Annotated in this window: 42 protein-coding genes (1 of these 42 cut by a window edge); 20 read left to right on the top strand and 22 right to left on the bottom strand. The window is 61.3% G+C overall.

Features of this window, described 5'->3' with window-relative positions:
* Window positions 1–304: 304 nt before the first annotated feature.
* The 5 genes from gyrA to dnaA form a co-directional block, all read right to left on the bottom strand.
* A complete protein-coding gene (gyrA, locus tag KOM00_RS17230) occupies window positions 305–2,818 on the bottom strand; it encodes a DNA gyrase subunit A (protein WP_216500153.1) in 2,514 nt (837 codons plus the stop codon).
* Window positions 2,819–3,113: 295 nt separating this feature from the next.
* On the bottom strand, window positions 3,114–5,504 hold the full coding sequence (gene gyrB / locus KOM00_RS17225; RefSeq protein WP_216500152.1) for a DNA topoisomerase (ATP-hydrolyzing) subunit B: 2,391 nt from the start codon (window positions 5,502–5,504) through the stop codon (window positions 3,114–3,116).
* A gap of 118 nt (window positions 5,505–5,622) precedes the next feature.
* On the bottom strand, window positions 5,623–6,714 hold the full coding sequence (gene recF, locus KOM00_RS17220; protein WP_216500151.1) for a DNA replication/repair protein RecF: 1,092 nt from the start codon (window positions 6,712–6,714) through the stop codon (window positions 5,623–5,625).
* Between the two features lie 127 nt (window positions 6,715–6,841).
* Entirely contained in the window at window positions 6,842–7,960 is a 1,119-nt protein-coding gene (gene dnaN, locus KOM00_RS17215) for a DNA polymerase III subunit beta (protein WP_216500150.1), read from the bottom strand.
* Between the two features lie 218 nt (window positions 7,961–8,178).
* Complete coding sequence (gene dnaA, locus KOM00_RS17210; RefSeq protein WP_216500149.1) at window positions 8,179–9,552, bottom strand: chromosomal replication initiator protein DnaA; 1,374 nt, start codon at window positions 9,550–9,552, stop codon at window positions 8,179–8,181.
* A gap of 271 nt (window positions 9,553–9,823) precedes the next feature.
* On the opposite strand from dnaA, the gene rpmH reads away from it, so the two are divergent.
* From rpmH to KOM00_RS17155, 11 genes are all read left to right on the top strand, one after another.
* Window positions 9,824–9,973, top strand: coding sequence for a 50S ribosomal protein L34 (gene rpmH, locus KOM00_RS17205; protein WP_183344104.1), 150 nt, complete (start codon window positions 9,824–9,826; stop codon window positions 9,971–9,973).
* An 8-nt stretch (window positions 9,974–9,981) separates the two neighbouring features.
* Window positions 9,982–10,335 carry a ribonuclease P protein component gene (rnpA, locus tag KOM00_RS17200; protein ID WP_216500148.1) on the top strand — a complete coding sequence of 118 codons (354 nt, stop codon included), beginning with the start codon at window positions 9,982–9,984 and terminating at the stop codon, window positions 10,333–10,335.
* Window positions 10,325–10,537, top strand: a complete 213-nt coding sequence (yidD, locus tag KOM00_RS17195) for a membrane protein insertion efficiency factor YidD (protein ID WP_216500147.1) — start codon at window positions 10,325–10,327, stop codon at window positions 10,535–10,537. Before rnpA ends, yidD begins: the two co-directional genes overlap by 11 nt.
* An 18-nt stretch (window positions 10,538–10,555) precedes the next feature.
* Window positions 10,556–12,163, top strand: coding sequence for a membrane protein insertase YidC (gene yidC, locus KOM00_RS17190; protein WP_216500146.1), 1,608 nt, complete (start codon window positions 10,556–10,558; stop codon window positions 12,161–12,163).
* Between the two features lie 19 nt (window positions 12,164–12,182).
* Window positions 12,183–13,550, top strand: coding sequence for a tRNA uridine-5-carboxymethylaminomethyl(34) synthesis GTPase MnmE (gene mnmE / locus KOM00_RS17185; protein WP_216500145.1), 1,368 nt, complete (start codon window positions 12,183–12,185; stop codon window positions 13,548–13,550).
* 989 nt (window positions 13,551–14,539) lie between these two features.
* Window positions 14,540–16,414, top strand: a complete 1,875-nt coding sequence (gene mnmG / locus KOM00_RS17180; RefSeq protein WP_216500144.1) for a tRNA uridine-5-carboxymethylaminomethyl(34) synthesis enzyme MnmG — start codon at window positions 14,540–14,542, stop codon at window positions 16,412–16,414.
* Window positions 16,411–17,064 carry a 16S rRNA (guanine(527)-N(7))-methyltransferase RsmG gene (gene rsmG, locus KOM00_RS17175; RefSeq protein ID WP_216500143.1) on the top strand — a complete coding sequence of 218 codons (654 nt, stop codon included), beginning with the start codon at window positions 16,411–16,413 and terminating at the stop codon, window positions 17,062–17,064. The genes mnmG and rsmG overlap by 4 nt, the downstream gene beginning before the upstream one ends.
* 388 nt (window positions 17,065–17,452) lie before the next feature.
* Window positions 17,453–18,706 (top strand): diaminopimelate decarboxylase, encoded by a 1,254-nt coding sequence (gene lysA / locus KOM00_RS17170; protein ID WP_216500142.1) that lies wholly within the window; start codon window positions 17,453–17,455, stop codon window positions 18,704–18,706.
* An 84-nt stretch (window positions 18,707–18,790) separates the two neighbouring features.
* A complete protein-coding gene (dapA, locus tag KOM00_RS17165; RefSeq protein WP_216500141.1) occupies window positions 18,791–19,663 on the top strand; it encodes a 4-hydroxy-tetrahydrodipicolinate synthase in 873 nt (290 codons plus the stop codon).
* 168 nt (window positions 19,664–19,831) lie between these two features.
* Window positions 19,832–20,635: a 4-hydroxy-tetrahydrodipicolinate reductase gene (dapB, locus tag KOM00_RS17160; protein ID WP_216500140.1), complete on the top strand. Its 804-nt coding sequence runs from the start codon at window positions 19,832–19,834 to the stop codon at window positions 20,633–20,635.
* 50 nt (window positions 20,636–20,685) lie between these two features.
* Window positions 20,686–21,918 carry an LL-diaminopimelate aminotransferase gene (locus KOM00_RS17155; RefSeq protein ID WP_216500139.1) on the top strand — a complete coding sequence of 411 codons (1,233 nt, stop codon included), beginning with the start codon at window positions 20,686–20,688 and terminating at the stop codon, window positions 21,916–21,918.
* A 162-nt stretch (window positions 21,919–22,080) separates the two neighbouring features.
* Here the strand turns inward: KOM00_RS17155 and KOM00_RS17150 are convergent, their stop codons facing one another.
* Together KOM00_RS17150 and KOM00_RS17145 are read right to left on the bottom strand one after the other, a co-directional pair.
* The gene (locus KOM00_RS17150; protein WP_216500138.1) at window positions 22,081–22,590 is read right to left on the bottom strand and encodes a type 1 glutamine amidotransferase domain-containing protein; all 510 of its coding nucleotides are present in this window, start codon (window positions 22,588–22,590) and stop codon (window positions 22,081–22,083) included.
* A gap of 156 nt (window positions 22,591–22,746) precedes the next feature.
* Window positions 22,747–23,661 carry a helix-turn-helix transcriptional regulator gene (locus KOM00_RS17145; protein WP_216500137.1) on the bottom strand — a complete coding sequence of 305 codons (915 nt, stop codon included), beginning with the start codon at window positions 23,659–23,661 and terminating at the stop codon, window positions 22,747–22,749.
* A gap of 179 nt (window positions 23,662–23,840) precedes the next feature.
* Between KOM00_RS17145 and KOM00_RS17140 the strand changes: the two genes are divergently transcribed.
* Window positions 23,841–24,113, top strand: a complete 273-nt coding sequence (locus KOM00_RS17140; protein ID WP_216500136.1) for a cytochrome c7 — start codon at window positions 23,841–23,843, stop codon at window positions 24,111–24,113.
* Window positions 24,114–24,296: 183 nt separating this feature from the next.
* Here the strand turns inward: KOM00_RS17140 and KOM00_RS17135 are convergent, their stop codons facing one another.
* Window positions 24,297–25,394 (bottom strand): phosphotransacetylase family protein, encoded by a 1,098-nt coding sequence (locus tag KOM00_RS17135; protein WP_216500135.1) that lies wholly within the window; start codon window positions 25,392–25,394, stop codon window positions 24,297–24,299.
* Between the two features lie 153 nt (window positions 25,395–25,547).
* On the opposite strand from KOM00_RS17135, the gene trhA reads away from it, so the two are divergent.
* A complete protein-coding gene (gene trhA / locus KOM00_RS17130) occupies window positions 25,548–26,216 on the top strand; it encodes a PAQR family membrane homeostasis protein TrhA (RefSeq protein WP_216500134.1) in 669 nt (222 codons plus the stop codon).
* A gap of 12 nt (window positions 26,217–26,228) precedes the next feature.
* On the opposite strand, the gene KOM00_RS17125 is transcribed toward trhA, so the two are convergent.
* The 4 genes from KOM00_RS17125 to KOM00_RS17110 all read right to left on the bottom strand — a co-directional run bounded on the left by KOM00_RS17125 (window position 26,229) and on the right by KOM00_RS17110 (window position 29,137).
* A complete protein-coding gene (locus KOM00_RS17125) occupies window positions 26,229–27,626 on the bottom strand; it encodes a radical SAM/SPASM domain-containing protein (RefSeq protein ID WP_216500133.1) in 1,398 nt (465 codons plus the stop codon).
* Window positions 27,627–27,651: 25 nt separating this feature from the next.
* Window positions 27,652–28,074, bottom strand: coding sequence for a hypothetical protein (locus tag KOM00_RS17120; protein WP_216500132.1), 423 nt, complete (start codon window positions 28,072–28,074; stop codon window positions 27,652–27,654).
* A gap of 86 nt (window positions 28,075–28,160) precedes the next feature.
* Entirely contained in the window at window positions 28,161–28,589 is a 429-nt protein-coding gene (locus KOM00_RS17115; RefSeq protein WP_216500131.1) for a hypothetical protein, read from the bottom strand.
* Between the two features lie 263 nt (window positions 28,590–28,852).
* On the bottom strand, window positions 28,853–29,137 hold the full coding sequence (locus KOM00_RS17110) for a cytochrome c7 (RefSeq protein ID WP_216500130.1): 285 nt from the start codon (window positions 29,135–29,137) through the stop codon (window positions 28,853–28,855).
* A gap of 149 nt (window positions 29,138–29,286) precedes the next feature.
* Here KOM00_RS17110 and KOM00_RS17105 point away from each other — a divergent pair, with 149 nt between their 5' ends.
* Window positions 29,287–31,698 (top strand): ATP-dependent DNA helicase, encoded by a 2,412-nt coding sequence (locus tag KOM00_RS17105; protein WP_216500129.1) that lies wholly within the window; start codon window positions 29,287–29,289, stop codon window positions 31,696–31,698.
* A 61-nt stretch (window positions 31,699–31,759) separates the two neighbouring features.
* Here KOM00_RS17105 and KOM00_RS17100 read toward each other — a convergent pair whose 3' ends face one another.
* The 8 genes from KOM00_RS17100 to KOM00_RS17065 form a co-directional block, all read right to left on the bottom strand.
* The gene (locus KOM00_RS17100; protein WP_216500128.1) at window positions 31,760–32,200 is read right to left on the bottom strand and encodes a rhodanese-like domain-containing protein; all 441 of its coding nucleotides are present in this window, start codon (window positions 32,198–32,200) and stop codon (window positions 31,760–31,762) included.
* Between the two features lie 63 nt (window positions 32,201–32,263).
* Window positions 32,264–33,007, bottom strand: coding sequence for an acyl-CoA dehydratase activase (locus tag KOM00_RS17095; protein WP_216500127.1), 744 nt, complete (start codon window positions 33,005–33,007; stop codon window positions 32,264–32,266).
* Between the two features lie 3 nt (window positions 33,008–33,010).
* Window positions 33,011–34,303, bottom strand: a complete 1,293-nt coding sequence (locus KOM00_RS17090) for a double-cubane-cluster-containing anaerobic reductase (protein ID WP_216500126.1) — start codon at window positions 34,301–34,303, stop codon at window positions 33,011–33,013.
* A 224-nt stretch (window positions 34,304–34,527) separates the two neighbouring features.
* Complete coding sequence (locus tag KOM00_RS17085) at window positions 34,528–36,000, bottom strand: cytochrome c family protein (protein WP_328758708.1); 1,473 nt, start codon at window positions 35,998–36,000, stop codon at window positions 34,528–34,530.
* A 58-nt stretch (window positions 36,001–36,058) separates the two neighbouring features.
* Entirely contained in the window at window positions 36,059–36,325 is a 267-nt protein-coding gene (locus tag KOM00_RS17080) for a hypothetical protein (RefSeq protein WP_216500125.1), read from the bottom strand.
* A 108-nt stretch (window positions 36,326–36,433) separates the two neighbouring features.
* Complete coding sequence (locus KOM00_RS17075) at window positions 36,434–36,685, bottom strand: GSU3529 family protein (protein WP_216500124.1); 252 nt, start codon at window positions 36,683–36,685, stop codon at window positions 36,434–36,436.
* A complete protein-coding gene (locus KOM00_RS17070; protein ID WP_216500123.1) occupies window positions 36,660–37,022 on the bottom strand; it encodes a DUF134 domain-containing protein in 363 nt (120 codons plus the stop codon). Before KOM00_RS17070 ends, KOM00_RS17075 begins: the two co-directional genes overlap by 26 nt.
* A gap of 2 nt (window positions 37,023–37,024) precedes the next feature.
* Window positions 37,025–37,417, bottom strand: coding sequence for a NifB/NifX family molybdenum-iron cluster-binding protein (locus KOM00_RS17065; protein WP_216500122.1), 393 nt, complete (start codon window positions 37,415–37,417; stop codon window positions 37,025–37,027).
* A gap of 259 nt (window positions 37,418–37,676) precedes the next feature.
* Between KOM00_RS17065 and KOM00_RS17060 the strand changes: the two genes are divergently transcribed.
* The 5 genes from KOM00_RS17060 (at window position 37,677) to KOM00_RS17040 (ending at window position 45,502) form a co-directional block, all read left to right on the top strand.
* Window positions 37,677–39,398 (top strand): transporter substrate-binding domain-containing protein, encoded by a 1,722-nt coding sequence (locus KOM00_RS17060; RefSeq protein WP_216500121.1) that lies wholly within the window; start codon window positions 37,677–37,679, stop codon window positions 39,396–39,398.
* On the top strand, window positions 39,388–40,794 hold the full coding sequence (locus KOM00_RS17055) for a sigma-54-dependent transcriptional regulator (protein ID WP_216500120.1): 1,407 nt from the start codon (window positions 39,388–39,390) through the stop codon (window positions 40,792–40,794). The genes KOM00_RS17060 and KOM00_RS17055 overlap by 11 nt, the downstream gene beginning before the upstream one ends.
* A 265-nt stretch (window positions 40,795–41,059) precedes the next feature.
* Window positions 41,060–42,340, top strand: a complete 1,281-nt coding sequence (locus KOM00_RS17050; RefSeq protein ID WP_216500119.1) for a porin — start codon at window positions 41,060–41,062, stop codon at window positions 42,338–42,340.
* Window positions 42,341–42,382: 42 nt separating this feature from the next.
* Complete coding sequence (locus KOM00_RS17045) at window positions 42,383–44,179, top strand: flavocytochrome c (protein WP_216500118.1); 1,797 nt, start codon at window positions 42,383–42,385, stop codon at window positions 44,177–44,179.
* Between the two features lie 105 nt (window positions 44,180–44,284).
* Window positions 44,285–45,502, top strand: a complete 1,218-nt coding sequence (locus KOM00_RS17040) for an MFS transporter (protein WP_216500117.1) — start codon at window positions 44,285–44,287, stop codon at window positions 45,500–45,502.
* A gap of 57 nt (window positions 45,503–45,559) precedes the next feature.
* Here KOM00_RS17040 and nifJ read toward each other — a convergent pair whose 3' ends face one another.
* Window positions 45,560–49,276 (bottom strand): pyruvate:ferredoxin (flavodoxin) oxidoreductase, encoded by a 3,717-nt coding sequence (nifJ, locus tag KOM00_RS17035; protein ID WP_216500116.1) that lies wholly within the window; start codon window positions 49,274–49,276, stop codon window positions 45,560–45,562.
* Window positions 49,277–49,453: 177 nt separating this feature from the next.
* Entirely contained in the window at window positions 49,454–50,377 is a 924-nt protein-coding gene (locus KOM00_RS17030; protein WP_216500115.1) for a LysR family transcriptional regulator, read from the bottom strand.
* A 513-nt stretch (window positions 50,378–50,890) separates the two neighbouring features.
* On the opposite strand from KOM00_RS17030, the gene extH reads away from it, so the two are divergent.
* Window positions 50,891–51,371: the beginning of a selenite/tellurite reduction operon rhodanese-like protein ExtH gene (gene extH / locus KOM00_RS17025; protein WP_216500114.1), read on the top strand. 833 nt of this gene lie beyond the right edge of the window; only the first 481 of its 1,314 coding nucleotides appear in the window; its start codon is at window positions 50,891–50,893; its stop codon lies beyond the right edge, outside the window.

Here is a 51,371-nt window from a genome sequence, read left to right as displayed (position 1 = left end):
CATCAATGACTAACTTGATCGCTTCTTGCTTGAACTCTGAATCGTACTTGCGATTCGATCTCATGACACACCCTCCTGGCTCGTTAGGATATATGGTGTGTCCTCAAAAGTGAAGATAGCTCAATCCCCCTCACCCCTGCCCCTCTCCCGGGGGGCGAGGGGTTTCTGGCTCTTTCAAACTCCCCTCTCCCTTTGGGAAAGGGATTTTTGCCTCGTTCGACTCACCCTCTCCCGGGGGCGAGAGGTTTCAGCCTCGTTCAAACTCACCCTCTCCCTATGGGAGAGGGCCGGGGTGAGGGAGGTTTTACTCCTCCCCTTCGCCACCCTCCGCCTCGAGTTCGACGATGTCATCGATCTCCGACCCGTCCTCGATCTCTTCCACGTCCTCTTTCTCGGCCAGGCGTGCGACGGCGACCACGCGCTCGTTCTCTTCCTTGACCATGAGGCGCACCCCCTGGGTGTTGCGGCCGATGATGGAGAAGCCGGCAACGGAGACGCGCAGGATCTTGCCCTGGTCGGTGATCAGCATCAGGTCGTTGTCGTCCACCACCTGCTTGATGTCCACCACCTGCCCGTTGCGCTCGGTGGTCTTGATGGTGATGATCCCCTTGCCGCCGCGGGACTGGGTGCGGTACTCGCTGATCTCGGTCCTCTTGCCGTAGCCGTTCTCGGTCACGGTGAAGATGGTGGAGTCGGTGAAGTTCTCGTTCAGGATCTCCATGCCGATCACCACGTCCTCGTCCTCTAGCGTCATGCCGCGCACGCCGCGGGATACGCGCCCCACGGTACGGACGTCGTCCTCCTTGAAGCGGATCGCCTTGCCGTTGGAGGTCGCGAGCAGCACGTCCTGCTTGCCGTCGGTGAGCGCCACGGAGATGAGCTTGTCCCCTTCGTCCAGGTTGACGGCGATGATGCCGCCCACCCTCGGGTGCGAGTACTCCATCATGTTGGTCTTCTTCACGACGCCGTTTCTGGTGGCCATCATGATGAACTTGTCGTCCACGAACTCCTTCACCGGGAGGATGGTGGTGATCTTCTCGTTGTTGGCGAGGTTCAACAGGTTCACGATCGCCTTGCCGCGCGCGGCGCGACCCGCCTCCGGGATCTCGTACACCTTCAACCAGTACACCTTGCCGGCGTCGGTGAAGAACATGAGGTAGTCCTTGGTGGAGGCGATGAACAGCTGCTCCACGAAATCCTCCTCTTTGGTCTTCATGCCGGTCTTACCCTTGCCGCCGCGGCGTTGCGCGCGGTACAGGGTGACGGCGTTGCGCTTTATGTACCCGGTGTGGGAAATGGTGACCACCATGTCTTCCTCGACGATGGTGTCCTCCAGCGAGATGTCCGCGGTCTGCATGACGATCTCGGAGCGGCGCTTGTCGCCGAACTTGTCCTTCAACTCCAGCAGTTCGCCCACGATGATCTTGAGGATCTCGGCCTCGGAGGCGAGGATCTCCTTCAGACGGGCGATGTATTTCAGGATCTCGCGCAGCTCTTCGAGGATCTTCTCGCGCTCGAGACCGGTCAGGCGGTGCAGCCTCATGTCCAGGATGGCCTGGGCCTGCAGGTCGGAGAGCCCGAACTTCTCCATGAGGCCAACCTTCGCCTCGGCCGGCGACGCGCTCGCCTTGATCAGGGCGATCACCTCGTCCAGGTTGTCCAGGGCGATCTTCAGACCTTCCAGGATGTGGGCCCTGGCCTCGGCCTTCTTCAGGTCGAAGATGGTGCGGCGGGTGACAATCTCTTTCCTGTGCTCGATGAAGAACTCGATGGTCTCCTTCAGGGTCAACACGCGCGGCCGGTTGTGCACGATGGCCAGCATGATGATGCCGAATGAGGACTGCATCTGGGTCTGCTTGTACAGGTGGTTCAGGATGATGGTCGGGTTCTCGTCCTTCTTGAGCTCGATGACGACGCGCATACCCTCGCGGTCGCTCTCGTCACGCAGGTCCGAGATCCCCTCGATCTTCTTCTCCTTGACCAGCTCCGCGATCTTCTCGACCAGCTTCGCCTTGTTCACCTGGTACGGGATCTCGGTGACCACGATGGACTGGCGCTCGGTCTTCTTCTGGGTCTCGATCTGCACCTTGGCGCGCATCTGGATGATGCCGCGGCCGGTGGAGTAGGCCTTCATGATCCCTTCGCGGCCGTAGATGAAGCCGCCGGTCGGGAAGTCCGGGCCCGGGATCAGCTCCACCAGCTCCTCGAAGGAGAGCTGCGGGTTGTCGATGATCGCCACGATGGCGTCTACCACCTCGGAGAGGTTGTGCGGCGGGATGTTGGTCGCCATGCCGACCGCGATGCCGGCGCTTCCGTTCACCAGGAGGTTCGGGAACTTGGAGGGGAGGACCAGCGGCTCCTTCAAGGAGTCGTCGTAGTTCGGGCCGAACGGGACGGTTTCCTTGTCCAGGTCGTTCAACAGCTCGTGGGCGAGCTGCTCCATCCTGATCTCGGTGTAACGCATCGCAGCCGGGGAGTCGCCGTCGATGGAGCCGAAGTTGCCCTGGCCGTCGACCAGCGGGTACCTGAGCGAGAAGTCCTGGGCCATCCTGACCAGGGTGTCGTAGACGGCGGTGTCGCCGTGCGGGTGGTACTTACCGATGACGTCGCCGACGACACGGGCCGATTTCTTGTACGGCTTGTTCCAGTCGTTGCTCATGTCGTACATGGCGTAGAGGCAGCGCCTGTGTACCGGCTTCAGGCCGTCGCGCACGTCCGGAAGCGCGCGCCCGACGATGACCGACATGGCGTAGTCCATGTACGAGCGCTTCATTTCGTCTTCGATGTTTACCGATACCTTGTTCAGTTGATTCAGCATTTAGGAAACCCTTTCCGGTCAAAAGGCGGCACTTGTGGGTGAAATACCCCGAAAATGCCCTCACAATTGATTTGCAGTAGATATATGCAAAACGCTATCCCCTCCCGAAGGGAGGGGAAATTTTTTTTATTTAAGCATCCTGCGCTCTTAACACCTTCTCACGCGTCTTATCCAACTCCCCCTCGTCCTCTGGGAGAGGGCCGGGGTGAGGGCGTCGGCAGGAGCGAGACTTATCCTTTGTGGCAACTCCCTCACCCCCATCCCCTCTCCCAAAAGGGGAGGGGGGCAGTGTGTGCTACACGTCCAGGTTGCTCACGTTCAAGGCATTCTGCTCGATAAAGTCGCGGCGCGGCTCGACCTGGTCGCCCATGAGCACGGTGAAGATCTCCTCGGCCGCCACCGCGTCCTCGATCTTCACCTGGAGGAGCACCCTGTTCTCCTGGTGCATGGTGGTCTCCCAGAGCTGCTCCGGGTTCATCTCGCCCAGACCTTTGTAGCGCTGGATGTAGAGACCCTTCTTGGCGCTCTCCATGAACCAGGAGAGGATCTCCACCTGGCTCTCGCTCTCGAACATCACCTTGTCTTCCGGTCCGAGGATCACCCCTGCGCCCACCCCCATGACGGAGCGGACCCGCTTGTGGTGCTCGAGCAGCATGGCGTACTCGTAGGACTCGAGCACCTCGAAGATCTGCTGGTCGATCTTGACCCTCAGGTTACCGAAGGCGAAGATGATGCTGTCGTCGTAGACCTGCACCTCCACCTCGGGGTAGGCCTCCTTCATCTTGGGCAGAAGCGCGATCAGGTCCGACATCTCCTCCAGGCCCGGCTTGATGCCGGCCTTCAGGAAGACCTTCAGGAGCAGTTCGTTGATCCCCTTCTTGACCACCTTGTCGAAGAGCTCGTCGAAGTCGATCAACTGGGTGAGGATCGGGATGATCTGCTTGCCGCGGTAGACGCGCTCGTCGCTGCCGGAGCCGAGTTTGAGGGTCATGTCCTCGGTCCCTTCCTCGAGGAGGTAGGCCTGCAGCGCCACTTCGTTCTTCAGATACTGCTCTTTCCTGCCGCGCTTGATCTTGTACAGAGGCGGCTGGGCGATGTAGAGGTAGCCGCGCTCGATCAGCTCCATCATCTGGCGGAAGAAGAAGGTGAGCAAAAGCGTCAGGATGTGCGAGCCGTCGACGTCGGCATCGGTCATGATGATGATGCGGTGGTAACGGAGCTTCGCGATGTCAAAGTCTTCCTTGCCGATCGAGGTCCCCAGGGCAGAGATCAGGGTCCTGATCTCCTGGGAGGCGAGCATCTTGTCGAAGCGCGCCTTCTCGACGTTGAGGATCTTACCCTTCAAGGGGAGGATCGCCTGGTACTTCCGGTCGCGCCCCTGCTTCGCCGAGCCCCCTGCGGAGTCACCCTCGACCAGGAACAGTTCGCACAGCGCCGGGTCCTTCTCCTGGCAGTCGGCCAGCTTGCCGGGGAGGGTGCCCACTTCGAGCGCCCCCTTGCGGCGGGTCAGTTCGCGCGCCTTCCGGGCCGCCTCGCGGGCGCGGGCCGCGTCGATGGACTTCTCCAGGATCTTCCTGGCCATCGCCGGGTTCTCTTCCAGGTAGGTGGCGAGCTTCTCGTTCATCAGGGTCTCGACGAAACCCTTCACCTCGGAGTTGCCCAGCTTGGTCTTGGTCTGCCCCTCGAACTGCGGCTGGGAGATCTTCACCGAGATCACCGCGGTGAGCCCCTCCCTCAGGTCGTCGCCGGAGATCGCCACCTTCACGTTCTTCAAAAGGTTGTTGGCGGTGGCGTAGTTGTTCATGGTACGGGTGAGCGACGCCTTGAAGCCGATCAGGTGCGTCCCCCCCTCGTGGGTGTTGATGTTGTTGGCGAAGGAGAACACCTTCTCGTCGTAGGAGTCGTTGTACTGCATGGCGATCTCTATATCGACGCCGCTCTTCTCCCCCTTGATGTAGATCGGCTCCGGGTTGACCAGGTTCTTGTTCTTGTTCAGGTACTCGACGAAGCTCCTGATCCCCCCCTCGTAGAAGAAGTCGTGGTCCTTCTCGGTCCGCTCGTCGTGGATCTTGATGCGCACGCCCGCGTTCAGGAAGGCGAGCTCCCTGAGCCTCTTGGAGAGGACGTCGAAGGAGAACTCGGTGGTCTCGAAGATCTCCCCGTCGGGAAGGAAGGTGATCTTGGTGCCGCGCCTCTTGGTCTCGCCGGTGATGGCGAGCGGCGCCTGGGGCACGCCCCTTCTGTAGCTCTGGGTGAAGAGCTGGCCGTTTCTGCGGATCTCCAGCTCAAGCTTGGTGGAAAGCGCGTTGACGACCGAGCTCCCCACGCCGTGCAGGCCGCCGGAAACCTTGTAGGAGGAGTTGTCGAACTTGCCGCCGGCGTGGAGCACGGTGAGGACGACCTCCGCCGCCGACCTTCCCTCGGTCGGGTGCATGTCGGTCGGGATGCCGCGGCCGTTGTCCTCGACGGTCACCGACCCGTCCAGGTGGATGGTGACCTGGACCGCGTCGCAGTAGCCGGCCAGCGCCTCGTCGATGGCGTTGTCCACCAGTTCGTAAACCAGGTGGTGCAGACCCTGAGCAGCGGTGGAACCGATGTACATGGCCGGACGCTTTCTTACCGCTTCCAATCCTTCCAGAATCTGGATCTTATCCGCCCCGTAATCGTTTTGTTCTTCTGAGCTCATCGTTACCTCTTCTATGTAATTTCAGGCTTTTACAAAATCACCTAACACTATCAATCCCCCCTCCCGTTGCGGGAGGGGGCTAGGGGGTTGGGGAGGGTGGCATCAATATGGGTCACTTTTAAAAAATGCGGCCTTCCCTGATGCGGAAGGTCTTGTTGTCTTCCATCTCCTCTATCGCCACGTTGGACAGCGATGTTGTGGTGATGAAGACCTGCATCTCTCTTTTCTTCAGAAAATCCATCAGGTTCTGGTTGCGCTCCCGGTCGAGCTCGCTGGTCATGTCGTCCAAAAGGAGCACCGGCGGCGCCTCGAAGCACCTGGTGATGTACTCGATCTCCGCCATCTTGAGCGCCAGCACGAAGGATCTTTGCTGCCCCTGCGAGGCGAAGTGCCGCGCCGAGCGACCGTTCAAGCCGAAGTAGAGGTCGTCGCGGTGCGGCCCGATGGCCGTGGTCTGGCGCCTCTTCTCTTCCGCCGCGTGCGCCTTGAGGGCATCGGCCAGTGCCGCGGACGGATCCTCGTTGTACCCCTTCTGATCCACGCCGTGCAGCCGGTACTCTATCTGCACCGTCTCGTCGTTGCCGGAGATCTCGGAGTAAAAGCCCTGCAACAGCTTCGCGATCTCGCCGAGGTACGCCTTTCTTCTCTCGATCACCAGTTTGGCCGCGTGAATCAACTGCTCGGTCCAGATTTCGATCCCGCTCCCGTCGCCTACCTTCAAAAGGGCGTTGCGGTTTTTCAGTATCTTCGCGTAGTCGTGGTAGGCGGTGAGGTAGCTCAGGTCGCAGGTGAAGACCGCCCGGTCCAGGTACCTGCGCCGTAAGTCCGGCCCTCCGCGCACCATGGAGATCTCCTCCGGGGTGAAGAGCACCACGTTTAAGCTGCCGAAGAAGTCGTCCAGCCGCGTTGCCAGCTTTGCGTCGATCTTCGCCTTCTTGCCCTGCTTCTCCAGGAGAAGCGCTATCTCCCTGGTGACCCGGTCCCTTTCCACGACGCCCTTTATCAGGGCGAACTCCGAGCCGAACGTGATCAGCTCGACGTTTTTCGCCTGCTTGAAGGACTTCATCGTGGCGAGGAGGTAGATCGATTCCAGCAGGTTGGTCTTGCCCTGGCCGTTATTGCCGTAGAAAACGTTGAACTTCTTGCCCGGAACAAGCTCTATGTTCTGCAGGTTACGGAATGAAGCAAGTTTGAGTTTTATAAGTTTCATTTAAAGGCAGATTAAGACAGAGATTAAGATTGAGTTTATGAACCCCTGAGTTGCAGTCATGATCGCTATATCACTCAAACTGATGGCTCGCTTCTCCTTAATCTTTGTCTTAATCTTTATCTGTCTTTTAGAGTCTCATCGGCATGATGACCGCCAGGAATTCTTCTCCGTCGGCAGCCTTCATGATCACCGGGGAGAGTTCGTCCTTAAGTTTCAGCTCCACCTCGCGCTGTTCCATCACTGAAAGCACGTCGATCAGGTACTTCGCGTTGAAGCGGGCCGATATGCCGTTGCCTTCGTAACTGATCTCGATCTCCTCGCGCGCCTCGCCCAATTCAGGGTTGCTGGAGGAGATGATCACCAGATCCGGATTTACGTCGATCTTGACCCCCTTGAACTTCTCGCTGGAGAGGATGGACATCCTTTTCAACGAGTGGAGGAACTTGTCGCGGTTGATCTGCACGATGCGGTCGTTGGCGACCGGGATGACCTTGGTGTAGTCCGGGAACTCGCCGTCGATGAGCCTCATCACCACCACGGTGTTCCCCTTCTTGATGACGGCGCTGTTGTCCATGAAGCCCAGCATGATCTCGCCGTCTTCCTCCTCCACCATCTTCTTCAACTCGAAGATGCCCTTCCTCGGGAAGATGACCCCTTTGGAAAGCTCGGCCGTGATGTTGCCGTTGATCTCCTTTTGAGCGACGGAGAGGCGGTGGCCGTCGGTCGCCACCATCTTGAGGACGTTGGTGCCGTTCTCGTCGAACGCCTTGATGAAGATGCCGTTCAGGTTGTACTTGGTCTCGTCATAGCAGATGGCATAGGAGGTCTTCTCGATCATGTCCGCGAGGATCTCGTTCTTGAAGACCAGGAAGCTCTCCTCCTTCACCTTGGGGAAGTAGGGGAACTCCTCAGACGAGAGACCGACGATGTTGAAGCGGGCCTTGCCGCAGGTGATCTCGACCCAGTCGTTGTCCTTGGTGGTGAAGAGGATCTCCTCGTCCGGCATCTCCTTGACGATCTCGTAGAGTTTCTTTGCCGAGACGGTGATCTTGCCTTCGCGAATCACCGTAGTCGGATAGGAGCTCTTCATGCCGACCTCGAGATCGGTCGCCGTGATGAAGAGCTGGTCGTTTTGTACCTCGAGCAGCGCGTTGGAGAGAATGGGCATGGTGTTGCGCTTTTCTACGATACCCTGGATTCTCTGGAGGGCTTTCATAAAAATCTCTTTGCTGATTCTGAATTCCATGTCGTCTCTCTCCGGTTCTGGTTTTATTATGTTTATCTTTAAAGATTGTAGTAGTAGATAGTGTCCTGTTGATACTGTGGACAACCCTGCTTACCCTTTGAAACTGTTCCGCTTTTGGCTTGGGAAACCTGACGGGATAATCCGCCTGGTTATCTTGGTTTCTGCACAGCTTTTTTTGACAGGGCTTTAGGCAGGCTATTTCTCCACAGTTATCCCCACTATGTGAACAGCCTTTTCTTGATATCTTCCACAGTCGCCTTCAGGTCCGCATCGGCTGCCAATTGCTTCTCTATCTTCTTCACCGAGTGGATGATGGTCGAGTGGTCCTTGCCGCCGAATTTCTCGCCGATTTCCGGGTACGACGCCTTGGTCAGCTCCCGGCATATATATATGGCGATCTGGCGCGGCACCACCAGGGTCTTGATGCGCTTGTCCGACTTGAGCTCGGAGACCTTGATGCGGAAGTGGTCGGCCACCATCTTCTGGATCATCTCCACGCTGATGTCGCGGGTCTTCTCGACGATGATGTCCTTCATCACCTCGCGTGCCATGGAAAGGGTGATCTCTTTGCCGGTCAGGCTGGCGAAGGCCTCCAGGCGGATCAGCATCCCTTCCAACTCGCGGATGTTGCTGGTGGCACCCTCGGCCAGAAACAGCGCCACGTCGTCAGGGAGGTTCACCGCGTGCATGTCGGACTTCTTCTTGAGGATGGCCACCTTGGTTTCCACCCCCGGCGGCTGGATGTCCGCGATGAGCCCCCACTCGAAGCGCGATCTCAGGCGCTCTTCCAGGCCCGGGATGTCCTTCGGGAACTTGTCAGAGGTCACCACGATCTGCTTGTGGGACTCGTAGAGCGCGTTGAAGGTGTGGAAGAACTCCTCCTGGGTCGCCTCTTTTCCCGCCATGAACTGGATGTCGTCGATGAGCAGCAGGTCCATCTTCCTGAACTTGTTACGGAACTCGTCCATCTTCTTGTAGCGGAGCGAGTTGATCATCTCGTTCATGAACTTCTCTGACGAGTAGTAGCAGATCTTCGCCTTGGGGTTCTTGGCCAGGATCTGGTTGCCGATGGCGTTTACCAGGTGCGTCTTCCCCAAGCCCACACCGCCGTAGATGAAGAGCGGGTTGTAGTTGGAGGCAGGCTTGTTGGCGACAGCCTGGGAAGCCGCATAGGCGAACTGGTTGCTCGGGCCGGACACGAAGGATTCGAAGGTGTACTTGGGGTTTAGGTTGGGGACCAGTTCCGGCTTCTTGTCCTTCTCCTTTTCCTTTTCCTGCTCCTTCTCTTTTTCCTTCTCCTTAGCCTTGGCCTTAGGTTCCCTCTCCGCTTTGGGCTCGGAACTCTCCGGCTTTTGTTCGGCGACGTGAAACTCGATGTGGTAGTTCTTTGAGGTGATCGCGGAAAGTACTTCCTTGATCATGGAGAGGTACTTGTCAGTGACCCATTTCTGAAAGAACGAGCTCGGCACTTCGAGGACTACGGTATCGGCGGTTGCACCCAAGAACTTCAACGGCTCTATCCAGGTCGTGTAAGTCTGCTCGGTTAATACCTGTTTAAGATTTGTCTGGGCTTCCAGCCAAATATTTTCCATGGAGAGAGGCCTTTTTTTCACTGTTTTTAAACAGCTTTATCAACAACTGTTGATAATAGATAAGTTACACAATTTCAATTATTTACTGGATTTTGAACAGAATAAGCCTATGTTAAGATTTGCGGCCTGTCACACTACCATGTCAGCCCCTTTTTTTGCAAGGCAAAACTTGGCTTTAAAGAAACACCTTGACAAGGTTTGGCGTTTATGTTTAAGTTCGACACTTGCCTTTAAAAGCATTGTAACCCTAAGACTTAAGGAGCAGATAAAGATGAAAAGAACTTACCAGCCCAGCAATACCTCCAGGAAAAGGACTCACGGCTTCCTCGTGCGCATGGCCACCAAAAACGGCCGTCTCGTTATCAAGAGGAGAAGGGCCAAAGGTCGCAAGCGTCTTTCCGTAGGCATTGCTACCAAGTAATATCCTTTTTGTCCTGCTCGGATTTTCCCAAGGCTGAACGCCTGCGCAGGCGCCCCGAATTCCTGCAGTTCAATGACGGCGCGTCGAAGATGCACACGCCGCACTTTCTGCTGCTCTGGAAGGTTAAAGACGGGTGCGCCACCAGGGTCGGGTTTACCGTAAGCAAGAAGGTAGGAAACGCCGTAGTAAGAAACAGCATCAAGAGAAGGTTGCGGGAGTTTTACAGGCAGAACAAGTCTCTTTTCATCTCGGCCGATTTCAACATCGTTGCCAAGAAAGGAGCTGACTTGCTTGACTTTCACCAGATCTCAACCGAGCTCGCAGCCGCCTTCGGGCGGCTGCGTAAAAAACATGGTAACTAGCACACTCAAAGGCCTGATCGTTCTCTACCAGAGATTCATCTCTCCGCTCAAGGCCCCGTCCTGCCGTTTTTACCCTACCTGTTCGCACTACTCCTTACAAGCATTGGAAAAATACGGTCCTGTGAAAGGGCTGTGGTTGACGGCTGCGCGCATACTCAAGTGTCATCCGTTTCACCCGGGCGGTTACGATCCGGTCAAATAGTCTGTCCAGGAGAATGTAATGGAAAAACGTACTATCATAGCGATACTGCTCTCCATCGGGGTTCTGTACGCTTATTCTTTTATCTTTCCCCCCGCAAAGCCGGTTCCGCCCGCAGGTAACGCAAAGCAGGGCGCCGTCAGCTCGGCAACCGTAGCCGCCGCGCCCCAGGCCAGCCCCGCTGCAAGCCCTGCCGCTCCGATCGCGGTACCGGCGCAGCCCGCCGGCGCAGCCCGCGATGTCACCGTCAACACCGACCTCTACAGCGCCGTCTTCTCGACGCAGGGTGCGGGCCTCAAGAAGTTCGTGCTGAAGAAGTATAAGGATGTCGCCGGGCCGAAAGGGCAGGACATCGTCCTCGTCAACGAGACCGCTGCCAGCAGGTTCAACCTGCTCAGCGACTCCCGCGAGCTCGGCTTGAATCCCACCGCCCTCTACAACGTCAGCGCCAACGACCTCAAGTTGACCAACGGCAACAAGGGGACCCTCGAGTTCACCACCACCACCCCGCAAGGCGTGGTGTTCAAGAAGACCTACAGTTTCTCCGGCGACGCTTACCGCATCGAGCTCACCCAGCAGGTGCAAAACGGCGGCTCTTCCCAGGTTGCCGGTACGCTGCACCTGCTGCAGAACTCCCGCGTCATTGATCAGAAAGCTGGCGGTGGCCGCTACGAGGTCTACGGCCCGTCGACCCTTACCGACAACGCCGTCAAGAGCGAGAAGCTGGACAGCCTGCTCAAGACGCCGGTGCAGTTCGACAAGGGGATCGTCTGGTCCGCCTTTGCCGACAAGTACTTCATGGAAAGCGTCATCGCCGACAAGGGGAGCATCGCCCAGGTGCGCCTGTCCCGCCCCTCCGCCGACTCCAACCTGAGGGACATCGTTTCCCCGTCCGTCACCGTTGCCCCCGGCCAGAGCGCCACCGTAAGCTACGGCCTGTACTACGGCCCCAAGGATCTCGACATCCTCAAGGCCCAGGGGAGCAGGCTGGAAGAGGTCATCGACTACGGCTGGTTCGCCCCCATCGCGAAGCCGCTGGTGGTCTTCCTGAAGTTCCTTTACAAGTACACCGGCAACTACGGCATCGCCATCATCATCATCACCTGCATCCTCAAGCTCGTGTTCTTCCCGCTCACCCACAAGAGCTACAAGTCCATGAAGGACATGCAGAAGCTGCAGCCCAAGATGAACGAGCTGAAGGAGAAGTACAAAAACGATCGCGATGCCATGAACCGCGCCGTGATGGAGCTGTACAAGACCCACAAGGTCAACCCACTGGGTGGCTGCCTGCCGATGGTTGTCCAGATCCCGGTATTCTTCGGACTGTACCGCTCCCTCATGTACTCCATCGAGCTCAGGCACGCGCCTTTCTATCTCTGGATCACCGACCTTTCTGCCAAGGATCCGTACTACGTGACCCCGCTCATCATGGGTGCCACCATGTTCATCCAGCAGAAGATGACCCCGACCAACATGGACCCGGTGCAGGCCAAGATGATGCTGATGCTCCCGGTTGTCTTCACCTTCATGTTCCTGAACTTCCCGTCCGGCCTGGTTATCTACTGGCTGGTCAACAACGTGCTGACCATAGCGCAGCAGATGTACATCAACAAGTCGATCACGGACTGATCGATACGGATACAAGCAAATGTATGTTAGAGACACAATCGCAGCAATAAGCACAGCGGTAGGCGAGGGAGGGATCGGGATCGTTAGGATCAGCGGCCCTGCCTCCCTGCCCATCGCAAGCAGCATCTTCAGAGCAAAGTCGAACGGTGGCCTAAAAAGCCACCGTTTTTCTTATGGCGCAGTGGTAAACACGTCCAACGGTGACTTGATCGACGAGGCCATGGTCGTCTTCATGAAGGGGCCCAACTCCTACACCCGCGAGGATGTAGTCGAGATCCAGTGCCACGGCGGGACGCTGGTGGTATCGCGCATACTGTCACTGGTTCTGACTGAAGGGGCGCGTCTTGCCGAACCGGGTGAGTTCACCAAGCGGGCCTTCCTGAATGGCAGAATAGACCTGGTTCAGGCCGAGGCGGTAATGGACGTCATCTCCAGCCGCACCGATGCGTCCCTTGCCTTAGCCCAGCACCAGCGCGAGGGGCTTCTCTCCAAACGCATCGCCACCGTCAAAGACGGGATAGTCTATGCCCTTGCCTACGTTGAGGCGCTTATAGACTTCCCGGAGGATGACGTTGACGTAGCTGTCGAGACCGATGTGCTCGGTAAGGTAGCTCCCGCACTCGCCGAATTGGACGCACTGATCGAGGGGTTCGACGAGGGGAGGGTGCTGCGTGATGGCGTGTCCGTGGTCATTGCCGGCAAGCCCAACGTCGGCAAGTCGAGCCTGCTCAACACCCTGTTGAAGGAGAAAAGGGCGATAGTCACCTCCGTTCCAGGGACCACAAGGGACCTCATAGAGGAAGTGGTCAACATCAACGGACTGCCGGTGAAGCTTCTCGATACGGCCGGCATACGGGAGTCAGAGGACCAGGTGGAGCAGGAAGGGGTCAGGCTGTCGCTGGACCGCATCCCTAAGGCTGACTTGGTGCTCTTTGTTGTTGATGGCTCCAGCGAGTTTGGTGAGGAGGACGCCGCAATCTTGCAGGCGATCGGCAGCAAGAGCTACCTTGTGGTACGCAACAAGGCGGACCTGGACGTCAACGCCGTGCTGCCTGCAGCATGTTCCGGTCCGGTCGTTGCCATCTCGACCCTGACCGGGAGTGGTGTTCCTGAACTTCGAGATGCCATCACGAATGCCTTCATGCACGGCCACGCCATCGACGGCAGGGAGTTTGTCGCCGTTTCCAAGGCCCGGCACCGCGATGCCCTGCTCAAGGCTCGCACCTCCTTGCAGTCGTTCGTTGCAAACCTGGAGGCAGGGGTGAACATGGAGTTGCTGCCGGTGGATCTGCGTGATGCGCTGGATGCGGTAGGCGAGGTGACCGGCGAGACCACCGCCGACGATGTACTCGACAGGATTTTCTCCAGCTTCTGTATTGGAAAGTAGGGGACGTATAATACGTTGTCTTTACAGTACATGATGGCGATGTTTCACGTGAAACAATTCATTCTTCCCTCGGAGTGACGCGCGCTTACATTACTTGACGTGCAGAAGTCGGTAAGAAGCAGGCACCTCAAAAACCAAGGGTAAGGTGCCTACCCTGTAGGGGCGAATAATTATTCGCCCAGCCGCCGTGGCCATGGTCGCTGTACGTGGCCGGACTGGTGCCGGTTCGACAAAGGGTGGCGGATGATTGTCAGCCCCTGCAACGCGACAGGGCGGTCGTTCATCGCAGCAGGTCACTCGCTCGTGCCGTTGGGTAACTCGTATGCCGCGTCGAGTGACTCACCCTGTCCGCCGGGTGACTCACATACCGCATCGGATAACACGAACATCGTTCTGGGTAACACGCACGCCGCATCGGACGAGTCATATGTTGCGTCGGGTGACTCACCTGCCGCGTCGGGTGAGTCACATTGCGCGTCGGGCGACTCGCACACCGCGTCGGATAACACGAACACCGCTCTGGGTAACACGCACACCGCGTCGGATGAGTCGTATGTCGCGTCGAGTGACTCACCTTGTCCGTCCGGTGACTCACACACCGCGTCCGATAACACGAACACCGCTCTGGGTAACACGCACACTGCGCCGGGTGAGTCGCATGCCGCGTAGTGTGAGTCGCACGCTGCTTCGGATAACACGAACGCCGCTCTGGGTAACACGCACACTGCGTCGGGTGAGTCACATGCCGCGACGGGTGAGTCACATTGTGCGTCGAGTAACTCGCACACCGCGCCACACCCCTTGGGCGACGTGGACACCGCGATGATGACTGGTTGGCCGCACCTTGTGCATCTTTTGTGGTAGCCGTTTTGCAGTGTTGTTCAGATAAACTGCCAATTTTTAATTGTTTTATTGTCTTGTTTCACGTGGAACATGTGCCCGGAGAAGAGGTGGGGCACATAAAGCTTTCGCAGTAAACGGAGTGAAGTTTGATAGTTTATGATAAGAAATATGATGTGATCGTTGTCGGTGCCGGTCATGCCGGGTGCGAGGCCGCACTGGCCGCAGCCCGTATGGGGTGCTCGACTCTCATGCTCACCATCAACCTGGACGCCATCGCCTTGATGTCCTGTAATCCGGCTATCGGCGGATTGGCCAAGGGACACCTGGTCAAGGAGATCGATGCGCTCGGCGGTGAGATGGGGCGCAACATAGACGCGACCGGCATCCAGTTCCGTGTTCTCAACACCAAGAAGGGGCCCGCGGTGCGCGCCTCCCGCGCCCAGGCCGACAAGCAGATGTATCGGCTGCGCATGAAGCACGTGATGGAGCAGCAGGATGACCTCGACCTGAAACAGGTGGAAGTGACAGGAGTGGTTATCGAGGGTGGGGAGGTGGTAGGCGTCGATACCCGAGGCGGCGTCCGCTTCCTGGGCAAGACCGTCATCCTGACTACCGGCACCTTCATGCGCGGCCTCATCCACATCGGTCTCGTCAATTATCCGGGCGGCAGGGCAGGGGATCTGCCTTCCATCGGCCTTTCCGACGGCCTCAAGGATTGCGGCTTCGACGTCGGCCGCCTCAAGACCGGCACGCCGGCGCGCCTGGACGGCAGGACCATCGACTTCGACAGGCTCGAGAAGCAGTACGGCGACGAGAATCCGATCCCGTTCTCCTTTTCGACCGAGCGCATAGAGCAGCCGCAGGTTCCCTGCCACATCGCCTATACCAACCCCAGGTCTCACGATATCATCCGCAGCGGCCTGGACCGCTCACCGCTCTACGCAGGGATCATCGAGGGGATCGGCCCGCGTTACTGCCCGTCCATCGAGGATAAGGTGGTGCGCTTCCCCGAGAAGGATCGCCATCAGACCTTCATCGAACCGGAAGGGCGGGAAACGGTCGAGGTCTATCCGAGCGGCATGTCCACCTCGCTTCCCATCGATATACAGTGGGCCTTCTACCGGAGCATCGAGGGGCTGGAGCGGGTCGAGATCATGCGCCCGGCCTACGCCATCGAGTACGATTACGTCAACCCGATCCAGTTGCACGCCTCGCTGGAGACCAAGCTGGTGCACAACCTCTACCATGCAGGCCAGATCAACGGCACCTCGGGTTACGAGGAGGCCGCGGCACAAGGGCTCATGGCCGGCATCAACGCGGCCCTCAGGGTACAGGGGAAAGATCCCCTGGTACTCGGACGCAGCGAAGCCTATATCGGGGTGATGATCGACGATCTGGTCACCTTGGGCACCAAGGAGCCGTACCGCATGTTCACCTCGCGGGCGGAGTATCGTTTGTTGTTGCGCGAAGACAACGCGGACCTCCGCCTGAGGGAAAAGGGGCACGGGATAGGGCTGGTGAAGGAGGAGGTGTATAGCTCCTTCCTCGCGAAAAAGGAATTGATCGAGTCGGAACTGGTGCGTCTGTCCAAGGAAAGACTGGCTCCTTCGGCTGCCGGTGAAGATCTGCTGGAGGAATGGGGCTTGACGGGAATGCAGAACGCGATCAGCTACGAGCAGTTGTTGCGTCGCCCCGAGTTCACCTGCCAGGATCTCTCCAGGGTCTATCCGGCCATCATGGATCTGCCGGAACAGGTGCGCGAGCAGCTCGAGATCCAGATCAAGTACCAGGGCTACATCCAGCGCCAACTGGAGCAGGTCGACCGCTCAGCCAGGCTCGAGAGCACCAGGATCCCCGACGACATGGACTACGGCACCATCTCCGGTCTTTCCGCAGAGGTGCGTGAGAAGCTCGCCCGCTTCCGTCCCGATACCCTGGGACAGGCTTCCCGCATCCCGGGAGTCACGCCGGCCGGTATCACCATCCTGTCCATCGCCCTGAAAGCGAGGTATGGCCGATGAACCAGCATGCCAAGGACCTCTTGAAGAAAGGCGCAGTGGAGCTCGGTCTCGAACTGACCCCGGTACAATTGAATGCCCTCGACCTCTTCGCAGAAGAGCTGAAAAAATGGAACAGGAAGATCAACCTCACCGCGATAACCGATGACGAGGGCATTGCGGTGAAACACCTGGTCGACTCGCTGAGCCTGCTGAAGGTGGTGCGCGGGCCGGGGCGTCTACTGGACATCGGCTCCGGCGGCGGTTTTCCCGGCATCCCGGTGAAGTTGGTGCACCCGGATCTTGAGATCGTCTCCGTCGATGCGGTGGTGAAGAAGATCAGTTTCCAGAAACAGGCGGTACGTCTGCTGAACCTCGGCGGCTTCGACGCGCTGCACGTTCGTGCCGAGACCCTGGCGGCGCAATACGCAGGATATTTCGACTGGGTTGTGTCCCGCGCTTTTTCGGATATACCTTCCTTCGTTGCCATGGCGCTGCCGGTTCTGAAAGATGGCGGACGCATCGTGGCCATGAAAGGGAAGAGCGCCGCCGAAGAGGTCGCCGCCGCCGAAGCCGAACTGGAAAAACTTGGCGTCAGGGTGGAGTCCAGGCACGATTTCAATCTTCCCTGCTCCGGAGACGCCAGGTCGCTGGTTGTCCTCGCTGAAAAATAATTAACATTTGTTAATTTCGCCTGAAACGAGCAAGAAGGGGCGCGGAAGCCGTTTCGTTCATAGAAGCAGGCCTGTGGCTGTCCTTGGTCGAGAAAGGCGGTTTTAGGCGGCAAAATGGCAGCCTAAATTTTGTGCAACTCGCCTCGAAAATCGGTGGGGAGGTGCTGCCTGCTGGTGCGGCTCCCACCCCCCCCGACCCTCTCCGGAGGTAGAGGAGGATGGACACGAGAACCTGCAGTTGAGAGGACGGAGGTCGGCCTGAACTTTACCTGGCAGCGCGCCAATAGGGCCAAGCATTATTTTGACTTTTTATCTCTTTATATGTTAGAAATAAAAACTTTTTTTGTTTACGACGGCAACTTCACCTGGAAGAAGGGGGATGACAGACATGCATCACTTTCAATACAAGGGTGACGAGCTCTTCGCGGAAGAGGTCGCGATACAGGACATCGTTGCCAAAGTAGGCAGCCCCGTCTACATCTACTCCCGGGCCACCCTCGAGAGACACTTCAAGGCCATGGATAGCGCCTTTGCCGGCGCGCCCCACACCATTTGCTACTCGGTCAAGGCGAACTCCAACCTTGCCGTCCTCAGGACCTTCATAAACCTGGGGGGAGGGGTGGACATCGTCTCGGGCGGAGAGCTCTACCGCGCGCTGGCCGCCGGCGTCGATCCTAAAAAAGTGGTTTACTCCGGTGTGGGAAAGCGGGACGATGAGATCGTCTACGCCCTGCAGACCGGGATACTCCTCTTCAACGTGGAATCGGAACAGGAACTGGACCGGATCAACGAGGTGGCTGGTCGTCTGAACAAGAAGGCCGGCATCGCCATCCGCGTCAACCCCGACGTCGATCCGGAGACCCACCCCTACATCACCACCGGGCTCAAGAAGGCAAAGTTCGGCATCAACATCGAACGTGCCCTTGGGCAGTACCAGCGCGCCAAGGGGATGAGCAACGTGGAGATCCTGGGCATCGACTGCCACATCGGCAGCCAGCTCACCAAGGTCTCCCCCTTCGTCGATGCCATCAAGAAACTCAAACGCCTGTTAGCCGGCGTCAGAGAGATGGGCGTCGACATGAAGTACCTCGACCTGGGTGGCGGGCTCGGCATCCAGTACAACGACGAAGCGCCACCGCTTCCCGCGGACTACGGCTTCTCCATCCTGGAGGAGACCCGTGACCTCGGGCTGCATCTGCTCTTCGAGCCAGGGAGGAACCTAGTAGGCAACGCCGGCATTCTGGTCGGCAGATGCCTCTACACTAAACAGGGCGAGGAAAAGAACTTCGTCATCGTCGACGCGGGGATGAACGACCTGGCCCGCCCGGCCCTGTACGGCTCCTTCCACGGTGTACGACCGGTAATCAGGAACCAAAGCGGCGTCATCGAGGGGGACATCGTCGGCCCGATCTGCGAGTCCGGCGACTTCCTGGTCAAGGATCGCGAGATTCCGAACTTCCAGCAGGGAGACCTGATGGCGTTCATGTCGGCAGGCGCCTACGGCTTCACCATGAGCAGCAACTACAACAGCCGCCCAAGGGTTGCCGAGGTCATGGTCGACGGTGACAAATTCGAGGTCGTGCGCGAGCGCGAGACGCTGGAGGACCTGGTAAGAGGCGAGAGCGTACCGTCGTTTCTGTAACAGGACATGCCACTCCCCCGGAGGGGGAGGAACCAATAATTACGAAACTGGCAATTTTCAGAGTTACCCATAAGGAGGTAGACCATGTTTCACGGAAGTATCGTTGCCATCGTGACCCCGTTCAACAACCACGCGGTGGACGAAGAAAAACTGAGGGAACTCGTCGAGTTCCAGATCGAGAACGGCACCGACGCCATCGTGCCCTGCGGCACCACCGGTGAGTCCTCCACCCTCAGCTACGAGGAGCACGACCGGGTCATCCAGATCGTGGTTGAGCAGGTCAACAAGAGGGTGCCGGTCATCGCTGGTACCGGTTCCAATTCGACCCACGAGGCCATCGAGATCACCAGGCACGCCAAGGAACTGGGCGCAGACGGTGCACTGCTGGTAACTCCTTACTACAACAAGCCTTCCCAGGAAGGTCTCTACCGTCACTACATGGCGGTCGCCGATGCCGTGGCGCTCCCCCAGATCCTGTACAACGTACCGGGCCGCACCGGCGTGAACCTGTTGCCGGAGACCGTGGCGCGCCTGGCCGAGCACAAGAACATCGTCGCCATCAAGGAGGCGACCGGCTCGCTGCAGCAGGCTTCCGAGGTGCTGGCGCTTTGCGGGGACAAGCTCGACGTCCTCTCCGGTGATGACTTCATCACCCTCCCCATCATGGCAGCGGGTGGCAAGGGGGTCATCTCCGTGACCGCCAACATCATGCCGAAGGAAGTCTCCTCGCTGGTCGACGCCTTCAACGCCGGGAACCTGGAGGAGGCGAGGAGGCTGCATCTGTACCTCCTGAAGATCTCCAACGCGATGTTCATCGAGAGCAACCCCGTTCCGGTCAAGGCCGCCGTTGCCCTGATGGGCAAATGCAGCGACGAGGTGCGCCTGCCGCTGGCCCCGCTCATGGATGCCAACAAGGCGAAGCTCGTGGCCATCATGAAGGAATACAAGCTTATCTAACGAGGACTGTCCCTCTCACCTGGGGGGCTTTCAAAGCGGGCGAATGTTATTCGCCCCTACAGTTATCGTAGTGTCGAAAAAGATGGGGGGTGTAGGGGCGAATAATTATTCGCCCCAACCCTGGCGCCTCGCGGGGGAGCCCCGTTATTAATTAAAATGGAGAAACCAATGGTTAAAATAGCTGTTTGCGGGGCAGCCGGACGGATGGGCGGCCGCATCATCGCCGCCATCAAGGAGTCCGAGGGTGTGGAACTCTCCGGCGCCCTGGAGCGCCCGGGCCACCCGATGGTGGGGCAGGATGCCGGTTACAACGCTGGGCTGGGCGCCATCGGCGTCCTTATCAGCGACGATTTGAACGCAACGGTACAGGGGTGCGACGTCCTGATCGACTTCACCGCTCCCAAGGTATCCCTGAAAAACCTCGAGGTCTGCGCCCTTTACAAGAAGTCGATCGTCATCGGCTCCACCGGGTTCACCCCCGAGGAGCGCGCCCTGGCGGCGGAGCTTGCCCGCGAGATCCCGGTCATCATCGCCCCCAACATGTCGGTGGGCGTCAACGTCTGCTTCAAGGTCCTGGCCGACGTGGCCAAGATCCTGGGCGAGGACTTCGACGTCGAGATCGTCGAGGCGCACCACCGCCTGAAGAAGGATTCCCCCTCCGGTACCGCGGTACGGATGGGCGAGGTGGTGGCCGACGCCCTCGGGCGCGACTACAACAAGGTCGCCAACTACCACCGCGAGGGGATCTGCGGCGAGCGCACCCACGACGAGATCGGCATGCAGACCGTGCGCGGCGGCGACATCGTCGGCGAGCACACCGTCTACTTCATCGGCATGGGCGAGCGCATCGAGCTCACCCACCGCGCCCATACCCGGGACATGTTCTCCCGCGGCTCGGTGCGCGCAGCCAAGTGGGTGGTGACCGCCAAGCCCGGCGTGTGGGACATGCAGGACGTGCTGGGGCTGAGATAAGAGATCAGGCGGACAACGGCCGCCGTAGAGTTTAATTTCGGAGGAAATACGTGGCAAAGATAAACGATAACTACCTGAAACTGAAAGCGGGCTATCTCTTCCCGGAGATCGGGCGCCGCGTGCGTGCCTTCGCCGCAGCCAACCCGGAGGCCAAGGTGATCCGCCTGGGGATCGGCGACGTGACCCGTCCCCTGGCCCCGGCCGTCATCAAGGCGTTCCACGAAGCGGTGGACGACCTGGCCACCGTCGAGAACTTCGCCGGCTACGGCCCGGAGCAGGGGTACGACTGGCTGATCAACGCCATCATCGACAAGTCCTACAAGCGGCTCGGCGTCGACCTGAAGACCGAGGAGATGTTCATCTCCGACGGCTCCAAGTGCGATTGCGCCAACATCCTGGACATCTTCGCGCTGGACAACGTCGTCGCCATCGGCGACCCGGTCTACCCGGTCTACAACGACACCAACGTGATGATCGGCCGCACCGGCGAGGCGGACGAGAAGGGGTACTACAAGGGGATCGTCTACCTTCCCTGCACCGAGGAGAACGGGTTCATCCCCGCGCTTCCCACCGGCAAGGTCGACATCATCTACCTCTGCTTCCCCAACAACCCGACCGGCACCGTGGCCAGCAAGGCGGAGCTTAAGAAGTGGGTTGACTACGCCCTGGCCAACGATGCCGTGATCTTCTACGACGCGGCCTACGAGGCCTTCATCACGGATCCGAGCATCCCGCACTCGATCTACGAGGTGGAAGGGGCCAAGAAGTGCGCCATCGAGTTCCGCTCCTTCTCCAAGACCGCCGGCTTCACCGGCGTGCGCTGCGGCCTCGTGGTCGTGCCGGAAGAGGTGATGGGAACCACCGAGAACGGCGAGAAATACTCCTTCAACAAGCTCTGGCTGCGCCGCACCACCACCAAGTTCAACGGCGCCTCCTACCCGGTGCAGAAAGCGGCCGCCGCGGTCTACTCCGAGGAGGGGTGGAAGCAGAACAAGGAGATCATCGACTACTACATGGAGAACGCCCGCATCATCCGCGAGGGACTCGCCGAGGCCGGTCTCACCGTGTACGGCGGCGTGAACGCTCCCTACATCTGGCTCAAGACCCCGAACGGGCTCTCCTCCTGGGACTTCTTCGACAAGCTCCTGAACGAGTGCAACGTGGTGGGTACCCCCGGCAGCGGCTTCGGTCCCGCCGGCGAAGGATACTTCCGCCTCTCCGCCTTCGGCAACCGCGACAACGTCATCGAAGCGGTCGAGAGGATCAAGAAGAACCTCAAATAACAGCGGCAACGCAGGCAACAAAAAGGCGGCTCCCAATCGGGAGCCGCCTTTTTTTATGTCAATTTCACCTCTCCCCCCCTGGGAGAGGTTTGGGGTGAGGGCGTTGCCAAAGGGAAGAAATCCACTATGGCAGAACCCTCACCCGGCCTTCGGAACGTGGGCTCAGCTGTGCACCTTGAGCATCCTGGTCAGCTCCCGGCAGAACGCGGGGAGATCGTCGGGCTTTCTCGAGGTGATCAGGTTGCCGTCGACCAGCACCTCGATGTCCTGGTACAGTGCCCCGCCGTCGCGCAGCTCCGGAGCGACCGAATCGTAGCAGGTGGCCTTGCGTCCCTTGAGCAGGTCGGCGGAGATCAGGATCTGCGGGCCGTGACAGATGGCCGCAACCGGTTTGCCGGAGGACATGAAGGCGCGGGCGATCTCCTGCACCTCAGGCATGTTCCGGATGGCGGCAGGCGCCTTCCCCCCCGGCAGCACCAGGACCGCGTACTCGGCCGGGTTGATGTCGGTAAACAGCTTGTCTACGGGGACCTCGTAGCCGTGCTTGCCGTGAATGGCGCCGGCTTTCGCGGAAGCGACCACCACGGAGTACCCGGCCTCGCGCAGCCGGTAAAGGGGAACGAGCAGCTCGGTATCCTCGAAATTGTCCGCGCTTAACACCAATGCTTTCATGAATCCTCCGCTCTCCTGGGTTGATAAGGCAGGCTCCCGAAGGGGCCGGTACGACGGACACAGTTTACCATGCGCCTGGCGAAAGGCATCGCGGCGAGTAAAAAAAGCTAATGATCGGTGGAGGGTCGTTTTCTAAGGAGGGGCGGGAAAAACTGCTTATTTCATAACGGTGTAGCCGCGCTTGGCGTCCCAGCGGTAGCCCTTGCCGCTCCAGATCGCCTCGATGGTCTTCCAATCCAGCCCCAGTCCCTTCATCTCTTCGCAGATGTAGTAGGCGGGCATGATCTCGTCGTCGTCGATACGGCCGTCCCCGTTGCTGTCGGCCCAGTGGTAAGACCCTATGTGGATCGAACCGTTGCCGCCGACGGCTTCGGTCCGGTTCGAGGAGCCGATGTTGTGGATGACGATCTCCCCCTTGAGCGCGGCGTCCTTGCCGGGATTGAAACCGGCCGGGACCTGGAGGGTGAAGGAGAGGGTGACGGGGGTGCCGCCGTTGGGGACCAGCCACTTAAGCTCGGTGTCGGTCGAGGAGGCGGGGGGGAGCGAGTTGACCAGGCGTGCGCCCGCCGGGAGTTTTTCCCTGAGGATGAAGCCGAAGGGAGCGGTGGCTTGACGCGCCACCTTGATCTGCACCGGGAAAACCTCCCCGGGAGCGGCGAAGCGCGGCACCCATCGCGAGGCACTGGGGGGAAGGGGAGGCTGTCGCAACAGGAAGAACAGGAGCAGGCCGGCCAGGGCAGCAGCAACGACGGCAAAGACCGCGATCCTGGCGCCTTTGGAAACGGGAGGCGGAAGCTGCGGCTCAGCCTCCTCCGGTTCGGAAGATTCCTGGCGCAGGACCTCCTCGAGCGGCACTTCGAGGGCGTCGGCCAGCTTCTGGGCGTTGTCCCGCTTGATGGAGGGGTAGCGGTTGTTCTCCCAGCGCGAGATGGTGTCGGTGGTCACTCCGACCACGTTGGCCACGTAAAGCTGGGTGAGTTTCTTGGTCTCCCGTATGTTCCTGATCCGGGTGCCGTCGATGGCCACGCTGGGGAGGGGGACCTTTTCGTTTTTGTCGTTGGTTTCCACCATTACCACGCTCTCCGCGAGGGTAAAAACGGATCCTTCCCGGAGCGGGACGACCCGACATGGCCTCCACTGGACCCGACATCGGGTGGTATTGCTATAGATGTCGATACCGGGGGGGGAGACGAGATGCTATTTTTACCACAGTTCGGCAGCAAAAAACTCAAAAAGAAAAGGAGCACACCATGAAAAAAGTATTCGTAGCAGCGGCCCTCGTCGTCTTCGGTGCCGGAGCGGCCTTCGCCGCCGACGTCATCACCCTGCCCGCCAAAAACGGGAACGTGACCTTCAACCACAAGAAACACCAGGAAGCGTTGAAGGACTGTAAGGTCTGCCACGAGAAGGGACCGGGCAAGATCGAAGGGTTCGGCAAGGACTGGGCGCACAAGACCTGCAAAGGGTGCCACAGCGACAAGGGTGCCGGCCCCACCAAGTGCGCTGACTGCCACAAGAAGTAGTCGGCACGACCAGCACACGCCGTTCTCCACCAGGGACGGCACAGGCGGCTCTCCTACGGAGGCCGCCTTTTTAGTTTTTCCGAAACTTTAAAAATCCAGCAGGACGTCGCTGGTACCCCCTCCCGTCAAGGGAGGGGGAGAAGTCGGCCACGCAGGCCAAAGACCGCGCCTTGCCATCTCGTGCTACTGCGCGAACAGCTCGTCGATGGCGTCGAAATCGAGGCGTTCCTCCGCCAGGGACCGGATCAGGTCCAGTTTCTCGGTGTCCTTGGCGGTCAGCTTGGAGACGTCCTCGGTGATGATCTTGTAGATATCGGTGGTGGTCTGGTTGGTACGGAAATAGGGTATGTTGCTGCGGTCCACGATGCGCTGGGTGATGTTGCTGACCGGGGCCTGGCCAGAGATGATCAGCCCGGCGATGAGCGGGTGGAATTCCGGCATCTGGTACAGGTTGGCGATGGTGACCAAGAGCTCGTCACGGCTGCTGGTCACCAGCAAGAGCGATGAATCGCTCAGCATCTCCGTCACCCGCTGGGTGGAAGCAGCACCTATCTGCACATGATGGATGATGCGCTTCACCTCGCGGCGGTTGCCGTACAAGGGGAGGTCGAGCAGACGCGCCACCCTCCCAAGGGAAGGGTTCGCCAGCACCGGCTTGTAGTCGAAGCCGCCCAGGACCGAGAAGGGCTGATCCGCGAAGGCGCGGGTAAGGTAGTCCAGCATGGTGTCACGCTTCTCGGTGAAGAGCTTGTTCACCAGGACCCCGCGCACGTCGGCCCCTTCCAGCTTGAACAGCGCCGTGTTCATGGCGAGGGTGTCGATGACGTTCCCCACCCCTCCTCCGCTCAGCATCAGGACCGGTGCGTCCAGCATCTTGGCGATCCGCGCGTTGGAGAGGCGCAGCACCGTCCCGACCCCGGGATGCCCGGACCCCTCTATGACGATGAAATCGCAGTGCTTCTCGAGTTCGGCGAAGCTGGTCATGATGCGGTCGGCCAGCTCGGGGAGGTTCAGCTTCCCGTCGATGGCCTCCCGGGAGGTTTCCGGGTAGACGACCACCGGCGACATGTAGCGCAGGTCCTTGGACAGGCCGAATACCTGCGCCATGAGGGCGGCGTCCTTGTCCACCGGGATGCCGCGCAGGACGGTGGGTTTAGGCCCCAGCGGCTTCATGAAGCCGACCCGCCCGTACTTCTTCTGGGCAAGGTGCAGCAGTGAAACGCTGATGGTCGTCTTACCGATGTTCTGACCCGAAGCCGCTACGAAAATCTTCCTGGCCAAGGCTGCCCTCCGCGAATCACATTGGCATAGTGTAAACGAGATGCACATGATCGTATCGAAGGGACGGCTTGTCAAGCCGAAAGGGGGGGGAGGGCGATTGCGGGAAGGGGAAAGTTGATGTATCTTAAGCGGTGCCAATGTCTGGGGGCGACCATGGATGATGACGATCTGAGCAAACGGCTGTTCCATTATACCGAGGCGGAGGAGTTCGCCAACCGTTGGACCCATGGCGTGGGGCTCATGCTCAGCGCGGCCGCCGCGGCCGCCCTGATCGCCCTCGCTGTCCGCATCGGCGAGATGGCGCGCATCGTCTCGGCATCGGTCTACGCAGGCGCCATGCTCCTCTTCTACGCGGTTTCGACCATCTATCACAGCGTGAGAAGGCCGCGCCTGCGCTACGTGTTCCGCATCCTGGATCATGCCTGCGTCTACTTCATGATCGCCGGAACCTACACCCCCTTCGCCATGGTGACCCTGCGGGGGGCGTGGGGATACTGGCTGCTGATCACGGTATGGGGACTGGGGACGGCGGGCGCCTTCATGAAGCTGTACACCGCGCACCGGCACCCCTACCTCGGGCCGATTCTCTACCTGGGGCTTGGCTGGCTGGTGCTGGTCGTCATCAAGCCGCTTGCCGCATCGCTCGCCCCGAACGGGCTGCTGCTGCTCTTTGCAGGGGGCGCGGCCTACACCCTCGGCGTCCTCTTCTACCTCTGGGACCGCCTTCCTTACAACCACGCCATCTGGCACGTTTTCGTGCTGGTGGGGAGCGCCTTCCACTTCCTGGCCATCTTCTGGTACGTAACGCCCGGCGGGCGTTAACAAGGTCCCGGGTCACCGTTCCAGGTGCCAGGGGCATTTGGTGAGGATCCGGGTGAGCGCGTAGAAGTAGACCTCCGCCCGACCCTGCATGTGCCGGCAGTATTCGGGGTGCGGCTGCCGGGCTTGCCCGGTCATGTCGTAGTGGGTGGCATGGCAGCCGCCGGCGCAGTCGTAGCGCAGCCAGCACTCATGGCAGGGGAGCTGGCTGTCCACCTCGAACCCTTGCAGGGACTGGTGCAGGGATAAAGTCCCCTGTCCGGTCTCCCCCATGGCGAAATCGGCCCGTTCCACGAAGGCGATGCAGGGGAAGACCTGGCCGCGGCTGTTGATGGCGAGCGTGTTGGTACCCGCGCCGCAGGGGCGGGTGAAGCGGTTGGCGCGCCTGATCCTGTTGATGCTGTCCAGAAGGTTCGAGACGAAAGGGATGTCGCGGGTGCTCTTGTAGCTGGCGATGTAGTCCACGTAGTAATCCACGAATTCACGCAGTTCGTCCAGCTGCCGCTTTGGGGGTACGATCAGCTTCTCGTAGATGGGGTTTTGGCGGTATCCCGGTTCGTGGCAGTACTCGAGCTGGATGCGGCCGACCCCCAGGGTGGTGAGGTGGCGGAAGGTCTCCAGGTAGCTGTCGGAAAACGTGGTGAGCGTTGCCCTGATCCCGAGCAGTTTCGGGTTGGGGAAGCTCCTGACGTTGTTGACAATCTGCTGCCAGGTTTCCTCGCCGTACTTCCCGGGACGCTGCAGGTCGTGGATGCGCTGGCTCCCGTCGAGACTGACCCCAACCTGGGTGAAGTAGCGTGCCAGGAACTGCGCGGCCTGCCCCTCCAGGAGGGTGCCGTTGGTGTCCAGGGTCAGGTAGAAGTTTTTTCCCAGGCGCGCCTCGTGTTTCAAAAGCTCCCCGGTGATCTGCTGCAGGACCGGAAAATCGAGCAGCGGCTCGCCGCCGTAGAAGTTGATGAAGATCTTTTCGGCGCTTGAGTGTTCCACCAGGGACACGATCAGCTCGGTGGCACGGCGGGCCGTGTTCCACCCCATGAGGTGTCCCGGCTTCCCGAACGTCCCGCCGCGGTTCCAGCAGTAGCAGCAGGCCATGTTGCAGGTCTGGGCGAGATAGATGGAAAAGGTCTGGTAGCTGTTTTCGGCAAAGGAATCGTCCTGCTGCTGCGGGGCAGGGAGCGGGACCGCCAGCTCGCGTGTGAAAAGGGCGAGCAGCTCGGCGTAGAGCGCGTCCTCCTCGGGAGTAAGCGGCTGCGGCGGCGCGGTGCCGGGTGCGGGCGGGCCTTCTCCCCCCCCGAGCGGAAACAAATCCCGGATCAGCCGGGCTGCCAGCGGGCTGACCTGGTAGAGCTTTGCGGAGCTGCTGAAGAAGAGGTAGTTCTCTCCTCCCTGCTCGAAGGCGTGGTAGTCGCTCATGGCGTTTCTCCGGCTGGGTCGCTGGTCATAGCCTCTCGCTGTAGACCAGCAAACCGGTCGGCACCATCCGGATCGAGTACTTGCGGTCCAGATCGACGATGAACCAGACCCTGCCGGAGTGCTGCACGTTGAGTCTTGCCGCGGGGGAAAGCGCAGAGCCGTTGGCCTCGAACTCCTGCCGCACGATGTGCGGAATCTCCCCCCGGTCCAGTTCCCCCGCGTGCTCCGGCGACAGCGAGAAAACGTACATGTCGTTGGTCGGCAGGGTCATGCACACGTTGTTGTAGGCCCTGAAGTTCTCCATCTGCTGGGATGTGATGCAACTCGCAACGATCTGGTCGGGCGACCAGCACTGCGCGCTCCGGGTTGATGCATCCCCGCCCCCCTCCGAGACGAGTTTCAGGTGCCTGCTGTCGCCGTTCTCCCCACCCGTTTTTTCTTCGGCCATCGCTCTCTCCTTTCATTGGATAGCATCCGGGTGCGGAGGGCCGTCTTGCCGCGCCACCGGTAGTCAGCGACTCTTCACGACTGCGGTCATCGCAACTCCGCATACACAGCGAGGCGCGCGGCGATCGATCTGACCGAGTAGGAGGAGGTCTCATCGGCGATCTGCCACAGTTTGCCAGGGTCTTTAACCGATACCGCGGCAGCCGGACTCAAGGGAAGGCTCAACAGCTGCAGCCGTTGGCGCAGCAGGGGGGGCAGGATCCCGCGGTCCAGCGCCTCGGCATGTTCGGGGGGAAGGGTGCAGACCGGGCTCTCGGGCAACACGGGTCCCGGACCGACGGCCGCGGGGAAGACCGTGTGCTGTGCCTCGGTGGTGCAGTTCTGGGTGGCCTGGATGGAGTCGATGCAGACCAGCTCGGGGCTCCTGGCGTGCGAACTCCCCCCCTCGGAGATGAGCCTTATATGGGAGGTGCTTCCGGTTTCGTGGTGGTGCAGGTCGTGGAAAGGGTCCTTCATGAGTGAATCTCCTCTGCCTCAACCTTTAATGGAGAGCCTGGCAGCCCGGTTCCTGTCGTGCCATGTGAAGCGCGCCAAGTCAGGACAGGTAGTTGGCGGCCGACAGATGATAAGCGGGGAGTCCCGAGCGAGTTCATTATCTCGAAAAATTAGAGTATGTCAATGTTGCGGGCGGGGTTCTAATTGATTTTCTGCTTAGGGGGCTGGCATGAAAGCGGCGGAGGCCGTGGCCCCCGCCGAGGGTGGATCGGGCGGGAAAGGAGCTACTTTTTATGACACTCGTTGCACTTGGTGGGCCCTTTGCCCTTGTCGGTGTGGCACCCCTTGCAGGTGCTGTGCGCCCAGTCCTTGCCAAGGGCCGCGATCTTCCCTCCCTTGTCGGTTTCGTGGCAGTTGGTGCACTTCATCTCCGGCATGTCCTTGTGTTGCTTGTGCGGGAAGGTCACGTTGCCGTTCTTCGCCGGGAGCACCACCACGGTCTCGTCAGCGGCATAGGCAAACCCGGCGCAGAAAAGCGAAAGAACGGCTGCTGCAATGGCTCTTCTCATGTTTTCGTCTCCTTTGGGCCTGTAATTAGACGGTACGCAAAAGAGGATACCCGTTCGCCCAGTTATTGCAACGCCCCCCGGATTCTTAGCTTGACAAAAGAGGAGGTGTCATTAGAAAGTGGCGGAGAATCAAGGGACTAACAGGCCACATGAAACCAGCAAGCGACATCATCAACATCCCGGTTGGCTACTTCGCTCTCCCCGTGCCGCGCACCGGGAGCATCGAGCCCCGTTCGGGCTACGACCGTTCCACGAGCGACGGGCAGGAGATCCACCAGCGGGTGCAGAGGAAACGGGCGCAGGACGACCCGACCTACCAGGCCGAGGTGCCGGTGGGGCGGTTGCTCGAGCGCGGCGGGTTCCGCTTCCAGGTCAACGGGCGCATGGACGGCGTCTACGGCCGCGAAAATACCTGCATCGAGGAGATCAAGAGCTGCTTCAACCTCTGGGACCTGAAGCGGCGCCTGACCGGCGGGTCGCTCCAGGAACCGTACTGCCTGCAGCTTTGCACCTACGGGTACTTCCATTGGCTGGAGCACGGCGTGGTGCCCAGGCTCACCTTCCACCTGGTCTCGTCGCGCAACGGCCAGTCGGCGGACCTGGAAATCACGCTCGACCTGGAAGAATACCAGGGGTGGCTCGACGCCCGGCTGGACGAACTGGTCCGGGAGGCGGCCAGGGCCGCCAAGAGAGCGCAACGCAGGCGCAAAGCGGCCGCGACCTTCCCCTTTCCCTTCGAAAAGCCGCGTCCGGGGCAGGTGGAGCTCATGCAGGAGATCGAACTGGGGATGGCGCTGGGGCGGCGCATGTTGATCCAGGCGCCGACCGGGCTGGGGAAAACGGTGGGGGTCCTGCACCCGGTGCTCAGGGAGGCGCTCGGGCGGGGGCAGGCGGTCTGCTACGTGACGCCGAAGAACAGCCAGCACGAGGTCGCCGAGGACGCGGTGCACAGGTTCCGCGAGGCGGGGTCGAAGCTGCGGTCCTTGACCATCACGGCGAAAAGCAAGATCTGTTTCCAGAACGAGCCGATCTGCACCCCGGACTACTGTGAGTACGCCCGCGACTACTACGCGAAGGTGGCGCGCCACGGCCTGGTGGAGCTGCTGGAGAAGAAAAGGAGCCTCAAAAGCCGCAACTTCCGGCAGCTGGGCGAGGAGTACCAGGTCTGCCCCTTCGAGCTGCAGATCGACAGCGCCAGGCTGGCCGACGTGGTCATCTGCGACTACAACTACGTCTTCGCGCCGCGCTCGGCGCTGGGGCGCGCCGCCGGTCTCCCGGTGGACCAGGTGGGCAAGCCGAACCTCGTGATCGACGAGGCGCACAACCTCCCCTCCCGGGCCATGGAATACTACTCCCCGAGGTTGTCCAGCGCGGTCCTGGAGGGGATGCGCGAGGATCTGGCCGGGGTGCCGCCTTCGTTCCGGCGCGAGGCCGCCGAGCTCCTGGAGGAGTGCGTCGCGGCGGTTCTCTCCTGCCGTCGGGGGGACGGGGGTAAAGCCTCCCGGATCGAGCCGCCGCTCGCCCCCTTCCTGGAGCTGGACGGCAGGCTGCGCGCCCTTTTGTCCCGCTACCTCGAGGCGGACGTTGAGATCAGGCAGGAGGATCCCGTCCTGCGCCTTTGCTACTACTGGTCGCAGTTCACCGAGACGCTGGAATTCGCCGTGCGCTCGGAGCGCCAGGAATTCTTCACCTCGTACCAGCCGCACGGCGGGGGTGGCAGCGTCAAGGTGACCTGCTGCGACGCATCCGAGCTGATCCGGGAGCGCTATGCCGAGTACCAGCAGGTGGTCGGCTTTTCGGCGACGCTTAAGCCGATGGAGTACTACGCCAAGCTCTCCGGTCTCGACCCGGAAGAGGTGCGCTGGTCCGAGTTCCAGAGCCCCTTCCCCCCGGAGCGGCGCAAGCTTTTGATCATCCCGCAGGTCTCCACCCGCTATTCCCAGCGCGAGCGCAACTACGCGCGCATCGCCGATGCCCTGGCGCGGATCGTCGCCCTCAGGCGGGGCAATTACCTGGCCTTCTTCCCCAGTTTCGGCTTCCTGGAGCGGGTGGCCGAGCTGTTCCGGGCTCCGGAAGGCTTCGAGGTGCTCCGGCAGGAACGGAGCATGAAGGGGGCGCGGACCGCAGAGTTCCTGGAGCAGCTCCGGTCGGGGGTGGTGCCCACGGTGGTCTTCGCGGTGCAGGGGGGATCGCTTTCGGAAGGGGTGGATTACGCGGGCGACATGGTGATCGGCGCCTTCGTGGTCGGGCCGCCGCTGCCCAACTACGACCTGGAGCGCGAGGAGATGCGCGCCTACTACCAGCGCCATTACGGCAAGGGGTTCGAGTACGCCTACACCATCCCGGCCATGTCCAAGGCGATCCAGTCCGCTGGGCGGGTGATCCGCTCGGAGACCGACCGCGGCGTCATCGTGCTCATGGACGACCGATTCCTGGAACAGGGTTACAGCAGCGCCATGCCGGCGGACTGGTTCGAGACGCGCGCCGAGGAGCTGGTGTCGGGCGCGATACTGAAGGACGTCGGTGACTTCTGGGCACGGCCGCAGGACCCGGAACAATAAAAAAAGCCGCTTCTCTCGCGGGAGAGAAGCGGCCGTTGCAGGGTAGCCTCGGCTCCCTGTCTTATTTGCCCTGCGCCACCAGTTCGCGGTAGGGCCACCCCTGCATCCCCTCCTCGAGGATCAGCAGGCGCGCCTCGGCGATACCCTTCCCCTTCAGGTAGTCGTAGGTGTTCTTGGCTCCGCCGCCGCCGCGGGGGCAGACGATGACGATCTCCTCGCGGGAAGCGGTCAGCTGCGGCAGCACACGGTCGAGCTTCTGCTTGTCCTCGGCGGACTTCACCGGGAAGGCGTTGGTCTGCACCGCCCCCTTGAAGTGGTGCTGCTGGAATTCCGCGGGCACCTGGATGTCGACGATCTGCACCTTCTTGCCGGTCTCAAGCCACTTCTTGAAGTCGGCAGGCGCCACGTAGCGGTAGTTGCCGCCGAAAAGGTTGCCGGCGAAGGCCGCCGTCGCGGTCAGGGTGAACAGTACAGCCAGGGTCAGTGAAACCACTCTTCTCATCTTTTTCTCTCCTATCCTTTTTCTGTCGGACTATTGCAGCCCGTACATCCTCTGTTTCACGTATCAGGAGCAGCCCGCGTGCAGGGCTGCACCCAGCGCTCCGGTTATGGAAGGATCCTCCGGAACCAGCACCGGCACTCCCAGCGCATTCTCCAGCATCGCCACCAGGGTCGTGTTGTTGGCGACACCGCCGGTAAAAACGAGATGGCGGCACTCGCCGGTCTTCGAGACCATCGCCGCCAGCCGCGAGGCGACGGCAAGGTGCACCGAGCGGGCGATCTCGGCAGGGGGGATGCCCCTGTTCTTCAGGGAAATGACTTCAGATTCGGCGAAAACGGCGCACATGCTGTTGATGGGGGTGCCGGCGTCGGCCTCTGCTGCGGCGCTGCCGAAATCCGTCAGGCCGTAGCCCAGGGACACCGCCATCATCTCGAGAAAGCGCCCGGTCCCCGCAGCGCACTTGTCATTCATCTGGAAGTTGACGATGCGTCCATCCTCGCTCAGCTGGATCACCTTGCTGTCCTGGCCCCCCACGTCGAGAACGGTACGGCAGTGCGGGAAGAGGTGCCTCGCCCCGAGGGCATGGGCCTTGATCTCGGTGATGATGTCGAGGTCGGCGTGCTGCTGCATCAGGTGCCGCCCGTAGCCGGTCGCCACCACCCGCGCCTGCGGGTGTTCGCCAAGCATCTTAAGGGCCTGGCGGTGCGGCTCAAAGCCGCTTTCCACGACGCGGCGCTGCAGCACGGCTCCCCCCTTCAAGGTGACGGTCTTGATGGTGCGCGAGCCGAGACCGATCCCCACTTGCACGGGCTACCCCCTGATCTGCTCGAGGAACGCCTCGACGCGCGTCTGGAGCTGCCCCGCATCGTCCGGGGAATAGTCGGTTTCTATGGACATGAACGGGATGCCGCGGGCCTCGCAGGCCTCCCTGAGCTTCACCGCCTCGATGTTGTAGGTGTGGCAGAACTGGAGGCAGTAATCGATGATCCCCTCCGCCCCGGAGGCCTCGTACTCCTTGAACACCTGGGCGATGCGGTCGTCGTTGGGGGTGAAACAGGAGCAGTCGATCTTCATGTAGCGCTCGGTAAGCCGCTCCAGCTGCTGCTCCAGGTCCTTCGACCCCTCGTCGATCAGGTCCTTGTAGTAGCGGGTGCCGATGCAGCTCTCCTCGTTCACGACGATGGCGCCGGCGCTCTCGATGATGTGGTGCAGCTTCCAGTTGGGGAGCGCCATCGGGGTGCCCGAGACCATGATGCGCGGTGTCGGCGTCGGCGCCACGGCGACGCCGAGGCCTATGCGCTGCTCCAGTTCGTCGCACAGCTCGTGCACCTTCTGCGCGAAGCGGACCGGCTCGTCGTAGAAAGCGATCTGCTCGATAAGCAGCATGTCCTTACCGCTGATGGGGGAGGGGTTATGGTGGCGCAAGGAGTTCAGTCTCTGCAGGGCGAAGCGTTTCGCGTTGATGGTCCTGATCCCTGCGGCCACAGCATCGAAATCGGTCACGGTGTCGGTGATCCGTTCCACGGCGGCCTTGAAATCCTTCACCTCGTCCAGCCAGAGCCGTTTGTCCCGCTCCCGTTTCATCTGCGGGATCTCCATGACGTGGGTCGGGACGTAACGGTCCAAAAGCTCCCAGGTCTTTTTCTTGGCGTCGCAGGTGGTCTCGCCGTAAACCAGGTCGACCACCTGGAAATAGGGGCAGATCTTCCCGACCTTGAAGCCGAAAGCGGATTTGACCATGGGGCAGATGTTGCGCGGCAGGATCTTCTCCGCGTCCGCGATGGAGCCCTGGGCGCCGCCGCAAAGCCCGATGCAGATCCCGCCGGCGGCGACCACCAACTCCTCGGGGACGTAGACGCAGAAGGTGCCGATGACCGGCTTCCCCCCCTTTTTGGCATCGTGGATCTCCCTGATGCGCCCGGTGTGGATGTTGGCGACCATGTCGTCGAAATACGACATCTTTTCAGGGCGGTTGTGCTGCGACAGGAAGATGTTCTTGTAGGCGCCGGTCAGCATCGCGGGCATGCCCGAGAAGCGGGCGACGTCCATGCCAAGCTCTTCCCAGAGTTCCGGGTCCGAATGCACCTGAAAAGCGTCGTTCATAACAGGTCTCTCCACGAAAGATAAAAGAATGAGGATTTTTATATGTTCGCGGTGGAAATAAGTCAAACGGATTGTTTCGATACAAACGGTTGGTGTTATGGTAAAAAGCGATACCTTCGGGTGTTAGAGAACCGGCTGGCGGATCAAGGGGGCGTGCACCCGCAGGCACAAAAAAAGCCCCCGGGATGCGGAGGCTTTTCTGGAGAGGCAGGTGACGGCGCGAATCAGCGGCCGGGCTGGCGCGGGGTAACGGCCACCTTCTGCACGGCCATGTCGACTACGGGCAACGGCGGTACCGCGGTAAGTCCATAGGTTTTTTTCAGGTCGATGTCCTTGGGGACCGCCTTGAGCAGCGCCTCTGCCAACTTCTGGTCGGCCTGGCGGTAACGCAGCTTCACCTCGACGTTTAGCTTCTTCACCCCCTTCAGCGGGGGGACGCCGTAATGCACATCCTTGTACCCTCTGGGAGGGATGGTGTCGTGGCGCGAGAAGGAGGTCACCACCCAGGGGTCGACGGCGAAGTGGAAGTCCTCACCGATGCCGTCGGAATTGAAGAGCCTCGCGTTCGCCGGGAGTGAGCCGTCCAGACCGGCCTGGCCGCTATTGAGGATGGTCCTCCCGGCCTCGTCCTTCGCGACGATCTCCAGCCACATCTGCCGCACGTTGGTGAGCGAGGTGGGGAGGTTGTGTCCGGCGCGGAGGTTCTTGACACGTACCTGCAGTTCGGTCAGTTCCCCTTTGTGGTAGTTCGGGATGATCTCGACCGACGCGGCCGACTTGAGCCGGTCCACGGCCATGGCGTACTGCTTCATCGACGACTCGGCCTGCTCCTGGTTGCCGGCCTTCCTGGCGGCGCCGGCGGCAAGGTAGCTAAGGAGGTAGTTGGCGCCGTTGAAGAAGTGACGGTACTCGCCGCGCTGCGGCTTGGCGAACTGGTCCGCCGCCTTCAAGAATGCCTGGGGCTCCACCATGTGGCAGTCCTGGCAGAGGATGCCGCGCTGGGCGTACGGGCCGTGCTTCCACTCGAGGTAGGTGGCCTCCAGCGGGAAGTGGGCGTCGTAGTGATACACCTGGTGGCAGGAGGCGCAGAGATCGGCCTGCAGGTGCAAGGGGCTCTCGACGCAGTCGTGGAAGCCGCCCCCGCACTCGGCACTGGGCGTGAAGGGCCCGCGCTTGACGAACCGCGGACCGTCCTTGGTTTCGGCACCGGGCGCCAGGATGAAGGAGCCGTTCTCTGGCTCGTGGGAGGGGGTCTGCCAGTGCGTGGTGCCGCTCACGGAATGGCAGATGTCGCAGGAAACCCCGGCCAGCGCCATCTCGCTCAGCCCCGCGTTGCCCGGCCCCTTGATTTCACCGGTGACCACGCCGGCGGGGGAATGGCATCCCTCGCACTGGCGCGAGATCTCGTGGCCGACCGCTTTCACCGCCTTGTTCAGCTCGCCCTGGTAGACCGGGTCCTGGAACGCGAGCTGGTGCACCGACCCGGTCCACTCCTCGTATTGTTTCTCGTGGCAACCCTGGCAGACGCTGGGGGGGGTGAAGTCGAGGGTGGACTTGTCCCACTTGATGAGGGAGGGGTAGTAGGGGTAGAAGTCCCGGTTCACGTCGAAGACCGGGGACGCGGCGTGCGTGGTGCCCGCCAAGGTGGCAAAGGCGACTGCGGTGGCAAGAACGAGCGCAACCCTTCTCTGCAGCACGAGGTCCTCCTTTTGCGTCAGGCATGATAGGCACCGGCAGGGGCCGGAGGCCGTTCGATTATTCCGTGTCCGGTCCCTGCCCCGTCGGCGGACCGTTCTGGCACTGCTTCTTGCGCATGCACTGCTTCACCTTCTTGATCGCTTCCTGGTCGTCGGGAAAAAGCTCGAAGGGAAGGTGCTCGCCGGTCTGCCGGTAGATCTGGTACCGGTTGCAGCTTTGGTAGTCACCGAAGCAGAGTTTGCTTTGAATGTACTGTGCCGCCTTAGGCAGGTCCTTCATGTTGTCCTTGAAGAACTGGCAGCATTCGACGAGTTCGCACGCCATGAGACACCTCGAATCAATCACAAAGTTGCAGTGCAGGGGCAGGTGGTGATCCTGCCGTAAGAAAGCCAGTGCGCAGCCGACCGAAAGCGCTGGCGGGTGTGCAGGGGCTCAGGAAGCGCCTCGCAACCGGTGCAGCGTCGCTTGAATCGTGGCGGCACTGACGGAATCGCCAAAGCAGCCGGCCCCGGCATAACTGTCGAACTCCTCCAGCTGCCTCAGGAGCAGCGCGAGGTCCGCGGGGTCCTTGACAGCGCAGGGCGCGGAGGCAAGTTCGTCGATCTGGGCGACCAGCCAGGAGGGAAGTCCCGCCTCCTCGTGCTGGCGTCGCGCGGTTTCAGCGATTTCCCGCAGCAATTCCATCGGCACTCCTTTCCGTGTCGTTGCCGCAAGGGAAAGACGTCACCGCTCCGGGCGCCCCGGAAATGGCCAGCGCCTTCTGCTGCACCAGGGCCTGGGCTACCTTGCTTCGTGCGGCGGCCAGCAGGCGTTGCACGGTTCCCCGCGACACCCCCAGGCAGACCCCCGCCTCTTCCTGCGTCTTTCCTTCCCCGTCGCACAGGTGCAGCGCATCCAGCTCGTCATGCGCGAGCCGCACCAGGTCAAGTTCCATGAGCGGAGTACCCGCCGGCTTGAAGACCGCGGCGAAACCGGCGCGGTGTGGACAGATGCAGGTTCTCGGTTTGCGCGGACGCGACACGGTCAGTGAGCGCAGCCGTGGCCGTGGTCATGGCCGCCGCCATGGCCGCCGCAGGTGTGGCCGGGCATGTATTCCTGGAGCCGGTTCGCCTGGAAAAGTGCGAGGTTGTCGGCTACCGTGCCGGCTCCGGCGCGATAGACCCGCATGCCGGCGGCGTTGAGCTTGTGGAGGGCCCCGCCGCCGATGCCGCCGACCACAACGGCGTCAACCACGTACCCCCCGAGCCCGGCGACAGGGTTGCAGGCGCCGTGCTGATGCACGCGGTCGCCGTTGCCGATGGCCACGCATTCGCCGGTGGCGCTGTCTACCAGTAGAAACCCGGGAGCCGAACCGAAATGGCCGTAGACTGGGCTGCTCAGACCCTGGTTCGTTTCGACCGGAAAGCAAATCTTCATGAACAACCTCCGAGTATTGTGTATATGCACAAAGAATCACTAACATTCAAAAAGATATATGTCAATATGTTTTAAAGGAAAGATGCCATTTTCTCGCACTGCCAGTGTGGAAATACCCCCCGGCAAGATGGGCGACGAATATTAGATTTGCTTTGACCCCGGCTGCACACAGGTGGTATAAGTGCCGCGAACTCCCACTGCGAGTCATCTTTCTCCTTGGCCATGCACCTAGCGGTTATGCGCAGGAGCCCTGCTTGCCATGCTGACCAGAATCATCCTCTTACTGCTGACCCTCATCTTGCCCGCATCGGGCTTCGCGGCGCAGTCGACCGCTCCCGCCTCTGCCTCCAGGCTCATCGTCGTGGGGGGCAACAGCAACTATCCCCCCTACCAGTTCCTGGACAAGTACGGCCAGCCCGCAGGCTATATCGTCGATCTCACCAAGGCCATCGCCAGTGTCATGGGGATGCAGGTCGAGATCCGGCTGGGGGATTTCGGAGCCATTCTGAAGCAGCTGGACAGTGGCGAGGTGGACGTACTGGAGGGGCTCTCCTTCTCGGAAACACGCGCCCGGGAATTCGATTTTTCCACGCCGCATTCCATCATCGTGCAAGCCATCTTCGCCAGGAAGGGGACTCCGAAGGTCAAGAGTCTGGATGAGCTCAAGGGGAAGAAGGTGCTGGTGCACCGCGGCGGAGGGATGCACAACTACCTGAAAGAGATGGGGTGGGAGCGCGACCTGGTGCTGACCGACAGCCCGCGCGAAACCCTGGAACAGCTTGCCCGGGGGGACTGCGACTACGCGGTGCTCGCGCTGCTGCCGGGCATGTACATCATCCGCGAGGAAAAGCTCACCGACGTCGTGCCGGTGGCGAGCAACGTGGCGCCCCAGCGTTACTACTGCTACGCGGTTAAGAAGGGGAATGCGGAACTGCTGGCCCAGTTCAACGAAGGGCTGAGCATCCTGAAGAAGACCGGCCAGTTCGACGAGATCTACAACAAGTGGATCGGCGTTCTGGAGCCGCAGAAGACCTCCTGGCTCCTCATCGCCAAGTACGCGGCGCTGGTGGTGATACCCCTCTCTTTGATACTGGCGGCGACGGTGCTTTGGTCATACTCCCTGCGCAGGCAGGTGGCGCAGCGCACGGAGTCGCTCTCTAATGCCCTGGCCGAGTTGCAGAGAAACCAGCAGCAACTGGTGCAGGCGGACAAAATGGCGGCCCTCGGGATCCTGGTTTCCGGGGTCGCCCACGAGATCAACAACCCCACCGGGATCATCCTGATGAACATGCCGACCCTGAAGAAGATTTTCCGGGACGCGGAGCGGATCCTGGACCGTTATCAGGAGGAAGAGGGGGACTTCTCTCTGGGAGGGATCAGGTACCAACGGGTTCGGCAGGAGGTGCCGCTCATCCTGGACGAGATACAGGACGGGGCGCACCGCATCAAGAAGACCGTGGACGATCTGAAGAACTTCGCCAGAAAGGACGACGAGGCGCGCAAGGAACCGCTCGACTTCAACGAGGTGGTGCGGACCGCGGTGCGCCTGGTGGATGTGGCAACCCGGAAATACACCAGCAATTTCAGCGTGAGCTACGGGGCCGGCCTGCCGCCGGTCCATGGCAACGCGCAACGGCTGGAGCAGGTGGTGGTGAACCTGATCATGAACGCCGGGCAGGCGTTGCCGGACCCAAGCCGCGGCATCGAGGTCGCCACAAGCCACGACGCCGGGCCGGGGAGGGTGGTGCTCAAGGTGCGTGACCAGGGAACCGGTATCGCTCCTGAGCACCTGCAGCACCTGACCGATCCATTCTTCACCACCAAGCGCGAGAGCGGAGGGACCGGCCTCGGGCTCTCCATTTCGGCCAACATCATCAAGGACCACGGCGGCGACCTCGGCTTCGAGTCGAGCCCCGGGGAGGGGACCACGGTCACCCTTTCTCTTCCGGCTGCCGTGGCAGGGAGTAAAAATGGACAGTGAGCTCTACCCGGCATTCCGGGTGTTGCTGGTGGATGACGAGCCGGCCTGGCTGCGCTCGCTCTCGCTGGCACTGGAAAGCAGCGCCGGGATCACCAACGTGGAATCGTGCAGCGACAGCCGCCAGGTCCTGGAGCTGATGGCGCAGGCCGACTTCGGCCTGGTCTTGCTCGACCTCACCATGCCGCACGTTTCCGGGGAAGAGCTGCTGACCCAGATCGGGGAGCGTTACCCGGCGGTGGCAGTCATAGTGGTCAGCGGCCTGAACCAGGTGGGGAAGGTGGTGACCTGCATGAAGCTTGGCGCCTACGACTACTACGTGAAGACCGATGACGAGGAGCGCATCGTCTGCGGCGTGGTGCGCGCCATCAAGCACCTCGAGCTGCAGCGGGAAAACAAGGAGATGACGCGGCGTTTCGTCTCCTGTGAGCTCAAGCACCCGGAGGCGTTTTCCGCCATCTGCACCGCCGACCGCGCCATGCAGGCCATGTTCGCCTACATCGAGGCGGTGGCCAAAAGCCCGCTCCCCCTGCTGATCACCGGCGAGAGCGGCACCGGCAAGGAACTGCTGGCGCAGGCCACGCATCGGCTCAGCGGCTGCAAGGGGGAGATGGTGGCGGTCAACGTGGCCGGTCTCGACGACACGGTCTTCGCGGACACCCTGTTCGGGCACCTGCGCGGCGCCTTCACCGGTGCCGAAGGGGTGCGCCGCGGGATGATCGAGGCGGCCGCCAACGGCACCCTCTTCCTCGACGAGATCGGAGACCTGAGCATCGCGTCCCAAGTGAAACTTTTGCGGCTGCTCCAGGAAGGTGAGTATTTCCCCCTGGGGAGCGACCAGCCCAAGCGGCTGAAGGCGCGCGTCGTGGTGGCGACCCACCAGAACCTGGAGGCGAAGGTCGCTGAAGGGACCTTCAGGCGCGACCTGTTCTACCGGCTGCGCACCCACCACGTCGAGGTCCCGCCGCTGCGCGAGCGCAAGGGGGATATTCCCTACCTCCTGGACCTGTTCCTGGAGGAGGCGGCGAGGACGCTTGGCAAGAAGAAGCCGACTCCGCCGCCTGGGCTCGTGCAGCTTCTGTCCACCTATGCGTTCCCGGGCAATGTCCGCGAGTTCAAGGCGATGGTCTTCGACGCGGTAAGCACCCACAAGGAGCGCATGCTTTCCATGGAGTGCTTCGTGAAGTCGATCAACGCCACCGGCGGGGTCGTGGCGGAGCGCATCCCGGACCAGAATCCGTTCGCCGCGTTCGAGCCGCTGCCGACCTTTGCCAACGCGGCCGGATACCTGCTGGAGGAGGCGATGACCCGTGCCGGCGGCAACCAGACCCTCGCCGCCCGGCTGCTCGGCATCTCCCAACCTTCCCTCTGGAAGCGCCTCAAGCTCGCCCGCCGCTGAACCCCTATTGCCGGAGTCTATAGTCATAGACTCCGGCAATAGCAGTTGTAACCCACCGCACTCAAGCCACTTTTCCACCTCCCCCCCGGGTAAGACCCATAGCCGACGGCTATAGGGGTTCGCATCCCCCGTACCTTCCCGTTTCGCCAATTAATGTAAAGATCACGGCAATTTGTCGCGAATGGTCCCGTTTGGTACCGATCCTGCTCTAATGAGGCAAAGGCTGTCACAGGGCGAACGCCCTCACATTTAGAAGGAGAGGATCATGAACAAACAGGCGACGTTGGCGATGGCGGGTGTACTGGCGGTACTGGCGGCAGGCAGCGATGCCCAGGCTAAAAGCCTGGAGGACATTCTCAAGGAGAAAGGTGTCATCACCGAGGCGGAGTACAAGGAAGCGTCAAAGGAGAAGCCTTACGACTACAAGCTGGGCAAGGGGTTCGTCCTCACCTCGCCGGACCAGAAGTTCCAGTTGCAGCTTGGCGGCCAGATCCAGGCCCAGTACGAGCTGGACAATTACGAGGTGGGCAACAAGCAGGACGTGAGTCAGTTCAACCTGCGGCGCGTCAAGACCCTCTTGAGCGGCTACGCCTTCACCAAGGATCTCACCTACAAGGCCACCTACAACTGGTCCAACGTCGTGAAGGAAAACAGCAAGGCGATGGAAGAGGTGAACATGAAGTATCGCGTCGCCGATGAACTGCAGGTGATGCTCGGACAGGAAAAGATCCAGTACTCCAGGCAGTGGATCACCTCCAACACCGCCCAGCAGTTCGTCGACGGATCCTTCGTAAGGAATGCCTTCATGCAGGGGTACGACACCGGCATCAACCTGCACGGGGACCTCTGGACGGGGGTGGTGAAGTACGACGCGGGCCTCTTCGGGGGTGCCGGCCAGAACACCAAGAACAAAACAAGCGACAACGCGTACAACTTCAGGTTGACCGTGAACCCCCTCGGCGACATGAAATACGGCGAGGGCGACCTGGAGTATTCCAAGAAGCCCCTGGTTTCCTTGGGAAGCAGCTACTATCTCAACACCGTGAAAAAGACGGTCTCGGGAACCGGCACCACGGCGACCTCCGCCATCGACAACAACAACTCCAACTTCGTAACCGACACCAACGGCTGGCTCGGCACGGCGGTGAAGGGGAAATACTTCGGTACCAAGGCCGCCGAGGACATCAACGTCGATTCCTGGGAAGCGGACTTCGCCTGCAAATGGCTGGGCGCATCGATGCAGGGGGAGTATTTCTGGGGCAAGGCGGTCGGTGAAACCTCCGGCAAGGAGCTGATTGCCAGGGGCGGTTACGTCCAGGCCGGCTACTTCGTGATCCCGCAGCGCCTGGAGCTTGCCCTCCGCTACGCCTGGATGGATCCCAACCGCCAGGTTTCCAGCGACTCCATCTCCGAGATTCAAGGGGCGGTCAACTACTTCCTCTACGGCAACAACCTGAAGATCCAGGGCGACGTCGGCAACCGCCACACCTACAAGAACCAGGCTGACGATCTCGTGGCGCGCGCCCAGGTGCAGCTGCTCTTCTAGCGCTTGACCGGGAAACGACGACGTAACTACAGGAGAGAAAAAATGACACGCAAAACTATGGTACCGGCACTGCTGCTTACGGCGGCCCTGCTGATCGCAGCATCCATCGCATGGGGGGCTGACTCGTCCAAGAGCTCGTTCCTGTCGGGGGTGCACAAGAAAAACAATGTGACCTGCGCCGATTGCCACGGCAAATCGCTTGCCGTGGATGACAGCGAGACGGCGCTGAACAAGAACTGCAGGGGATGCCATGGCGGCTTCGAGGAACTGGCCGCGAAGACCAAGGAGCACATAAACCCGCACAAGTCGCACCTGGGCGACACCAACTGTACCGCCTGCCATAAGGGGCACGTCGCCTCGAAGGCGTACTGCAACTACTGCCACAGCTTCGCCATGAAAATCCCCGCCATGGGGACCGAGCAGGAGTCGAGCGACAAGAAATGGGTGCAGGAATCGGCGCCCGGCAAGAAGGAGTTGAAGTCCACCAGGGTCGAGTCCGCCGACGTGGTCGTGATCGGTGCGGGCGGCTCCGGGTACGTAGCCTCCATCACCGCCCACGATGCCGGGGCCAAGGTGATACTGCTGGAGAAGATGCCCATCACCGGCGGCAACAGCATGCTGGCGGCCGGTGGCATCAACGCCGCCAGGACCCGCTACCAGGAGCGGCTGGGGATGCACGACGACCCGGCAGAAATGGTGAAGGAAACCATGAAGGGGGGGAGGGATAAGAACGACCCCGAGCTGGTCAAGGTTCTTGCCTACAAGTCCGCCGACGCGGTCGACTTCCTGGTTTCGCTCGGTGCCGACATGACCGACCTGGTCCGCTCGGGCGGCGTCGCGGTGGACCGCACCCATCGTCCGGTGGGGGGGGCCGCGGTGGGACCGCACCTGATCAAGGTTTACCGTGACAACGCGGCCAAGCGCAACATCGACGTCAGGGTGAACTCCGAGGTGGTGCAGATCCTCTCCGACGGCAAGGGGCGCGTCACCGGCGTGCAGGTGAAGGGGAAGCACAGCGGCGTCTACACCATCAACGCAAAAGCCGTCATCGACACGGCGGGCGGTTTCGCTGCCAACAACGAACTGGTCGGCTTCTACAAGCCGCAGTTCAAGGAGACCGCCTCTTCCAACCAGCCCGGGGCGACCGGCGAGGGGATGTTCCTCGCGGAGAAAATAGGCGCCAAGCTCATCGACATGGAACAGATACAGATCCACCCGACCATGGGGGGCGACACCAAGGTCCTGGTTTCCGAAACCGTGCGCGGCAGCGGTGCCATCCTGGTGAACCATGCCGGCAAGCGCTTCGTCAACGAGCTGACCACCCGCGACAAGGCCTCCGCGGCCATCCTGGCGCAGCCTGAGAAGTCGGCCTTCCTGGTGCTGGGCGAGGGCATCCGCAAGAGCAACGTGCAGATAGACGGCTATATCGCGCTCGGGCTGGTGCAGGAGGCGGATAGCGTCGCAGGGCTTGCCGCCAAGATGGGTGTGCCGGCGGATGCGCTTACCGCCACGGTGGCGGCCTACAACAAGGCCTTCGAGGCGAAAAAGGATCCGGAATTCCAGCGCCAGGACATCCCGCGCCCCGTCGACGGACCGAAGTACTACGCGATCTGGGTCAAGCCGGGGCGCCACCACACCATGGGCGGCGTGAAGATCAACACCGAGGCACAGGTAATCGGCAAGGACGGCAAACCGATCGCCGGTTTCTACGCGGCGGGGGAGGTGACCGGCGGCGTGCACGGCTGGAACCGCCTGGGAGGCAACGCCATCACCGACACCGTGGTCTTCGGTAGGATCGCCGGCAGCAACGCGGCCAGTTTCATCAAGAAAGAGAAGTAATCGAGCTCGTTGTCAAACGCAAAGCGCCCTGCGTCACCTGGTACGCAGGGCGCTCCAGTTGAAGCGCCAGCCGGGGCGGAGCGTGACCGGACGCAGGGAACCGACATGAAGAATGAAAAACTGTTCAAGTCGCTGTTTCTGATCAACTTCGCAACCAGCCTCGGGTTCGGCATCGCGGACGCATTCTTTTCCACCTACCTTTTCTCCCTCGGGGGGCGCGGTCTTCTGCTGGGGCTGCCGCTGCTGCTTTTCTCCCTCTCGAAGATCATTTTCAGCCCGGTCATGGGGGCCTGCGTCGACCGCATCGGCGCCCGCCGTGCCGCCACGCTCAGCCTCACGCTCTACCTTCTCGTGTCCCTTGGCTATCTCTTTTGCTCTCAGCTCGCGCTCATCGCGCTGTTGCGCCTGCTTCAGGGGCTGGCGTGCGCCATGTTCAGGCCTGTCATGCTCTGTCTGGTTGCGGTCGTTGGCGGCCCGAAAGGTGAGGGGCGCGCGGCCGGGACCTTCGACATCTCCTTCTACCTCGCCGTGGGGGTGGGGCCTCTTCTGGGTGGGGTGCTGCACGATCTCTGGGGCTTTTACGGCATCTTCGCCTGCCTCGCCACGTTGTGCCTGTTCGCGCTGGCGCTCGCCCTGCGGCAGATACCGACACACGGTCATTCGGCAATCCCCACGGGCCGGCGGGAGTCCGGCCTGGCGCTGCCTGCCGCACTGGAGGCGGCGCGCCACGGCACCATGGGGGGACTCCTGGCCTTCATCTTCGGCAGGGGATGCGGGATCTCCCTCCTGGCCGGCTTTCTCCCCATCCTCCTGGACGCGCGGCTGGGGCTCAGCGGCACCCAGACCGGGATGGTGCTTGCTTCCAGCACCCTCGTGATCACGTCCCTGCTGCGACCGGTGGGGTGGCTTTCCGACCGGTTGCCGCGCAAGTCCCTGGTGCTCCTGGGAGGGGTTTCGGTATCGCTGCTCTACTTCCTGGTTCCGGTGGCCCAGGGGTTCCACCAGGTGCTCATGCTCGGGGGAGGGATCGGGCTGTGCAGCGTGCTGTCCCAGCCTGCCAGCACCGCGCTTTTGCTGGAGCAGGGGGAGCGTCACGGAACGGGAGTTGCGGTGGGGATCTTCAACACGTCGCTGAACCTCGGGTTCGTGGTGGGTCCTCTCTTTGGGGGGTGGCTGCAACACCGCTTCGGGCTTGCCGCCGTCTTTCAAGGCGCGGGGTGGATCGGCCTGGCGGCGGCGGTGCTTTTCGCGGCGGGGAGCGCCAGGGGGGAGCGGGTGCGCTCGGGGAATCGGTCGGCCGCCGGCACTGCGGGAGCGGCTTGAGGTGCCGCAAGTGACTGCCGCCACCTCGCACCGCCCCCGCACTTTCCCGCCTGTACGTCATTCCTTGATGTTCTTGTCGATCCCGGCGCGGCCGTCGTCGCACTCCTCCTCGGGTTCGCCGGGGCGGCTGTAGCGCGGGTCGCTGGTCGCGCTGACGCAGACCGGGGTCGGTTCCTCGGCGGCTCCCGCGGCCGCGGGGACGTGTTCGTGATCCCTTCCCCCCTCTTTGGGAACGTCCCCCTTGCTCGGCTGCCAGTCAGCCATGTCCCGGAACATCCGGAAGCGCTCCATGGCCTCCTTTTCCATCTGCTTGCGCAGCATTTGGGCCACCTCCGGGTTCTGCTTTTCCAGGGCCTGGAAGCGCACCTCGCCGGAGAGGAACTCGGCAAGCGACCCGTCGGGCTTCTTGGATTCCAGGATGAACGGGTTCTTCCCTTCCAGCTTCAAAAGCGGGTTGTAGCGGTACAGCGGCCAGTAGCCGCATTTCACCGCGAGCTGGCTCTCCTCGATCGATTTCCCCATCCCCTTTCTGAGTCCCTGGTTGATGCAGGTGGAATACGCGATGATGAGCGACGGGCCGGGGTACGCCTCGGCCTCCGTGATCGCCCTCAGGGTCTGGTTCTTGTCGGCGCCGATGGCGATCGAGGCGACGTAGACGTAGCCGTAGGTCATGGCCATGCGCCCGAGGTCCTTCTTGGATGTCCTCTTGCCGGCGGCGGCGAAACGGGCGATGGCGCCCAACTGGGTCGCCTTGGAACACTGGCCGCCGGTATTGGAGTAGAGCTCGGTGTCCATCACCAGGAGGTTCACGTCCTCGCCGGTGGAGATGACGTGGTCCAGGCCGCCGAAGCCGATGTCGTAGGCCCAGCCGTCGCCGCCGTAGATCCAGATGGACTTCTTGGTGAAGAGGTCCGCCGATGCCGCGATTCCCTGCAGCTCCTCGTTGTCCCCCGCTTTCGGGAGGAGCTCCTTCAGCCGGTCGCCGTGGCGCCGTGAGAGTTCCGGGTCCATCATCCCCGCGAGCCAGGCGGCGAGCTCTTCCCTCAGCTCCCCTTCGGGCAGGTGGTGCACGGCGCGGCGCACCTGGTCGGCCAGGAGGCTCCTGCGCTGCGACACGGCCATGTGGTAGCCGAACCCGAACTCGGCGGCGTCTTCGAAGAGCGAGTTGTTCCACGCCGGGCCGTGCCCTTCGGCGTTGGCGCAGTAGGGGGAGACCGGGGCCGAGGCGCCCCAGATCGAGCTGCAGCCGGTGGCGTTGGCGATCATCATCCGTTCCCCGAAGAGCTGGGTGATGATCCGGGCGTACGGGGTCTCGCCGCAGCCGGAGCAGGCGCCGGAGAACTCCAGAAGCGGCTGCTGGAACTGGCTCCCGATCACCGTGGTCCGCTTCACCAGGTGCCCTTTCGGGGAGAGGGTCTCGGCGAACTTGCGGTTCTCCTCCTGCACGGCGGCCTGGGTGTCGATCGGCTTCATGACCAGCGCGGGAACCTTGGCGGGGCAGATGTCGGCGCAGTTGCCGCACCCCATGCAGTCGAGCGGGTAGACCTGGATCCGGAAGCCCATCCCCTTCAGTTCCCTCGCGTTGACCGGGATGGTCTGGTAGCTGCCCGGTGCGCCGGCCAGCTCGCCGTCGGTGGCCACGAAGGGGCGGATGGTGGCGTGCGGGCAGATGTAGGCGCACTGGTTGCACTGGATGCAGTTTTCCTTGATCCACTCGGGGACGTTGATGGCGACGCCGCGCTTTTCGTAGCGCGCGGTGGAGAAGGGGAAGACCCCGTCGGGCGTGAAGGAGGAAACAGGGAGGTCGTCCCCCTTCTGGCGCAGGATCGGGAACACCATGTCGCGCATGTAGCCGGGCATCTGCTGGTTGAGGCGGAAGTCGGTGCCGTGCCGGTCGTCGGCCTCGCGCCAGGAGTCGGGATAGGGTATCTCGACCAGGCTCTCCACGGCGAGGTCGACCGCCGAGAGGTTCATGTCGACCACTTGGTCCCCCTTGCGACCGTACTCCTTGCGGATCGAGTCCTTCAGAAGCTCAACCGCGCGCTCGAAGGGGAGCACCCCGGACAGCTTGAAGAAGGCGGTCTGCATGATCATGTTGATGCGCCCGCCGAGCCCGGCGGACTGAGCGATGCTGATGGCGTCCACGTTGTAGAGGCGGACCTTCTTCCGTGCGATGGCCCGGCGCATGGTGGCCGGGAGGTTGGCCTCCATCGCCTCCACGCTGTTCCACGGGGAGTTCAATAGGAAGGTCCCACCCTCCTTGATCCCCTCCAGCAGGTCGTAGATCTGCACGTAGGGGGCCTTCTGGCAGGAGATGAAATCGGCCGCGTCCACGAGGTAGGTGGACTGGATCGGGCTCTCCCCGAAGCGCAGGTGCGAGACGGTGATCCCCCCCGACTTCTTGGAATCGTAGGAGAAGTAGGCCTGGACGTAGAGGTCGGTGTTGTCGCCGATGATCTTGATCGCCGCCTTGTTGGCCCCGACGGTGCCGTCGGCCCCCATCCCCCAGAAGCGGCACTGGATGGTCCCCTCCGGGGTGGTCGAGAGGGTCCCCTCCGCGGGGAGCGAGCTGTCGCTCACGTCGTCGGTGATGCCGACGGTGAAGTGGCGCCTGCCGGGGCGGCCGTTCATGTTTTCGAAGATGCTCTTCACGTGCACCGGCCGGAATTCCTTCGATCCAAGCCCGTAGCGCCCGGCGTAGAGTTCCGGGATCTCGCCGCCCCGCTCGAGAAAGGCGGTGCAGACGTCCTGGTAGAGCGGCTCGCCCAGGGAACCCGGCTCCTTGGTGCGGTCGAGCACCGTGATCTTCCGGGCTGAAGGGGGGATGGCGGAGAAAAGGGCGTCCGAGGCGAACGGGCGGAATAGCCGCACCTTGACCAGCCCCACCTTCTCCCCTTTTCCGTTCAGGTACTGCACCACCTCCTCCGCGGTCTCGCAGGAGGAACCCATGGTGACGATGACCCGGTCCGCCTCGGCGTGACCGACGTAGTCGAAGAGCCGGTACTGCCGCCCGGTGAGCTGCCCCACCTGCTCCATGGTGGCCGTCACGATCTGCGGCAGCGCCTGGTAGAAGGGGTTGGCGCGCTCACGGCCCTGGAAATAGATGTCGGGATTCTGGGCGGTGCCCCGCAGTTCCGGGTGCTCCGGGTTCATGGCCTTCCTGCGGAACGCGGCCAGCTTCTCGTAATTGACCAGTCGGGCCATCTCCTCGTAACCGATCACCTCGATCTTCTGCACCTCGTGCGAGGTCCGGAAGCCGTCGAAGAAGTGCAGGAAGGGGAGGCTCCCTTCCAGGGCGGCGAGGTGCGCCACCAGGGCGAGGTCCATCACCTCCTGGACCGAGCAGGAGCAGAGCATGGCGAAGCCGGTTGGGCGCGCGGCCATGACGTCCTGGTGGTCGCCGAAGATGGAGAGGGCGTGGGTGGCGATGGCGCGGGCCGAGACGTGGAACACCCCCGGGAGCTGCTCGCCCGCGATCTTGTACATGTTGGGGAGCATCAGCAGCAGCCCCTGCGAGGCGGTGAAGGTGGTGGTGAGGGCACCCGCCGCCAGCGAGCCGTGCACGGCGCCCGCCGCACCCGCCTCGGACTGCAGTTCCTTGATGTTCAGGGTCTGGCCGAAGATGTTCTTGCGTCCCTCCGCCGCCCACTCGTCCGCCACTTCCCCCATGGTCGAGGAAGGGGTGATCGGATAGATGGCCGCCGTCTCGCTCAGGGCGTAGGCGACATGCGCCGCTGCCGTATTGCCGTCCATCGTTTTCCTGGTTCCGCTCATGTGAACAGTCCCCCTTGTCCAGAGATGGCTGCACCCGCCCGGTGCCCCTTCCCGCAATAATGGGGACGCAGGGTGGGTGGAGATAATGAAGTTTAATATGCTACCACTAATTTGTTTCAAGGAAAGGAAGGCGCGTCCGGGAGAGGGACGCCGGAGGGGCGGGGAGCGGGCGGGATGTCAGCGCGACACCAGTTCCGGGGGGGGAGCGAGCGAGAACCTGTGGAAGATCTCCTCGATGAGGTCGGAAAGGGTCGGGTCGAGGTTGCGGTTCTTCTCCAGGACCAGGCGCCGCGGCCTGGAGGGGGCGAACCCCCTGACCTGGTGGCTGACCAGCGAACCGTCGGCCAGGTGAGCGGCGACCACGCTGCGGGAGATGAAAGTGATCCCCTCGCCGGCCTGGACCGCCTTGATGATGAACGGGATGTCGTCGAAGTAGACGGTGTTGCGGAACTCGGCGGCGTCGCGGCCGATGACGTGCATGCTTTTTTCCAGGAAGCGCCGGGCGCAGCAGCCGGACTTCTTGCAGTACAGGCGCTGGCCGAGCATGGTTTCCACGTCGACCACTTTGGCGTCGATGCCGAAGGCGGGCCTGCTCACGAAGACCATCTCGTCGTCGGGGAGCGCATAGACGGCGAAATCCTCGAGGTTCAGATCCTCGCAGAATTCGATCAGAACCAGGTCGTACAGCTTTTCCCTCACCCCCTTCAGGGCTCCTTCGGGCATGTCGAAGACGAAGCTCAGTTCGCTGGTCTGGGAGTTGCGCGACATGAAGCGCGTGAAGATGTCCGGCAGGAAGGAGATGCCGAAGGGGGCGGTGCAGCAGAAGGAGATCTTGCGTTTACGCGCCAGAAGCTGCAGTTCGTACAGGAATTCCTGCTCCATCTTCAGTACCTGGCGCGCCTTCTCGACCAGCAGTTGTCCCGCGGCCGTCGGTTTCATCGCGAGGCCGGAGCGGTCCAGAAGGAGCTGTCCGTAATGGTCCTCGAGGATCTTGATCCTGCGGGAGACGGCGGACTGTGTCACACAGAGGATCTCGGCCGCCTTGGAAAAGCTGCCGCACTCGACCGAGACAACGAGTGTTTTCAGATTGGTGAAATCCATGTATTTCGCCCCAGTGATGCCGGCTATGCCAAACACGCATAGGCTGTGTGAGAATATGTCGTTTGTGCATATTGCAAAAAACTTATATAGATTGCAACAGCCGATTTGAGGAAGAAGTCAGACCGAGTCAAACAAAAGTGTTAAATATCATTAATTACTATGCCTTTTGCGCATGATGCTATGAATAATTTTCACTTGAGTAGTTTACCCCATTACGCGAAATGGCAACAATGAGCTGTTCAGTCAGATTGCCTTCAGCGCCATATATAGAATTCCTTTCAAATAACACAGTTGCGGCAATACGTGCTATGGACGACTCATCGTCGTGTCAGATTTCAGTTCTCTTGCTTAAGTTATTTAGCCGCCTCACCCAGTAAGTGAACATTCTTGACATAAAACGAAATTATTTTAACTTATGGACGCGGTATCTTTGACTGTATTAATCAAGCAGAAAGGAGGAGGGGACGTTCAAGGTAGTTGAAGCCATATTTTAGCCAATCCAAAGGAGGTTGTATGTCGGAAAAGATGATGAAGAAGAGCAGGGTATTGCTGTTCTCGCTGCTCGGCCTTTTGGCCGTAGCGGTACTCAGCATCTGGGGGTGCGGTGATACCAGCTATGACAGCCCTGCCAAGGGTGTTACCACGACCAAAACTGCAACCGCACTGATCGAGCCAGCGGAACTGAGCCAGTGGATCACCGAGGGCAAGGTGAACAAGGCCGGTGGCTACGACCGGGTGGTGATACTCCAGGTCGACGGGACCGTCACCAACTACGATCTCGGGCACATCGCAGGTTCCCAGAGCGTCGGTCTCAACACCGAACTGGCCCAGACCCGCGTGGAAGGGCCTATGTACACCGGTTCCATGGTTCCTGACGGGACCACGATGGATACCCTGATCCAGCGCGCCGGCATAGACGCAAACACGACCATCGTCTTCACCACCTCCGAGGCTGAGAGCGGGTCGCCCTGGAACCTCACCAGGGGCTACACCG

The organism is Geomonas diazotrophica, assembly GCF_018919385.1.
Taxonomy (GTDB): Bacteria; Desulfobacterota; Desulfuromonadia; order Geobacterales; family Geobacteraceae; genus Geomonas; species Geomonas diazotrophica.
The sequence above is the reverse complement of the archived record's forward strand: the minus strand, read 5'-3'. Positions and strand labels throughout refer to the sequence as shown.

Bases quoted from the DNA above. Each gene is read 5' to 3' on its own strand.
- mnmE (WP_216500145.1), top strand. From the start codon at position 12,183: ATGTATGTTAGAGACACAATCGCAGCAATAAGCACAGCGGTAGGCGAG.
- trhA (WP_216500134.1), top strand. From the start codon at position 25,548: ATGGATGATGACGATCTGAGCAAACGGCTGTTCCATTATACCGAGGCG.
- KOM00_RS17045 (WP_216500118.1), top strand. From the start codon at position 42,383: ATGACACGCAAAACTATGGTACCGGCACTGCTGCTTACGGCGGCCCTG.
- KOM00_RS17115 (WP_216500131.1), bottom strand. From the start codon at position 28,589: ATGAAGGACCCTTTCCACGACCTGCACCACCACGAAACCGGAAGCACC.
- yidC (WP_216500146.1), top strand. From the start codon at position 10,556: ATGGAAAAACGTACTATCATAGCGATACTGCTCTCCATCGGGGTTCTG.
- KOM00_RS17075 (WP_216500124.1), bottom strand. From the start codon at position 36,685: ATGGAATTGCTGCGGGAAATCGCTGAAACCGCGCGACGCCAGCACGAG.
- dnaN (WP_216500150.1), bottom strand. From the start codon at position 7,960: ATGGAATTCAGAATCAGCAAAGAGATTTTTATGAAAGCCCTCCAGAGA.
- KOM00_RS17125 (WP_216500133.1), bottom strand. From the start codon at position 27,626: ATGAGCGACTACCACGCCTTCGAGCAGGGAGGAGAGAACTACCTCTTC.
- lysA (WP_216500142.1), top strand. From the start codon at position 17,453: ATGCATCACTTTCAATACAAGGGTGACGAGCTCTTCGCGGAAGAGGTC.
- dapB (WP_216500140.1), top strand. From the start codon at position 19,832: ATGGTTAAAATAGCTGTTTGCGGGGCAGCCGGACGGATGGGCGGCCGC.
- recF (WP_216500151.1), bottom strand. From the start codon at position 6,714: ATGAAACTTATAAAACTCAAACTTGCTTCATTCCGTAACCTGCAGAAC.
- KOM00_RS17105 (WP_216500129.1), top strand. From the start codon at position 29,287: ATGAAACCAGCAAGCGACATCATCAACATCCCGGTTGGCTACTTCGCT.
- KOM00_RS17080 (WP_216500125.1), bottom strand. From the start codon at position 36,325: ATGGCGTGCGAACTCGTCGAATGCTGCCAGTTCTTCAAGGACAACATG.
- dapA (WP_216500141.1), top strand. From the start codon at position 18,791: ATGTTTCACGGAAGTATCGTTGCCATCGTGACCCCGTTCAACAACCAC.
- dnaA (WP_216500149.1), bottom strand. From the start codon at position 9,552: ATGGAAAATATTTGGCTGGAAGCCCAGACAAATCTTAAACAGGTATTA.
- KOM00_RS17140 (WP_216500136.1), top strand. From the start codon at position 23,841: ATGAAAAAAGTATTCGTAGCAGCGGCCCTCGTCGTCTTCGGTGCCGGA.
- KOM00_RS17030 (WP_216500115.1), bottom strand. From the start codon at position 50,377: ATGGATTTCACCAATCTGAAAACACTCGTTGTCTCGGTCGAGTGCGGC.
- KOM00_RS17065 (WP_216500122.1), bottom strand. From the start codon at position 37,417: ATGAAGATTTGCTTTCCGGTCGAAACGAACCAGGGTCTGAGCAGCCCA.
- KOM00_RS17145 (WP_216500137.1), bottom strand. From the start codon at position 23,661: ATGGTGGAAACCAACGACAAAAACGAAAAGGTCCCCCTCCCCAGCGTG.
- gyrB (WP_216500152.1), bottom strand. From the start codon at position 5,504: ATGAGCTCAGAAGAACAAAACGATTACGGGGCGGATAAGATCCAGATT.
- gyrA (WP_216500153.1), bottom strand. From the start codon at position 2,818: ATGCTGAATCAACTGAACAAGGTATCGGTAAACATCGAAGACGAAATG.
- rsmG (WP_216500143.1), top strand. From the start codon at position 16,411: ATGAACCAGCATGCCAAGGACCTCTTGAAGAAAGGCGCAGTGGAGCTC.
- nifJ (WP_216500116.1), bottom strand. From the start codon at position 49,276: ATGAGCGGAACCAGGAAAACGATGGACGGCAATACGGCAGCGGCGCAT.
- KOM00_RS17060 (WP_216500121.1), top strand. From the start codon at position 37,677: ATGCTGACCAGAATCATCCTCTTACTGCTGACCCTCATCTTGCCCGCA.
- KOM00_RS17150 (WP_216500138.1), bottom strand. From the start codon at position 22,590: ATGAAAGCATTGGTGTTAAGCGCGGACAATTTCGAGGATACCGAGCTG.
- KOM00_RS17040 (WP_216500117.1), top strand. From the start codon at position 44,285: ATGAAGAATGAAAAACTGTTCAAGTCGCTGTTTCTGATCAACTTCGCA.
- KOM00_RS17050 (WP_216500119.1), top strand. From the start codon at position 41,060: ATGAACAAACAGGCGACGTTGGCGATGGCGGGTGTACTGGCGGTACTG.
- yidD (WP_216500147.1), top strand. From the start codon at position 10,325: ATGGTAACTAGCACACTCAAAGGCCTGATCGTTCTCTACCAGAGATTC.
- KOM00_RS17120 (WP_216500132.1), bottom strand. From the start codon at position 28,074: ATGGCCGAAGAAAAAACGGGTGGGGAGAACGGCGACAGCAGGCACCTG.
- KOM00_RS17090 (WP_216500126.1), bottom strand. From the start codon at position 34,303: ATGAACGACGCTTTTCAGGTGCATTCGGACCCGGAACTCTGGGAAGAG.
- rpmH (WP_183344104.1), top strand. From the start codon at position 9,824: ATGAAAAGAACTTACCAGCCCAGCAATACCTCCAGGAAAAGGACTCAC.
- KOM00_RS17055 (WP_216500120.1), top strand. From the start codon at position 39,388: ATGGACAGTGAGCTCTACCCGGCATTCCGGGTGTTGCTGGTGGATGAC.
- KOM00_RS17100 (WP_216500128.1), bottom strand. From the start codon at position 32,200: ATGAGAAGAGTGGTTTCACTGACCCTGGCTGTACTGTTCACCCTGACC.
- KOM00_RS17110 (WP_216500130.1), bottom strand. From the start codon at position 29,137: ATGAGAAGAGCCATTGCAGCAGCCGTTCTTTCGCTTTTCTGCGCCGGG.